The organism is Caulobacter sp. FV1ye6ST (assembly GCF_058681225.1).
In genome coordinates, this window is sequence record NZ_CM178733.1 from 3,421,714 (window position 1) to 3,477,457 (window position 55,744).

A 55,744-nucleotide genomic window follows, 5' to 3' on the forward strand; every position below is an offset into this window, starting at 1 on the left:
TTCGACCGAGGGCCTTACCCTGTTCCTGGTCGCCGGCGACGCGCCCGGCGTGGTCCGTACACACCTGTCGCTGATCGACTCGCGCGGCGCGGCCCGGATCGCTTTCGACGGCGTCGAGGTCGGGGCGGAGGCTGTCCTCGGCGAAGTCGACAAGGGCTGGGCGGTGCTGGAACCGGTGCTGGACCGCGCCTATGCCGGCCTCGCCGCCGAGATGCTGGGCAGCGCCTCGGCGGCCTTCGACATCACCCTGGACTACATCAAGACCCGCACCCAGTTCGGACAGGTCATCGGCACGTTCCAGGCCCTGCAGCACCGCGCCGCCAAGTGGTTCACCGACATCGAGACCACGCGCTCGTGCGTCGAGGCGGCGCTGGAAGCCTTTGATGCGGGGGGTGACACCCGCGCCCTCGCCTCCCTCGCCAAGGCCAAGGCCAGCGACCTCGTCCACCTCGCCTCCAACGAGATGGTCCAGATGCACGGCGGCATCGGCATGACCGACGCCCACGACGCTGGCCTCTATATGAAGCGCGCCCGCGTCACCGAGGCCCTGTTCGGCGGCGCCAGCTTCCACCGCGATCGCTATGCGCGGTTGATGGGTTTCTGACAGGACGCTACCCCTAGCCTTGGGGATAGGCTCTCCCCGCGCGCCCCGGATACCGTCGTTCTCGTACTGACGGACCGGGGTCTCGCGGGGAGCGGGTTTCATAGACGGCTTCCGTCCAGGGGAGCCATCATGACCAAGACCATCGCCGCCACCGCCCTCGTGCTGGGCCTAGCCCTCGCCTCTTCCGCCCACGCGCAGCTGCAGCTCAGCTATCCCGCCGACGCGACGATGAGCTGCGAGCAGATCAGCGCCGAGATGGTCCGCATGGACCAGCTGATGGGCGTCTCGAACAACGCCATCGCCAGCGCCGAAGCCGGCGCGCGCGGAGCCGAGACGGCCGCCAGCCTGGGCGTCAACGCCGCGCTCTATAGCGGCGCTCTGGGCCGCGTCCCGGGCCTGGGCATGTTCGCCAACGCCGCCGCCGCCCAGGCCAAGGCCTCCGCCGCCGCCAAGGCCCAGCGCGAGGCCCAGGCCATCCAGGTGGCCCAGCAGCGCCGGGCGATCATGGGCGGCCTCTATCAGGGCAAGTGCGGCGCGGCCGCCGTCGCCATCCCGGTTTCGGCGACCATGACCACCTCCGCCCCCGCGGCAACCGCCGCGCCGAACCTGCTGGCCACGACCCAGGAAGTCGCCTTGCGCGGCGCCGCCTCCCCCACAGGCGCGATCGTCGGCAAGGTCAAGGCTGGCGGCACGGTCTATCCGACCGGCCAGCGCAACGGCGTCTGGATGGAGGTCGACGACGAGAACGGCGCGCGCGGCTGGATGTCCTCGGCCTTCGCCAAGTCGAAATAGGCTGGAACGGCGGAGGCGTCGGCGGTGCGCCTGCAAAAGACCCGTGGCCGTTCGAGCCTTCGCCTTCAGGGTAGCTGACGGGGGCTCGCGCGCGTGGGACCAGATCGTCCGAGCGCCTCCCATCCCCGGGTGAGGCTCGCCGACCTGGGGCGTAGGAACCGCCGTCCGCGCCGATGGTTCTTCCTTGCGATTACCCGATCGCAAGGAAGACCTCCCATGCATGACGCCGTTCAAGACCAGGGCGAGGCCGAGCGCCGCCTCTGGAAGGAAATCGACCACGCCCGCTTCGGCATGTTGGGCGTGCCCGCCACCGGCGGCCATTTCCAGCCCATGACCGCTTTCGCCGAACAGGACGACAACGCCCTGTGGTTCTTCACCAACGACGACAACGACCTGATCAAGGCCGCGCGCGATGGCCAGGACAAGGCGATGTTCATCGTCGAGGCCAAGGATCAGGAGTTCCAGGCCTGCGTCGGCGGGCGCCTCTCCGAGGATCGCGACCGCGCGCGGATCGACCGCTACTGGACGCCGATGGCCGCCGCCTGGTTTCCGCGTGGCAAGGACGACCCGAGCCTCACCCTTCTGCGCTTCGACCTGATCGATGCTCAGACCTGGGCTTCAAAGGGCGGCGTACGGTTCGCCTGGGAAATCGCCAAGGCCAATATTACCGGCGATAAGCCGGACGTGGGCCGCGAAAGCCACGTCGTTCTGTCCTGATCTTTCCTCCCTCAAGTCCCTTCCAGCCGCCCTCGCGAGGGCGGCTTTTCTTTGCCCGCTTCAGATGACCGCAGGTCGCGACGCGCCACCATAAAGCAGTTATGTCGGAAACCCGACAAACTTGCTCCCCGTCAAATGATGGCGAAAAACAGACAGTTTAGCGGACGCCTCTGTTTTTGCGGCCGTCCTGACTGGATTGTGTCGGCTAAGCGACGGCGCCCGGCCACGCCCCCACCTATAGCTTGCAACCCTTGCCGTAAGACGGCGTTCGATTCTGCATGACTGGGCCGTTGGCGACCTTGAAGAACCGCTTGCTTTCCGCGCTGCCGTCCGAAGACAGGGCCATCCTCGCGCCTCATCTGTCCACGGTCGATCTCGAGAAGGGCCGCCTGCTCTATGATCCGGGCGACCTGATCGATCAGGTCTATTTCCCCAACGACTGCGTCATCTCGCTGATGACCCTGATGGAGAACGGCGCGGCGATCGAGTCGGCCACCATCGGTCGCGAAGGCGCTCTAGGCTTGATGGTCGCTGTCGCGCCACGCCAATCGCTGAGCCGCGCCATTGTCCAGGCTCCGGGCTCGACCCTGCGCGTCGCGGCGGGCCCGCTGCATGACGCCTGGCGGCGCAGCGCGGCTCTGCGAGATCTGGTCGACCGCCACAACGAGGCCCTGTTCGGTCACGCCATCCAGTCGGTGGCCTGCAACGCCCTGCACGCCGTCGAGGCGCGCTTCTGCCGCTGGCTTCTGGGCTGCCACGATCGCATCGACAGCAATACGGTCAACCTGACACAGGAATTCCTGGCCGACATGCTGGGCGTCCAGCGCACGACCGTCACGGCCGTCGCCGGCTCGCTGCAAAGCAAGGGCCTGATCCGCTATCGCCGTGGCGTGGTCGACATCCTGGACCGCGCCGGCCTGGAGGCCATGACCTGCGAGTGCTACGGCGCGGTGCGGCGCGGCTATGAGCGGCTGCTGCCGGCGTCGTTCGCGTAGCGCTTCCGATAGGGCCGCGGTCTTACCGCCGACGGACCGGCGCGGGCGCGTGGGCCAGCCGCAGCAGGTTGGCCGCGCCCGGAGCGCCGAACGGCGTCCCCGCCACGACCAGCAACCGTTCGCCCGGCGCGACGAGGCCCAGCTCCAACGCCTTGCTCGAGGCGTCGGTCGTGACGACCTCCAGGCTGTCGGGCTGGGCGCTGACGCGCGGCTCGATCCCCCAGCACAGCGTCATGCGGCGCACGGCGTTGATGTCGGGCGAAAGGGCCAGGACAGGCTGCAGCGGCCGCTCGCGGGCCAGGCGGCGCGCGGTCGCGCCCGTGGTGGTGAAGGCCACCAGGCACTTGGTCGATCCGGACTTGGCCGCGCCGGCGGCGGCGACCACCAGCACGTCGGCGTCGTCATCGTCGTGCTTCTGCTCGGCCTGCATCAGCTCGGGCCAGCGCGGGTCGCGTTCGACGCGCTCGATGATGCGGTTCATCATCGAGACCGACTCTTCGGGATAGTCGCCGGCCGCGGATTCCGCCGACAGCATCACCGCGTCCGCGCCTTCGTAGACGGCGTTGGCCACGTCCGAGGCTTCGGCGCGGGTCGGGGTCGGCGAGTTGATCATCGACTCCAGCATCTGGGTGGCGACGATCACCGGGATGCCGCGCTCGCGCGCCGCCCGTAGGATCTCCTTCTGGGCCACCGGCACCTCTTCCGGCGCCATTTCGACGCCGAGGTCGCCGCGAGCCACCATGACGCCGTCGCAGAGATCCATGATCGGCCCCAGCACCTTCAGCGCCTGGGGCTTCTCGATCTTGGCCAGTACGGCGGCGCGGCCTTCGACGATGCGGCGCAGTTCGGCCATGTCTTCCGGGGCCTGAACGAACGACAGGGCGATCCAGTCGACGCCGAGGCGAAGGGCGAAGGCCAGGTCTTCGCGGTCCTTGGGCGTCAGGGGCGACATCGGGATGACGACGTCCGGCACCGCCACGCCCTTGCGTTCCGACAGCTTGCCGCCGTTCGAGACCGTGGTGTTGGCATAGCCTGGCCCCGCATCGGTCACGACCATGCGCAGCTTGCCGTCATCCAGCAGCAACGTCGCGCCCGGCCGCATGGCGGTCAGGATTTCCGGGTGCGGCAGGTGCACGCGGGTCTCGTCGCCTGGGGTCGGGTCGTTATCGAAGCGGAAGGCCTGGCCGGCCTTCAACATGACGGGACCGTTGGCGAACTTGCCGACGCGCAGCTTGGGGCCTTGCAGGTCGGCCAGGATGCCCAACGGACGGCCCACGGTCTTCTCGGCCTCGCGGATCGCCGCGTAGACGGCCGCGTGGGTCTCGTGGGCGCCGTGGCTGAAGTTCAGGCGGAAGACATCCGCCCCGGCCTTGGCCAGGGTGACGATCATTTCCGGCGAGCTCGAGGCCGGACCGATAGTGGCGACGATGCGAGAGCGGCGGGCGCGGATCATGCCGTCGCTCCTTCTGGGTTCAGCTTGGCGGACAGAAGGCGTCGCCCTCGTTGGAGACCAGCCTGATTTCCGTGAATGACAGGGTCATGCGCCCGGCGGTGGACAGCGCGAAGGGGGACGAAACATGCGTCATCTCCGCGCCCTTGGCCTTGAAGCAGGAAAGTTTGATCTTGGCCGTACGCCATTCGCCGTGTTTCACACCTGACAACGTTGACGTTACGTCTACCGTCGCCCCGCAGGATTCGCCACAGGCCAAACCCAGGGAAACCGGTTTCTCTGGGGATGCATCCACCCTGTAGCGGATCGAAATCGCCATGTCGCCGGTGGTCTGGCGCGACAGATCCGCAGGCGGGCCAGCGATGGTAACGGTCCCACTCCCCTCACCGCTCCAGGTCGCCTGGCGTGCATTTTCTTGAGCGCCCGCATCGACGGTTTTCAGCGAGGCCGCTCCGGCGACGTTTATCGTCCACGGCGCGGGGACGTGGCCGGCGACGAAGTAGCGGTCCACATTGACGGCCGTCGAAGCGACGCCGGCGTCTTCCGATAGCTTCGCGACCTTGCCCGGCTTGGCGTAGCTGAGGCCGTAGCCATAGGCGAACTGCGGGTCGTAGGGCTTGTCGCCGATATTCAGCGGCTCCTGGTCGGCGCGCTTGGGCCAGGAGAACGACAGCCTGCCCTGGAAGTCGTGGCGCGGCTTGCCCGCCTTGTCGCCGATCAGCACGTCGGCGACCCCGCCGCCCTCCGAGCCTGGCAGCCAGGCCGCGACGAAGGCGTCCGAGGCGTTGATCTCGGGGTTTGTCCACATCGGCCGGCCGCTGAGGAACACCGCCACCACGGGAATGCCCGCGGCCTTCAGCTTCTTCAGCAGAGCCAGGTCGGTCTTGTCGCCCGGCTGGTATTCGACATTGGCGATGTCGCCCTGGAACTCGGCATAGGGGTTCTCGCCGAACACGACGATGGCGACATCCGGCTTGGCCTTGAAGTCGCCCGAGACCGACAGCTCGGCGCTGCCGCCGCCCGCCTTCACCGCTTCCGCGATGCCGCCGTAGATCGACTGGCCGTTGGGGAAGTCGCTGTTCTTGTTGCCCGTGCCCTGCCAGGTCAGGGTCCAGCCGCCGGCGGCCTTGCCGATATCGTCGGCCCCATCGCCGGCCACCAGCACGTGAGCCGAGCTCTTCAGCGGCAGGACGCCGTCGTTCTTCAGCAAGACCAGCGACTTGCGCACGGCTTCGCGCGCCACGGCGCGGTGCGCGGGCGAGCCCAGCAGGTCGTACTTTCCTTCCAGCGGGCGCTTGTCCTCGAACAGGCCGGCCTTGACCTTGACCCGCAGGATGCGGCGCACGGCGTCGTCGATCCGCGCCATCGGGATCTGACCGGCCTTCACCTGAGCCAGGGTGTTCTCATAGAGGCCCTTCCAGCTGTCGGGGGCCATGATCATGTCCATGCCGGCCAGATAGGCCTGGGCGCAGTTGGTGTTGGTGCAGCCGTCGACCTGGCCGTGGGCGTTCCAGTCGCCAACCACGAAACCCTCGAAGCCCAGGCGCCCCTTCAACACGTCGGTCAGCAGGCTCTTGTTGCCGGTGTGCTTGACCCCATGCCAGCTGGAGAACGAGACCATCACCGACAGGATGCCGGCGTCGATGGCGGGCGGATAGCCGGCGGCGTGCAGGCGCACCAGGTCGGCCTCGGAGATTTGGGCGTCGCCCTGGTCCTTTCCGCCCGCGGTGCCGCCATCCGCCAGGAAGTGCTTGGCCGAGCCGGCCACGTGGCCGGCGGCCAGCGGCTTGCCGGCGACCAGCGCGCCCTGCAGGCCCAGGGTCATCGGACCGGAATAGCGCTTCACGACCTCCGGATCCTCGGCATAGCCCTCATAGGCGCGGCCCCAGCGCTCGTCGCGCGGCACGGCCAGGGTCGGGCCGAAGGTCCAGTCCGCGCCGGTGGCCGCCATCTCCTGGGCCGTGGCCTCGCCGATGCGGCGGATCAGGTCCGGATCGCGCGCCGCGCCCAGGCCGACATTGTGCGGAAAGAGCGTAGCGCCGACGACGTTGTTATGGCCGTGCACGGCGTCGACGCCGAAGATGATCGGGATCTCCTGGTGACCGCCACGCTTTTCCAGCGCGGCGGCGCGGAAGGCGCGGATCCACTCGACCCAGCGCTGGGGCGTGGCGCGATCATTGCCGTCCGGCGCGCTGTTGCCGCCGACCAGCACCGAGCCCAGGCGGTACTTGGCCAGCTCGTCCGGCGTGATCGAGGCGCCGTCGGCCTGGATGGTCTGGGCGACCTTTTCCTCGACGCTCATCTGGCTCATCAGCTTGGTGATGAAGGCCTCGGTCTTGGCGTCGGTGATCGTCGACGGGCTGTGGGCCTTGGGCCAGACAGTCGGATGGGCGGTCGCGGCCGAGGTTTGCGCGAGAGCCGTTCCCGTCAGGCCGCCGGCCAGGATCAAGGCCAGGGCGGACACGCGGACGAGGCTGGATACGGACATGGTTCTTCCCAGGATGCGCCCGCCCCCGGGCGGATCGAATGAGGTGAGGGAGAAAAGCGCTCGACGCGGCGCTTGCGGAAAACCGCGCCGAGCGAAAGGCAGCGGTTAGGACCGCCTGGAGGGGAGTGATCGTGCGTCAAGGACGCGACGGGCGCTGGAAGGCGAAATCATTGGCGTTTCCTCCGACGCCGCCTTCGTGGACGACCGTCTTGATCGGGTTGATGTCGCTCCGATTGGACAGCGCTGTCAAGGTCAATATGATTGCGGTAACACCTGGTAAGCATCGTCAAGTCGTCTAGAGAGGCGCTTGTCCTGTGGACTCGCGGACCACGAGTTCGAAATCCAGGACCTTCGAGGGTGGCGGCGCGCCCTCCTCCTGCTCGACGCCGTGCATCAGCATGTCCGCCGCGGCGCCGGCCATGGCGAAGATCGGCTGGCGCACGGTGGTCAGCTGCGGCCAGGTGATCTTGGCGCCGGGCGTGTCGTCGAAGCCGGCGACCGACAGCTGGGCCGGCAGGTCCAGGCGCATGCGGTTGGCCACGGCCATGACGCCCAGGGCCATGTCGTCGTTTGAGGCGAAGATGGCGGTCGGACGGTCGGCGCCGCCCAACAGCTTCTCGGCCGCGTCGAAGCCCGAGCGGAACGAGAAGAAGCCCTGCTCCACCCGATCGTCGCGGACCACCAACCCGCTGTCGCGCATGGCGTCCAGGAAGCCCTGGTGACGCTGGTGCGAGGCCCCGTGATCCGGGTGGCCGATGATGAAGCCGAGGTCGCGGTGGCCCAGCCCGATCAGGTGTTTGGTCATCTCGTAGGCGGCCAGGCGGTCGTCCATGCTGACCCACGGGGCGCGGTCGAGATCGCCGCCCGGCGCGACGCGAACATAGGCGACGCCCGCCTGCTCCAGCGTGGCCAGCACCACCGGATGGTCGCTGAGCGGCGGCGTCAGTATCACCCCATCCATGCGCAGGGTGGCCAGCATCGGCTCGACCTGCTCCTGGATGTCGCCCGTCGAGTCGATCGGCTCGACGATCAGGTGGAAGCCCTCCTGCCGGCACCGCGCGATGGCCCCCAACTGGACGTCCGTGACATAGCCAGGGCTGGGGTTATCGAAGAAGACGCCGATCAGATAGGCCTTCGAGCCCGCCAGGCTGCGGGCCGAGATGTTGGGGCGATAGTTCAGCGCGGCGACGGCGGCCTGCACCCGGTCGCGGGTGTCGGCCTTGACGTTGGGTTCACGGTTGAGGACCCGCGAAACGGTCTTGATCGAGACCCCGCTCTCGCGGGCCACATCGTGGATCGTGACTTTGGCGTTCAATTCCGTCCCCCGCCGCACCGATTCTTTCCGGCGTTGCGAACACTAAGCCATGACAAGGTTGTCATGGCGAGCCCCATCGCGCGCCTCAAAAGCGCCGAATCTTGCTCACCTATTGTCCTGCGGGGTCGATTGACCGGCGCCGAGGGACCGCCACCGATGAAGCCAACAAACCTGCTGCTGGCCCTGGCCATCGGCGCGCCGCTCATCGTGCCGATCTCCGCGGCGGCGCGAACCCCTCCTCTCTCTCCCCAGACCCTGGGCCGGCTCGACGACCTCGGCCGCTTCGCCGGCGATGCGCCTTTCTGCGAAGTTATCGGCTACACGGGGACGGATCCGGACGGTCAGGCCTTCGCGCGCGAGATCGCCAAGCTGGCGGAACGGATTGGCGCGGACAAACAGGACGTCGAAGCCGCGATATCGGCGGCGAAGGTTCGCGAGACCAACGACCTCCAGGTCGCGCGCGATCAGGCTCAAGCCAATCTGAAGGATCCCAGCGGCGATAGGGCGCTGCGCGAATTCGCCGACACGCTCGCGGTTCGATGCCATCGCGCGGTCGACGATCCGGCGGCCACCGTCCTGATGAAACCTCCTATAGGCGCGATCAGCACCGTTTCGCGACGCTTCGTGGACCGTCAGCTTGCCCCCTACGGCCGCGCCGGCTGGCAAACGCCGTTCGTGCTCGCGGGCGGCGATCTCGCCGAGACCGTCGGCGCCTGCGAGGCGAGGACAGGTCGCGCCCGGGCCTGGTCCTACCTCACCAATCTGCGGGCCCCGGACGCCTTCCCCCCAGATATCAATGACACGATCCAGGCTTGGCTGGACACGCGCATCGCGCAGGGCCGAGAGAACGCGAAGAAGAACCCGCCAAGCGCCGCTCAGTGCGGCCAGCTGTTCGCGAAGCGGGAGATGGCTCTGAGAAAGGCCCCGGACTGACGTCAGGCGACCGCCGCCCGGCCCTCCGGCGTCAGCGCCACCGCCGCGCCGATCAGGGCGGTGTGCGGATGCAGGATGACGTGGGTCGGGATCGCCTGGGTGAAGTGCGACAGGCGACCCTTGGCGTCGAAGCGCTCGCGGAACGGGCTCTTTTCCAGGATGTCGATGATCCGCGGCGCGATGCCGCCGGCGATGAACACGCCGCCGCGCGCGCCCAGGGTCAGGGCGATGTCGCCGGCCGTCGAGCCCAGCACCGCGCAGAAGCGGTTCACCGTGGCCAGGCTGTCGGCGCAGCCCTCGACCGCGCGCTCGGTGATCTGCTTGGCGACCAGGGGCTCGACCTTGCGGCCCTCGGCCTCGGCCAGGGCGACGTGCAGGTCTTCCATGCCGGGCCCCGACAGGATGCGCTCGACCGACACCCGCCCGCCGTCCAGCTGCCTGGTCAGGGCGCGCAGCACCTCGATCTCGACCGCGTCGATCGGGGCGAAGGCGACGTGGCCGCCCTCGGTGGCCAGCGGGATCTCCTGGCCATGACGGCGCACGAGGCCGGCGACGCCGAAGCCCGTGCCCGGGCCGAGGATGGCCAGATCCCCCTCGCCCGAGGTCGGCAGGTGGCCGACCTGACGCAGGTCCTTGGGACTCAGGCGCGGCGCGGCCAGGGCCTGGGCGGTGAAGTCGTTGATCAGCTTGGCGTTTCGGAAGCCGCCGGCGCGACGCAGGCTGTCTTCCGAGATCCGCCAGTCCAGGTTGGTCATGTGGACCGAGCCGTGCTCGATCGGGCCAGCCACGGCCACCACGGCCTGGTCCGGATGCCGGACGCCGACCTTCTGCAGGTAGTGCTCGATGGCGTCCTCGGCCGAGGTGTAATCCTGGCCCTTGTAGGTCGTGGGCTCGATCAGGCGCGGGTCCTGACCGTCGAATTCGACCAGGGCGAAGCGGGCGTTGGTGCCGCCAATGTCGCCGACGAGGCCGAGGCCCACGCTGTGATTGCCGTCCATGACGATGCGCTTTTCCTTAGGCGAAGACGGAGGCCCCGGCGTCGGCCGCGCCGACCCCGCTGCGCATCCATCCGAACAGTTCCCTACCAAAGCCCGGCTTGGACGCCGGGACGTTCGCCGGCGTGCGAGCGCGCAGAACCGCCTCGTCCACCAGGATCTTCAATTCGCCGGTCTCGGCGTTGACGCTGATCACGTCGCCGTCCTGGACATAGGCCAGGGGGCCGCCCTTGGCGGCTTCCGGCGTCACGTGGATGGCGGCGGGCGTCTTGCCCGAGGCGCCGGACATCCGGCCATCAGTGACCAGGGCGACCTTGTAGCCGCGATCCAGCAGCACCGAGATCGACGGCGACAGGTTGTGCAGCTCGGGCATGCCATTGGCCGACGGCCCTTGGAAGCGGACGACGACGACGACGTCGCGGTCCAGCTCGCCGCGCTTGAAGGCGGCGATGAAGTCTTCCTGTTCCTGGAACACGGCCGCTGGGGCTTCGATCACGTGGTGCTCGGGCTTCACGGCCGAGATCTTCATGACGCCGCGTCCAAGGTTGCCGGCCATCAGGCGCAGGCCGCCCTCGGGGCTGAACGGGTCCGAGACCGGGCGGACGATGGCGGTGTCCAGGCTTTCGGTCGCGCCCTCGCGCCACTTCAGCACGCCGTCCTCGAGGTGCGGCTCCTGGGCGTAGAGCGACAGGCCGGGGCCGGCGATGGTCTGGACGTCCTCGTGGACGAGACCCGCCTTCAGCAGCTCGCGGATGATGAAGGCCATTCCGCCGGCGGCCTGGAAGTGGTTCACGTCGGCCGCGCCGTTCGGGTAGACGCGGGCCAGCAAGGGCGTGGCTTTAGAGATGTCGTCCAGGTCTTCCAGAGTCAGCTGGACGCCGGCGGCGTGGGCCATGGCCACGATGTGCAGGGCCAGGTTGGTCGAGCCGCCGGTGGCCATCAGGCCGACCACGCCGTTGACGATCGACTTCTCGTCGATCATCCGGCCGACCGGGATGAACTCGTTGCCCTTGTTGGTCACGGCGGCGGCGCGGCGCGCGGCTTCCTTGACCAGGGCCTCGCGCAGCGGCGTGTTGGGATGCACGAAGGCCGAGCCGGGCAGATGGAAGCCCATCAGCTCCATCAGCATCTGGTTGGTGTTGGCCGTGCCGTAGAAGGTGCAGGTGCCCGGACCGTGATAGCTGGCCTGCTCGGCTTCCAGCAGTTCGGCGCGCCCGACCTTGCCCTCGGCATAGAGGGCGCGGATGCGGGCCTTCTCGCTGTTGGGCAGGCCCGAGGTCATCGGACCGGCGGGCACGAAAAGGGCCGGCAGGTGGCTGAAGGTCAGGGCGCCGATCACCAGGCCCGGCACGATCTTGTCGCAGACGCCCAGATACAGCGCGGAGTCGAAGGCGTCGTGGGTCAGGGCGACGGCCGTGGCCATGGCGATGACTTCACGCGAGAAAAGCGACAGCTCCATGCCCGGACGGCCCTGGGTGACGCCGTCGCACATGGCCGGCACGCCGCCGGCGAACTGGGCCGTGGCCCCGACTTCACGGGCCGCGTCCTTGATCAGCGCGGGATAGGCCTCCAGCGGCTGGTGGGCCGACAGCATGTCGTTATAGGCCGAGACGATGCCGATGTTCGGCGCGTTCGGATCCAGCGCGCGGACCTTGTCGACTCCCGGCGAGGCGGCGAAGGCGTGGGCCCAGTTGGCGCAGGACAGCTTGGCCCGGCCCGGCTGGCTGTCGATCGCGTGCTGCATGTTGGCCAGATAGGCCGCGCGGCTGTCCTGGCTGCGCGCCACGATGCGGGCGGTGACTTCGGCGATGACCGGGTTCAGGCTCATGGCGATTACTCCGCCCACAGGATGCGGACCTTGGCGCGGTCCTGGTTCAGAATGGCGGCGATCGGCAGGGTCGGATCGACCTCACCGTCCAGCAGGGCGCGCTTGGCCTGGCCGGTGATCAGCAGCACGATCAGCGCCGATTGGGTCAACGCCTGGAAGGTCAGGCTGATCCGGGGAATATCCGGGGCGGGATCGCCCGGCGGCACGGCCAGCACCAGGCGGTCGGAGGCAAGGTCGAGGCCGCGCGCCAGCACCGGCGAGCCGGGAAACAGCGAGGCGAAGTGGCCGTCGGGACCCACGCCCAGCAGAACCACGCCGAACGGCGCGGCGGCCGCGACGCCGGCCTGGGCCTTCAGCGCCGCCTCTTCATGGCTGACGCCGTCGAAAAAGAGCGGCGAGAAGCCGGCCTTGGCCGCGTGCCCCCTCAGCAGGTGACGACGCACCAGGCCTTCGTTGCTGCTGGGATCGGACGCCGGGACCCAGCGCTCATCGGTCAGGGTGACCATGACCTTGTCCCAGGGGACGGTCAGGGTCGACAGGCGGTCATAGACCGGGGCCGGCGTCGAGCCGCCCGTCGCGGCGAAGCCCGCGACGCCGTGCGTCGCCACCGCCGTGGTCAGAGCCTGGGCGATGGTCGAGGCGGCGGCATCGTACAGCGCCTCGCGGGTCGGGAAGGCTTCGATCTGATGTTCGGCCATGCTCACGCCTTCCAGGACCGGCCGCCGGGCGAGATCAGGCCCTGGGCTGACTGCGGTCCCCAGGTGCCGGCCGCGTAGGGCGCGGGCTCGATGCCGGCGTCGGCCCAGGCGGCCGAGACGGCGTCGATGAACTTCCAGGCCTGCTCGACCTCGTCGCGCCGCACGAACAGGGTGCGGTCGCCGCGGAACGCGTCGACGAACAGCTTCTCGTAGGCGATGCGGCGGCGACCGCCGCTCTGGCCGAACGACAGCGACAGAGGCAGCGATTGCAGGCGCATCCCCTCTTCCGACAGGCCCGGGCGCTTGTTCATGATCGTCAGCGAGATGTCTTCGTCCGGCTGCAGGTCGATGACCAGACGGTTGGCGCACAGCTCGCCGTCGGTCGCCTGGCCGAAGATGTTGTGCGGCAGCGGCTTGAACTGGACGACGATCTGGGTGCGGCGGTCGGGCAGGTTCTTGCCAGTGCGCAGGAAGAACGGCACGCCGTCCCACCGCCAGTTGTCGATCGCCACCTTCATGGCCACGAAGGTCTCGGTCTTGGTCGGCTTGCCGACTTCCTCGACATAGCCCGGACGGGCGCCGCCCTCGACCACGCCGGCGACGTACTGGCCGCGCACGGTGTCGTGGGCCACGCTCTCCTTGGTGAAGGGGCGCAGGGACCGGAGCACCTTGACCTTCTCGTCACGGACGGCGTCGGGATCGAAGCCCGACGGCGCCTCCATGGCGACCAGGCAGAGCAGCTGCAGCATGTGGTTCTGCACCATGTCTCGCAGCGCGCCGTACTCGTCGTAATAGTGCCAGCGGTCGCCGACCTTCTCGGTCTCGGCGATGGTGATCTGCACGTGGTCGATCGTGTTGCGGTCCCACAGGGGCTCGAACAGCACGTTGGCGAAGCGCAGGGCGGTCAGGTTCTGGACCGTCTCCTTGCCCAGATAGTGGTCGATGCGGAAGACCTGGCTCTCGTCGACCACGGCGGCGACGGCGGCGTTGGTGACCTTGGAGCTCTCCAGGTCGCGGCCCAGCGGCTTTTCCAGGATCAGACGGGCGCTGGGACCGGTCAGACCGGCGGCTTGCAGCGCCTGGCAGGCCGGACCGTAAAGGCTCGGCGACAGCGAGAAGAAGATGACCAGCGAGCCGTGCTCGCCGATGCGGTCGGCCAGCTTCTTGGCATCGGCTTCGCTGGTGATGTCGGCGGGCACGTAGTCCAGACGCTCGGCCAGGCGCTTCCACACGCCCTCCTCGACCGTCGCGCGCTTGCCCAGCTGTTCGCGGACCAGCGCCTTGTAGCTGGCCGCGTCATGGTCCGCGCGGGCCACGCCGACGATCCGCAGATCATGCGGCAGCAGACGATCAAGCTCGAGGAAGTACAGCGAAGGCAACAGCATCCGCAGGGCCAGATCCCCCGCGCCGCCCAGCAGCACCAGCACTTCGCGCCCATTATCGGCGTCTTGGTTCTTCTTAGCCAAAGTCGTCCACCCTATGACAACGTTGTCATGACATGCCTGCGCCGGAAAGGCAAGCGGTCGCGGACCGCCAGCCCCTACGGGCGCTGGGACCGGCCCTAACTAGGCTAAACGTCCGGACCCCGCCACAAGACCAATCCGCTTTCGACGGGTGAATTTTCGATGACGCGGGCCGAGGCGAGGCGAGTCATGCCCCGCGGCGCGCCGAAAGCGGCCTTTGGGCGAAAGCCCCTGCCCTATTTAGCCGCGCGGGCGGGCGATCCGGCGGGCTGGCCGGTGCGGAACCTGTCCTTCATCCGGCCGATCCAGCCGTTGAAGGCCTCGTTGTCGGCGGTGACGCGGCTGAAGTCCGAGGCCGACAGCGATTCGACGTTCATGCCCTGCAGGGCGACGCGCAGGCCGTCCGGATTGCCGGCGCTGTCGATGAAGCCCGACCAGCGGGCGCGCAGCCGGGCCAGCGCGGCGTTGTCGTCCGCCAGACTGTAGGCCACGGCCGAGCGCAGCAAGCGGGCCTCGTCGCCCGGGGTCAGCGCGCCCGGGGTCTTGAATCGGTCGCCCAGCGAGCGTTCGTACAGCGCCCCCGCCGTCGGCCAGGTGTGCTGCTTCCAGGCGATCTCGGCGCGGATCTCCTGGCCGTCGCGGCTGCTGTCCTTGTCGATCAGTTCGAGGGCGTCGTCGAATCGGCCCAGGCCCATCAGGGCGCGGGCGGTGGCCAGGCGGCGCTCGGCGTTCAGGGCCGGCGGCAGGATCGTGGTGCGGGTCGCGTTGATCGCGTCCAGCGCATCCTCCGGCTTTTTGTTCATCAGGTAGATCCAGGCCAGGTCGGTGGCGACCTGGGCCTTGGGCACGCCGTTCAGGCGGTTGTCGACCTGGTACTTCAGCAGCTTGCCGGCGTCGTCCAGCAGGTCGACATCCACCAGGCGGCGCACCAGGTTGCGGACCATCTGGTCGCCGTCGGCGCCGATCGGGGTCAGGTCCTGGAAGTCGTAGAACAGGCCCACGGCCTGGACCGGCTGCATGCCGTCGGCCAGGCCTTGCAAGAACAGCTGCCGGAAGGTGTTCGACAGGTCGTTCTGCAGCGCCACGGCTTCCGGGCGATCCGGCAACTGGCGGCCGGCCGAGCGCAGCACTTCAAGCGCCTCGCGATAGCGGCCCTGGTCGATATAGAGGCGCCCCAGCGAGCGGATGACCTCCAGCTCGACGCCGTCGCCGCGCCAGCGATAGCGCAGCTGGTTCAGAATCTCGGCGGCCTTCTGGGCGGTGATCTGGCCCTTGGCGTAGCCCAGCTCGGTGGCGTGCAGCATGGCCGGGGTGGCGATGCGGTCGTACGGGGCCTTGGCGATGGCCTCGAACATGCGCCGGGCGCGGACCTTCTCGCCCTTGGCCTCGAACGCGCGCGCCTGGGTCAGGCGGATGTCCAGCTGGTCCTCGAGCGGGACCTTGGGCACGGCCAGGGCCTTGGCGATGATCTGCATGGCGCCGGTCACGTCGCCGACGCCCAAAGCCGCCTGGGCCTGGGCGTGCAGGAAGCGCGCCCGCCAGATCGGCGGGAACAGATCCAGGGCCCGGCCGCCGCCGGCGAACTTGGCGCGAGCGTCGGCCCACTGGCCCTGCTTGGCCGAAATGTAGCCACGCCAAAGGGCGCTGGACGGATCGTCGGCCAGCACCGGCGAGGAGAAGTCGGCGTCGGCCTCGGTCAGGCGGCCGGCGAACACCTTGGCCACGCCGCGCAGACCGCGGAACTCGGCGTCACCCAGCAGGGTCTGGTGCTTGCGGCCCGCCGCGTTCAGCACGCCAATGGCCTCGAACGACATCTGTGAGCCGACCAGGAAGCGGGCCAGCGACATGCGCGCGGCGCGGTCGCTGTCCTTGCCCTCGCCATCCGGCGCGGCCGCGACGGCGCTTTGCAGGGCGTTGTAGCGCGCCAGGAAGCCGCCCGAACCGGTCTTGGGCCAGTTGTCCAGGTCGATCAGGGCGGGCATCGACATCGGCTGCGGCGCGCCAGCGGCCGCCTCTTCCGGCGGCGTGCTGGCCGAGATCGGCGACAGGATCAGACCCTTGGGACGGCCGATGCGCAGCAGGTCGCCGCTGGCCTGGACCACGAGGTCGCCGGCATAGGCCTCGGCGGCCAGCCCCTGCGCCGATTGCAGCAGGGCCATCTCGACATATTCGCGGCGCGACGGCAGGCCCTTGGTGGGCGCCAGGGCCGGGGCCACCATAAGCTTGTCGCCGACGGCGGGATCGTCGACCCAGACCGGCTTGGTCACGCCCGAGACCGTGGCCGACAGGGTCGCCGGGCGCACGCTTTCGTCACGCGCCACCCTGACGACATCCGGCGTCGCCTGCGTGCCCGCGCCCAGGCTGATCTTCCAAAGCCCGCCCAACCCTTCGGCGACATAGGGCGTGCCGGAGGGGGTGACGATGCGCAGCGCCGTGTAGTCCGGCCCCTTCAGGGCCTGGATCTTGGAATAGCGCGGGCTGGACGATGGCAACTTGGAGATGTCGAGGCGCGCGGGCGTGTCGAACACGATCCAGACCGCCTCGCCGCGCCGGAAGACGGCGGCGCCGGCCGGGGCGGCCCACTCGAACGAAAGCGTGACCTGTTGGTCCTGACGGTCGAAACCGACCTTGACCACGCCGCCGGCGGGCATGGGGTTGGGACGGCCGATCGGCGCGACGGGCGCGGACGTCGGACTGGCCGGCGGCGCGCCGGGACGGGCGAACAGATTGACGAAGTCGACGCCGTCGGCATTGCCCAGACGGGCGTCGGCGTCATCCGTCAGTGTAATGACGATCTCGAGCACGCCGTTGACGTGGCGCGCCTCCGCGGCCTTCAGCCAGCGCGGCGGCGCGATCTTCAGGGTCGAGATATCGGGATTGGCGTCGCGGCTGAACCGCAGCACCAGGGTCTGGCCCTCGCGATGCGAAACAAGCTTCGCGCCGCCGCCCCAGTGGAATTCGATCCGCGAGAAGTCCGCCGCCTGCGCCACGCGCACATCCAGCGACGCGCGCGCGGCCGAGGGCGGCGGCGCGGCGTACGCGGACGGCGCCAGAGTCCCCGCGATGACCGCGGCGGCGACGCTGGAGCGCAGGAGCTGGCGAAGGGTCATGGGCCTCCCTTAGCCGGCCTTCTTGGGGGGGGACTTGGCCTTGGGCGCGGCGGGATCCGCGGCGCCGGCCAGACCCGCGTCGGCCTGTTGCTTGTTCGGCGCGGCGCCGGGAGCCGCCGGCGCGGCGGCGTTGTCCGCGATCGCCGCCTTGCCCTTCTCGACAGCCGGATTGGCCATGCGCGAGGCGAGGCGCTCGGTCAGGATCTTGGCGTCGCCCGGGCTCATGTTGGCCAGGATCTGCGACAGGGCCCGCTCCTTCATCTTGGCGGCGATGGGCAGGCGGACCTCGTCCGACAGCAGGGTCATGCGGGCGGCGGCGTCCTTGGGCTTCATGCCCTGATAGACCGTGACCAGGCGATCCACCTCGGCCTGCTTCTGGGCGTCGACCTGGCCCAGCAGGCCCGAGATGTCGCCCTTCAGGCCGGTCAGGGCCTTCATCTTGGCGTCCAGCTTGGCCTCGGCGGCGGCCAGCAGCTGCAGCTGGACGTCGATGTCCTGCTCGCGCTGGTCCAGCTGGCCGCGACGGGCGCCCAGGCTCTGCAGCACGCGCAGCTCGGCGGGCGAGAGGCCGGCTTCCTTGGCCAGGGCGTCGGCCGAAGGGGCGCAGACGCGCGGCGGCGCCGCGTTGGCGGCGGCCGGCTGGCCAGCGCCCTCGGCCGACGGAGCCTCTTCGCCTCCCTTGGCGTCCTTCTTTTCGGCGACGCCTTCGGCGAAGGCCTTGGCCCCGCCCATCAGGTCGGGCAGCGACTTGGCGCCGGCCATGGCGTTGATCGCCAGCACGCCGCCGACGGCGACGCCGACCAGGGGGAGGATGCGCGGAACGTTCTTCATCGGCGGGGAGCCCTGGGGTTGGCGGACGAGCTGTCGCCCGGTCCGTCGAAGAGGTCATCATCGATCCGCGCGCGTGAACGCGGCGTTTCGCTGCTCATGTTTGGCGCCACGCCCGGACGCGATGCCGGGCGCGGAAGGGGTTCGCCGCGGGCGGCGCGTTCGACGCGGTCCTCCCGGTCCAGCAGGCGTTCGAAATCGGCGGCCGACAGGCGGCGCTCCTCCTGCGGCGTCGGGGCCGGCGGCGTCTCGCGGCTGGGGCGCGGCGCGGGACGCTCGGCCGGGGCTTGCGGCCGAGCTGTCGCCGCCAAGGTCGGCGCTGACGGCGGACGATCGATGATTTCGCCCAGTTGGGCGGCCAGGGCCTGGGCGCGCTCGATCCGCATCGCCAGGGTCTCGGCGGCTTCGTCGGTGGCCGCGCGCAGGTCGGCCAGGCCCTGCTCGGCGCGGGCCGCGGCATGGTCCAGGTCGGCCACGGCCTTGGCGAAGCCCTCGTGGCTGTCGCGCAGGGCCTTCAGGCGGCGTTCAAGGCGCCATCCGAAGACCAGCGCCGCGATCAGCAGCACCGCCAGGAACCCGTTCATGGCAAAGGCGACGAGGCTCATTTCAGCTTCTGCACGGCCTTCTTGGCGGCGGGCGTCAGCGGCGCCTCGGCTCGCACGGCGATCGAGTGGTTGCGACGGCCCATGCGGCCGCGCGTCAGGGGGATGGCCCCGGCGCGCAGTTCAACGAGGCTGTCGGGCGTGGCGTTCAGCATCAGCGTGTCGCCGATCTGCATGTTCAGGACGCGCGACAGCGGCACCTGCTGCTCGTCGAGCACGGCGCGGACCTCCATCTGCGTGGTCCACAGCTCGGTGGCCAAGTGGCCTTCCCAGATGTTATCGCGGCCGAACTTCTCACCCATGAACTGCTGCAGCAGCATCTTCCGGATGGGTTCCAGCGTGGCGTAGGGCAGCAGCAGCTCGATGCGGCCGCCGCGGTCTTCCATGTCGATGCGCAGCTTGACCAGGATGGCGGCGTTGGCCGGACGGGCGATGGCGGCGAAGCGCGGGTTGGTCTCCAGGCGGTCCAGCGAGAAATTGACCGGGTGCAGCGGCTCGAAGGCGCTCTTCAGGTCGTGCAGCACCACCTCGATCATCCGCTGCACCAGCACGCGCTCGATCGTGGTGTAGGGACGGCCCTCGATGCGCATCGCGGCCGTGCCGCGACGTCCGCCCAGCAGCACGTCGACGATCGAATAGATCAGGTTGGAGTCGACCGTCAGCAGGCCGTAATTGTCCAGTTCCTCGGCCCGGAAAACCGCCAGGATGGCCGGCAGCGGGATCGAGTTCAGATAGTCGCCGAAGCGGATCGAGCTGATGTTGTCGAGACTGACCTCGACGTTGTCGGACGTGAAGTTCCGCAAAGACGTCGTCATCAACCGCACCAGGCGGTCGAAGACGATTTCCAGCATCGGCAGACGCTCGTAGCTGACCAGCGCCGAATTGATGATGGCGCGGATGCCCGTCCGGTCCTCGCCGCCATCGCCGGAGAGATCGAAGCCCAGCAGGCTGTCGATCTCGTCCTGGTTCAGGATGCGTTCGGAGCCGGGCTCGCCGCCGCCGCCATCATCCCAGCCGCCCATGCCGCCGGAAAAGTCGCCAAATTCATTGCCGCCGCCACCGCCTGCGTCGCCTTCACCGAAGGCGCCGGGAGGGTTTTGCGAGGCCCATTGGGCCATCGCGGCCTGATCGTCGGTTTCGTCCGCCATGATCGTTCGCCCAACCAGCCCGAGGGCTAGTTGATCAGCATCTCCTCGATGAGGACCGCATTCACCTTGGCCGGCGCGGCGATCAGGTTCACCCGACGCAGCAGTTCGTAGCGCAGCTGGTAGGTGCCCTGGCTGCCGTTCAGGTCTTCGGGACGCAGCTCCCTCAGGAAGGCCTGGAACATGTCCTGCAGTCTGGGCAGATTCGGGGTCAGCGCGTCGGCCGTATCTTCGTCCGGCAGCTCGAAGGTAAGCTTCAGCTTCAGGAAGGTCGACTTGCCGTCGGCCGTCTGCATGTTCACGACGATGTCGGGCAGGGTGTAGAAGACCACGCCGTCGGGGCCTTCCTTGATCACCGGCGCGGGGCCGCCGGCCGCGGCCGCGCCGCCCTCGCCTTCCTTCTTCTCGCCGTGGCCGCCCTTTTCTTCCTTCTTTTCCTTCTTCTTTTCCTTCTTTTCGGCCCCGTGCTCGCCCGCCTCGGCGGCCGGTTTCGGCTTCATCAGGAAGAAGGCGGCCGCGCCGCCGCCGCCCAGGACAAGGACGCCCGCGGCGATCGCGATGATCAGGATCGGCGGCTTCTTTTTCGCCGGAGCTTCGCCCTCGGCGCCGTCTTCGCCTTCGGGAGCCGGAGCTTCCTTTTCGGGTTTCTTGGCCACGCGCGCGTTTCCTTGGAATCTATACCCCGTACTCATGCGGGAGCATGGTTAACGATGTGTTTTTGAGGCCATTTGGTCGCAGGCTGAATCTGCCCGGCAGACTCCGACCGACACCCCGCCGTTAACCTTCCTATTCGTTGATTCAGAACGACTTTCAGCGTTGGCACGAAGGTTGCTTCAAGGGTTTCGGCGCATTTGTCGCGCCAGCCGCCCGAGTTAACTCGCCATGGACAACGCGCTCTACGTCGGCCTCTCGCGTCAGATGACGCTGCGCCGCCAGCTCGACATCGTGGCCAACAACATCGCCAACGCCAACACCACCGGCTTCAAGACCGAGGACCTGATGGTCCGCACGGAACAGGCCAAGCCGGCCAAGACCCTGGATGGCGCCTCGCCGGTGAAGTTCGTGCTGGACGACCGCGTCGCCCGCGACTTCACGCAGGGGGCGATGACCAAGACGGGCGGCGATTTCGACGTCGCCATCGAAGGGACGGGCTTCTTCCACGTCCGGACCGCCGGTGGCGATCGCTACACCCGCGACGGCCGCTTCACCACCAACCCGGAAGGCCAGCTGGTCACCCAGGCCGGGGCCCAGGTGCTGGACGACGGCGGCGGCCCGCTGCTGATCGACCAGACGCTCGGCCCGGTCTCGATCGGCAAGGACGGCACGGTCAGCCAGGGCGCTGTCCGTGTCGGCCGCCTGGCCGTCGTTCGTCCGGACAGCCTGGCCTCGATGGCCAAGGATGGCGACAACCTCTACCGCAACACGACCAACACCACCCTGCAGCCCGCACCGGACGCCCGCGTCCACCAGGGCATGCTGGAATCCTCGAACGTCCAACCCGTTGTCGAGATCACCAAGCTGATCGAGATCCAGCGCGCCTACGAGGGCGTCGCCAAGATGATGGACAACACCGCCGAACTTTCGCGCAGCGCCGTCGAGCGTCTGGGCAAGCTGAATTAAGGGGCCTAGCCGATGCAAGCTCTCCGCACCGCCGCTTCGGGCATGTCAGCGCAACAGCTGAACGTCGAAGTCATCTCCAACAACATCGCGAACATGAACACCGTCGGCTTCAAGCGCCAACGGGCCGAGTTCCAGGACCTGCTCTACCAGCAGGTGGAGCGCGCCGGTTCGCAGTCGTCCAGCGACGGCAGCATCGTCCCGACCGGCGTGCAGGTCGGCGGCGGCGTCAAGGCCGGCTCGGTCTACCGCATCACCGAGCAGGGCACGCCGACCTTGACCGACAACCCGCTGGACGTCGCGATTCAGGGCAAGGGCTACCTGCAGATCCTGCTGCCCTCGGGCGAGACGGCCTATACCCGGGCCGGCAACTTCTCGACCAACGACCAGGGCCAGATCGTCACCGAGGACGGCTACACCGTCCAGCCGGGCATCACGGTGCCGCAGAACACCACCGACATCACGATCAGCAAGACCGGCCTGGTGCAAGTGAAGCTGGACGGCCAGCCGCAGCCGCAGACCATCGGCCAACTGCAACTGGCCACCTTCATGAACGAAGGCGGCCTGGAGCAGATCGGCGACAACCTGCTGCTGGAGACCGCCGCCTCGGGGGCCGCCAACCTCGCCGCCCCCGGCCAGCCGGGCTTCGGCACCCTGCTGCAGCACTACACCGAAGCCTCGAACGTCGACGCGGTGACGGAAATCACCTCGCTGATCACGGCCCAGCGCGCCTACGAGATGAACTCGAAGGTGATCACCACGGCCGACCAGATGCTCCAAGCCACCTCGCAGCTGCGGTCGTAAGCGCATGAAAGCCTTCCTCCTCGCCGCCGCCGCCACGCTGGTGATCAGCGCCCTCTCCGCCCCCGCCCATGCCGGCGCGCCGGTGACCCTGCGGATGGACACCACCGACGCCGATGGCCGCATCACCCTGGGCGACCTGTTCGACGGCGTCAGCGGCCCGGCCGCCAACATCGTCGTCGCCGCCCGCCTGGGTCCGACGGCCGTGCTCGAGGCCGGCCAGGTTCAGGTCTCGGCCCGCCGGGCCGGCTTCGACTGGACCAACAGCAACGGCATCCGCCGCATCATCGTCCGCGAGGGCCAGGACAACGGCGGCGTCGCGACCGGCGGCAAGGCCCTGGCCGGCGCCGCGCACGGCAATGTGGAAGTTCTTGCCTACGCCCGCAGCCTCTCGGCCGGCGAAATCGTCCAGCCCCAGGACCTCGTCTGGGTAAAGATGGCCGGCGCCCCGATGGACGCCCCCCGCGACGCCGACGCCGTGATCGGCCTGGCCGCCAAGCGCCCCCTGCGTGAAGGCGCCGCGGTCCAGAGCCGCGACGTGGCCGCCGCCCAGGTCATCAAGACCGGCGACCTGATCAACGTCACCTATGACGACGGCGGAATTTCCCTTTCGCTTCAAGGCAAAGCCATGGCCGCCGCCGCGACCGGCGACGTCTTCGCCGTCCAGAACACGCTCTCCAAGAAGATCATCCAGGCCGTCGCCACGGGTCCTGGCTCCGCGGCGGTCGGCCCGCAGGCCCAGGCCTTGCAAGCCCGTTCGCAACCCGTCCGTTTCGCCGCTCGCTAAGAGGTCATCCACCCCATGCGTCGCCCCGTCATCATCGCCGCCGCCGTCCTGCTCGCGCCGCTGGCCGCCTGCTCCACCGTCACCGAAGCCGTGAAGGGTCCGCAGCTGGCCCCGGTCGGCTATCCGGCCGAACTGGCCCCCATGCAGCAGCAGTACGTCTCGGCTCGTGAGCCCGCCCCGCAGGCGGCCTCGGCCAACTCGCTGTGGCGCGTCGGCGCCCGCGCGTTCTTCAACGACCAGCGCGCCAGCCGCGTCGGCGACATCGTCACCGTCATGATCGACATCGACGACAGCGCCAGCACCAAGAACCAGACGGCCTCCTCGCGCACCGCGAACATGAAGGCCGGGGTGCCGAACTTCCTGGGCCTGGAGTCCAGCCTGGGCAAGGTTCTGCCGGGCGGCTTCGACCCGGCCAACGCCATCAGCACCAACTCGGCGACCACCAACGCCGGCGCCGGCAGCGTCCAGCGCTCGGAAAAGATCAGCCTGACAATCGCGGCCGTGGTCAGCCAGGTCCTGCCGAACGGCAACATGGTCATCCAGGGCACGCAGGAAGTCCGCACCAACGCCGAGCTGCGCCAGCTGACCGTGGCCGGCATCGTGCGTCCGGAAGACATCTCCTCGGCCAACACCATCAAGCACACCCAGATCGCCGAGGCCCGCATCAGCTACGGCGGCCGCGGCGACATCAGCCGCGTGCAGAAGACCCCGGCCGGCCAGTCGCTGGTCGAGAAGTTCTCGCCGTTCTAGGCGCGCCATTAGGGCGGAAGGATCCAAGCCCTCTCATAGGCCTGCAAGATCGTCGGGCGCGGCTACCGCAAGGTGGCCGCGCCCGATGCGTTTCAGGAGCCATTCAGGTTCCGGCTGCGTTGATCCGGGCAAGGAGACCTTCATGGGACGCCGCATCACCGCCTTCGCCGTTCTGGGTCTGGCTGCCGCCCTCGCCGGCTGCGCCCACGAGAAGGTCGCGCTGGACGGCTATCGCTGGGCCTATCTGGCGGACGGCCCCGAAGCCCCTCGCCTGGCCTATGGACGTCCCAACACCGACGACGTCGTGCTGATGATCAGCTGCCGCCCGGGTCAGAATCAGGTCGACGTCTCGGCCGTGGGCCTGTCCGGCGGCGAGATCGTCCTGGCCTCGGGCCGCGCCGAAAGCCGCTTCGCCGCCGCCAGGGTCGAGGACGCGCTGAACCAGGGCGGCTTCCTGGAAGGGCGCGGCAAGGCCAGCGCCCCGGCCCTGGACGGTTTCCGGAAATCGGGCGACCTCGCCCTGCTGACCCAGGGCGAACGCCACAGCCTGGCGGCGGACTCCGCCGACCGGGGTCGCGTGAGGGCGTTCTTCAAGGCGTGCGGGGTTTAGCGCTTACGCCCGGCGTCCCGCCCCCGCCGCGCTGACATTGTCCATGCCCATGGCCGACAGCGCCCCGCGCAGGATCCCCTCGGCGTCGAGACCGGCTTGCGCGTACATCAGGTCGGGCTTGTCCTGGTCCTGGAAGACGTCGGGCAGGCACAGGGTGCGGATCTTCAGGCCGCGATCCAGCGCGCCGTGCTGGGCCAGGGCCTGCAGCACGAAGGCCCCGAAGCCGCCCATCGCGCCTTCCTCGACCGTGACGATCGCCTCGTGCTCACGCGCCAGGCGCAGCAGCAGGTCCAGGTCGAGCGGCTTGGCGAAGCGAGCGTCGCAGACCGTCGCGGAAAGACCACGGGCCGCCAGCAGGTCGGCGGCCTTCAGGCTTTCGGACAGGCGCGTGCCGAACGAGACGATGGCGACGCTGGTCCCCTCGCGGACGATGCGGCCCTTGCCGATCTCCAGCGGCTCGGCGATCGCCGGCATCTCCAGGCCCAGCCCCTCCCCGCGCGGATAGCGGAAAGCCGAAGGACGATCGTCGATCTCAGCGGCGGTGGCGACCATGCGGGCCAGCTCCACCTCGTCGGCGGCGGCCATCAGCACCATGCCGGGCAGAGCCCCCATGAAGCCGATGTCGAAGCTGCCGGCGTGGGTCGGGCCGTCGGCGCCGACCAGGCCGGCGCGGTCCATGGCGAAGCGCACCGGCAGGCCCTGGATGGCCACATCGTGCACCACCTGGTCGTATCCGCGCTGCAGGAAGGTCGAATAGATCGCCGCGAACGGCTTCATGCCGTCGGCGGCCAGGCCGGCGGCGAAGGTCACCGCGTGCTGCTCGGCGATGCCGACGTCGAAGGTGCGGTCCGGGAACGCCTTCTGGAAGATGTCCAGACCCGTGCCCGAGGGCATGGCGGCGGTGATGGCGACGATCTTGTCGTCCCGCCGCGCCTGCTTGACCAGTTCCTGGGCGAACACCTTGGTGTAGCTGGGCGGGCCGGCGGCCGGCTTGTGCTGCTGGCCGGTGACCACGTCGAACTTGGCCACGGCGTGCAGCTTGTCCTCGGCCCCCTCGGCCGGGGCGTAGCCCTTGCCCTTCTGGGTGACGCAGTGGACCAGCACCGGCTTGTCGCCGAAGGCCTTGGCGTTCTTGAGCACGCTGACCAGGGCGTCCATGTCGTGGCCGTCGATCGGGCCGATATAGTAGAAGCCCAGTTCCTCGAAGAAGGTGCCGCCGGTGACCATGCCCCGGGCATATTCTTCCGCCTTGCGGGCGGCTTCGCGCATCGGCGTCGGCAGCTTTTCGACCACCGTCTTGCCCAGCTTGCGCACCGAGCGGTAGGCGCCGCCCGAAACCAGGTTGGCGAGATAGGCGCTCATGCCGCCGACCGGCGGCGCGATCGACATGTCGTTGTCGTTGAGGATGACGATCAGGCGCTTGGTGGTGTCGGTCGCCGCGTTCATCGCCTCATAGGCCATGCCGGCGCCCAGCGAGCCGTCGCCGATCACGGCGATGACGCTGTTGTCCTCGCCTTTCGCATCGCGCGCGGCGCAGAAGCCCAGGGCCGCCGAGATCGAGGTCGCCGCGTGGGCCGCGCCGAATGGGTCGTATTCGCTCTCGGCGCGCTTGGTGAAGCCCGACAGCCCCCCGCCCTGGCGCAGCGTCTTGATGCGATCGCGGCGGCCGGTGAGGATCTTGTGGGGATAGGCCTGGTGGCCGACGTCCCAGATCAGGATGTCCTTGGGCGTCTCGAACACGTGGTGCAGGGCCACGGTCAGCTCGACCACGCCCAGGCCGGCGCCCAGATGGCCGCCCGTCACCGACACCGCGTCGATCATCTCGGCGCGGACTTCCGCCGACAGCTGTTTCAGCTCTGGGAGGGAAAGCCCTCGCGTGTCAGCCGGCGAAGCGATCGAGTCGAGCAAGGGTGTGTTGGTGGGCATGTTTGAAGAAAGCGCGGTCAGTTACGGCGGTCCAGCACGAAATCGACGCTTTCGCGCAGATGTCCGGCTCGTTCGCCAAAGATTTCAAGATGGGAGCGGGTCTGGTCGGCCAAAAGCGCCACGCGCTCTTTCGCCGCGTCCAGTCCCAGCAGGGTGACGTAGTTGGCCTTGCCCATGGCGGCGTCCTTGCCGCCCGTGGCCTTGCCCATGGTCTCGGGATCACCCTCGGCGTCGAGAATGTCGTCGACGATCTGGTACGCCAGGCCCAGGTCCTGCGCGAAGGCCATCAGGGCGGCGCGCTCGGATTCCTTGGCGCGGGCGATGATCAGCGGGATCTCGAACGCGAAGGCGATCAGGGCGCCGGTCTTCAGCCGCTGCATGCGGGCGACCGCGCCCAGGTCGTCGCGGACGCCCAGAATGTCGATCATCTGGCCGCCGGCCATGCCCTTGGCGCCCGAGGCGATGGCCAGCTTGCGCACCAGCTCCGACCGCACATGGCCGTCATCGTGGGTGTCGGGGTGGGCCATGATCTCGAAGGCCGCCGTCTGCAGGGCGTCGCCCGCGAGGATGGCGGTGGCCTCGTCATATTGCTTGTGCACGGTCGGACGGCCGCGGCGGACGTCGTCGTCGTCCATGGCCGGCAGGTCGTCATGGACCAGGCTGTAGGCGTGGATGCACTCCAGCGCGCAGGCCGCGCGCAGCACCGGCCGCTCGGGCAGGTCGAACATCTTGCCGGTCTCGAGCGCGAAGAAGGGCCGCAGGCGCTTGCCTGGCCCCAGCGCCGCGTAGCGCATGGCCTCGGTCAGACGCGTTTCGGGACCGTCGCTGCGGGGCAGCAGCTCGTCGAGCGCCACGGTGACGATGTCGGCGGCCTGGACGATCCGCTTCTCAAGATCGCTGGGCGGACGCGAACTCGCCATCAGTTGAACTCGGCCGGTTCGGCGGCGACGGCGCCGCCCTGGCCCCCATTGGCGCCCAGGACGATCTTCTCGACCTTCAGGCGCGCGGCTTCCAGCTTCTTCTCGCAGTGGGCCTTCAGGGCCGCGCCACGCTCATAGATGTCGATCGAGCGCTCCAGCGGGGCCTGGCCCGATTCCAGTTCGGCCACGATCCGCTCCAGCTGCGCCAGGGCTTCCTCGAAGCTCAGGGCGGAGATATCGGCGGGATTGCTGGCGGCGTCGGTCATTTCAACTCTCAGGTGAACAGGCGTGAGCCTAGTGTCCCGGGCCGACGCGAGCAACGGCCTAGAGCCTGGGCGTGGTTAAGGGAAGAGGGTTTGCGAGATCGGTGACCGATCAGCCGCGACGGAAGCGCTTGAGGCTCCAGTAGGCGTGACCTTCATCAAGCAGTTTCGTCAGCCCACGCGCCTTCAGCGCGTCGGCGATCATCCAGTTGAAGAAGCCGTGGGCCACGAGCAGCACGTCCTGGCCCTGGTCGGACAGCGCGACCAGCCGGTCGGCGGCCTTGCCGGCCCTGACCTCGGCCTCGGCGCGGGTCTCCTGGCCGCCGTGGTTGTTGAAGAACCACCACCAGAAGCGGGCGAAGAAACCCAGGCGCTTGGGCGACATCCGCAGCCACAGCGGCCAGGGCGGCGGCGGCAGCGGCGCTTCGATGAAGGTCTCGTCGGTGGTGAAGGCCCGGTCGCCAACCACCGCCTTGGCGGTCTCGATGGCGCGGCGGCGGGTCGAGACGATGATCACGTCGGCGTCGCGGGCGATCTGGATCAGCCCGTCCGGCGGGGTCTGGCCATCCTTCAGCCCTCCCACCTCATAGCGAGCCCACCAGTCGCCATATTCGGGCGCATTGAGGCGGACCTTGCGCGACAGGGCGGGTTCGCCGTGGCGGGCCAGGGTGACGGTCCCCGGCTTCACGGGCGAGGACGCTTGGTCGGCGATAGTGACGTCGGCCATGTTGAAGAGAAGTCGGTGGGCCCAGCGGCCGTTCCGTCCCCTCACCCCTCCTGAAGAGCGCGCACATGCGCGGCGGCGGAACGCCCCAGCGCCTGGAGGTCGTAACCGCCCTCGAGCGAGGACACAACCCGGCCCTTGGCGCGGGCGTTGGCCACCGAGACGATCGGCCGCGTCGCCCAGGCGAAATCGTCCTCGTCCAGGCTCTGGGCCGACAGCGGATCGCGGACGTGGGCGTCGAAGCCGGCCGAGACGATCAACAGTTCGGGCGCGAAGGCGTCGACCTTGTCCATCAGCCCCTCGAATCGCGACCGCCAGAGCTCGCGCGGCGCATGCGGGGCCACGGTGGCGTTGGCGATGTTGCCCAGACCGGTCTCGGACGGATCGCCGGTGCCCGGATACAGCGGCGACTGGTGGATCGAGGCGAAGAACACGGTCGGATCGTTCTCGAACACGGCTTGCGTACCGTTGCCGTGGTGGACGTCGAAATCGACGATCGCCACCCGCTTCAGTCCGGTCGCCTGGGCCGCGCGGGCGGCCACGGCCACGCTGGAAAAGACGCAGAAGCCCATGGCCACGCCCGGTTCGGCATGATGACCGGGCGGCCGCACGGCGCAGAAGGCGCGGCTGGCCTCGCCCGCCGCCACGGCCCGCACGGCCGCGACGCTGGCCCCGGCGGCGCGACGGGCGGCGGCCAGGCTGCCGCTCGACATCACCGTATCGGGATCCAGCGCCAGCCGGCCCGACCTAGGCGCGGCCTCGAACACGGCGTCGACGAAGGCCTTGGGATGCACCCGAAGCAGGTCCTCGACCTCGACCAGCGGCGCATCCAGAGCCTCAAGCGCCAGATTGGGATCGTCGTTCAGGGCGTCGATCACGGCGCGCAGGCGCTCCGGGCTCTCCACGTGGCCATGGCCGGGCTGGTGGTCGAGCATGTCGAGATGGGTATAAAGCGCCACGGTCATGCGAGGATTCTAGACCTTGAACGCTGCTCAGACCATCCGCCCGTCTTCTATTCGCCGCGCCACGCTCGACGACGCCGACACCGTGTCCAGCCTGGGCGCGCGGACCTTCACGGAGACCTTCGCCCACCTCTATCCGCCCGAGGACCTGGAGACCTTCCTGGCCTACGCCTACGGGCTGGAGCGGACCCGCGACGACCTGGCCCATCCCGACAAGGCGACCTGGCTGCTGGAGGACGAGGACGGCGAGGCCATCGGCTACGCCCTGGCCGGACCGTGCGACCTGCCCCATGAGGACGTCGAGCCCGCCCATGGCGAGCTGAAGCGGGTCTATGTGCTCAAGAGCCACCAGGGCGGCGGACGCGGCTCGGCGCTGCTGACCACCGCCCTGGACTGGCTGGAGAAGGACGGCCCGCGCCCGCTGTGGATCGGCGTGTGGTCCGAGAACTTCGGAGCCCAGAAGCTCTATGGCCGCCTGGGGTTCGAGAAGGTCGGCGAATACCACTTCCCGGTCGGCGAAACGCGGGACCTGGAGTTCATCCTGCGACGCGGCTAACCGCTCGGCATTGCGTCGCGATTGAGAACCCTCCATTCTCCCGAACATCTGTTCGAAAGCCGCGCCGATGTTCCTTCGCTTCTTCTCCGAGCTCCGCCAGGCCAAGGTGCCGGTGAGCCTGCGTGAGTACCTCCTGCTGATGGAGGCCCTCGACAAGGACGTCATCGATCGCAGGATCGAGGACTTCTACTTCCTGTCGCGCGCCAGCCTGGTGAAGGACGAGAAGAACCTCGACAAGTTCGACCGGGTGTTCGGCCACGTCTTCAAGGGGCTTGAGACCGTCAACGACGGCCTCGCCGCCGACATCCCGGAAGAGTGGCTCAAAGCCCTGACCGAGAAGTTCCTGACCGACGAGGAGAAGGCGCAGATCGAGGCGCTGGGCGGCTTCGAGAAGCTGATGGAGACCCTGCAGGAGCGGCTGCGCGAGCAGCACAAGCGCCACGAGGGCGGCAACAAGATGATCGGCTCGGGCGGCACCTCGCCGTTCGGCAACAACGGCTACAATCCCGAAGGCGTGCGCATCGGCCAGGACAAGAGCCGCCACGGCCGCGCGGTGAAGGTCTGGGACAAGCGCGAGTACAAGAACCTCGACGACTCGGTCGAGCTGGGCACCCGCAACATCAAGGTCGCCCTACGCCGCTTGAGGAAGTTCGCCCGCACGGGAGCGGCCGAAGAACTGGACCTGAACGGCACCATCAAGGGCACGGCCGAGAAGGGTTATCTGGACATCCAGCTGCGACCCGAGCGCCGCAACGCCATCAAGGTGCTGATCTTCTTCGACATCGGCGGCTCGATGGACGGCCACATCAAGCTCTGCGAGGAGCTGTTCAGCGCGGCCAAGACCGAGTTCAAGAACCTGGAGTTCTACTACTTCCACAACTGTCTCTACGAGACCGTGTGGAAGGACAACAAGCGCCGCAACACCGAGAAGATCCAGACCTTCGACGTGCTCCACAAGTTCCCGGCCGACTACAAGGTGATCTTCGTCGGCGACGCGACCATGAGCCCATACGAGATCACTTATCCGGGCGGCAGCGTCGAGCACTGGAACGAGGAGCCCGGCGCGATCTGGATGCAGCGGGTCACCGACATCTACCAGAGCTGCGTCTGGCTGAACCCGACGCCGGAGCGGCACTGGGACTACACTCAGTCGATCGGCGTGATGAAGCAGATCGTCTCCGACCGCATGTACCCGCTGACCATAGACGGCCTGGACAAGGCCATGCGAGAGCTGGTCCGGGGCTAACGCCCAGCCGTCGTTTCGCCGAAGTGGCCGGCGTCCGTGGACGGCTGGCCGATCAGCGGCACTTCCGGCGGCGCGGTGTGGTCGTTGGCGATCGTCGCCCCGATCTGGAAGGTCGAGCTGGTCGCCCCGCCGAGCAGGATGAAGATGTCCTCGCGCCCGTCGCCATCGATATCGAAGCCGACGCGGGCGCCCGACACCGGCGTACTGACGTCCGTCGCCTGCGTGAGAGCCGCGTCGTTCAGCACCTGAAGCTGCGTCGCCAGCACGTTGCCAACCGCCGCGGTGCTGACCACGGTCACGTGGCCGTCGCCCATCACGGCCAGGTGGTCACCCTTGCTGGCCGTGTAGTCGAGCACAACGCCCAGCAGAGCGGCGGCCTTGTCGGCCGGTGGCGCGGCGGAAATCAGGAAGGTGTCCGCCCCGGCCCCGCCCTTGGCGACCACGCGGGCGTTCATGACGATGCGGTCGGCGCCTTCGCCGCCCTCCAGGTGATCGACCTCGCCCTTCGGCGCGCCGCGGCCGTCGATATAGTCGTCGCCCGCCCCGCCGCGGATCGTGTCGGCGCCGGCCGTGCCGTACATGACGTCGTTGCCGGGCGTGCCGACCATGACGCTCTTGGTGGCGGCGAAGCCATGCTCGCCAAGGCCTTCGACGACCGCCTTGCCGTCCGAAGCGGCCGGCGCATGGTCGACGCCCGAGGCCGGCGCGGGCGGCGCGGTCAGATGGGCTATCTTGAACACCGACAGACCCTGCGGGGCCTCGCTCGGCGCCTGGACCACGACCGGCGCCGCGCCTTCGGGCTTGATCGCCGCCGGCGCCGGCGCGGCCTCGCCAGCCGCCGCGGCCGGCGTGTGCGCCTGGGTCCGGTCGGCTTCGAGGTTCAAGGCGGCGATCAGCTTGGAGGCCATCGTCTGAAGGGCCGGATCGTCGATCCGCGGCAGGTTGTCGAAGGTCAGCCGGCCCGCCTCGCCCAGGTCGGCGCCGCGCAGCTCGAGATAGAGGCCCACGGCGATGACCAGCGACAGGAAGGACTGGGCCTCGCGGCTGGCCGGATTGAAGGCGACGACCGTGCCGTTCTGTTCGGCCATGCCCGAAGACAGCACCTGGCGCAGCGCGCCCCACAGGCTGCCCACCTGGTGGAACATGTCGATCGCCGCGTCGTGGACGACGAACTGGCCGTCGATGCGGGCGACGTGGACCAGGACGTCCTGATTGAAGTCCGTGACCACGTACCAGGGGTCGCCCGAGTCGGTCTGGCCGAAGATCCCGTCGACCTCGCCATAGGCCGTCTCCAGCTGCTGCGTCAGCAGCATCAGCAGGCCGCGCTCATTGGCGGACCAGTCGCTGGCCGGAGGCCGCGGGCTGAAGGCTAGGATCTCACCCATCTCGTCGTCGCTCGTCAGGCCTGGGCCGCCCGTTCGGTCACGACCGGCTCAGCCTCCTCGGCGGCGCCGTCGAACAGAAGCCGGTACAGCTCGGGTTCGTAATATCGCAGCAGGGTGCGGGCGAACTGACCGGGATCAAGACCCAGACTCTCCGCCCAGACGGCTTGAGCCTCGATCGGAACGCGACCAAGACCGTTCTCAACCTGCGAGACGAAGGTGTAATAACGCAACCCCGTCTTCTCGGCCAGTTCCGCCTGGGTGAGGCCCGCGGCCTCGCGCGCGGACTTCAGCCAGCGCCCCGCTTCGCGGCGCAGGGTCTTGGTAAGAGCCGCCTTGGCGGGATTCATCGCCGTTCTGGACATTGCAAAGCCGCTTCCTCGCCCAATACGCGGGCGTTCCCCTAGTTGTTACACAATGCGTAAAAACGCAACAATCGATCGTCGGTCTCGCCGCGAGGCCTTGCGGATCACTTTCGAGCCTTATACAGTTTTTATGCAACTATTTTGAATGCATCGGGCCGCATGTACGTTTCGATCGACCCCGCCGCCTTTCGCACCGCGGCCCCACTCCAGCCGGACTGGGCCATCAGGCCGCGCCTGTCGCTGATCATGGTCGCCTACATGACCGGTCCGGCGCTGATGGAGAGCGTGCGCTACGCCCTGGCCGAGCCTCGGGTCGAGGAGTTCGTCATCGTCGACAACGGTTCGTCCCTGGCCGACGCGGCCTGGCTGCGCGATCTGGCCCGCCGCGAACCGCGGGTGCGCCTGTTGCAAGGGCTGGGCAATATCGGCTTCGCCCGGGCCGCCAATCTGGGCGCGACCTCGGCCAAGGGCGAGGAGCTGGTCTTCCTCAATCCTGACGCCTTCCTGACCCCCGGCGCTGTGGCGGCTCTGCAAGACGCCGCCCGCGACCGCCCCTCGCCCTGCGTGATCGGGGCCCGGGTGTTCAATACCGACGGAACCGAACAGCGGGGCGCGCGGCGCGGCGAGATCACGCCCGTCACGACCCTGCTTACCCTCTCGAAGCTCAGCGCCCTTCTGCCCCCGCTGCGCCGCTTCGAGATCCACCGGGAGAGCGAAGCCCCCCCTTCGCACCCGGTGGACACCCCTACGATCTCGGGCGCCTGCTTTTATATGCGGGCGGCCGATTTCCACGCCCTCGGCGGCTTTGACGAGGGCTACTTCCTGCACGTCGAAGATGTCGACCTGTGCTGGCGGGCCCGCAAGACGGGCGGCAGCGTGCTGTTCCAGCCCGCCGCCCGCATCGTTCATGTCGGCTCGACCAGCAAGGAGAGCCCGCTGGTCGTCGAGTGGCACAAGGGCAAGGGTCTGGTGCGCTACTTCCTCAAGCGCGCCGACAGCCTGCCGCGCAAGGCCCTGGCCGTGCTCCTGGCGCCGCTGATCCTGGGCGTGGCCGTGGGCCGGCCGCTGCTGCGGCAACTGCGGCGCGGACGGATGGGCCGCCCCGTCGCGCGCCTCGCCGCCGTCGGCTGAAGCTCGCGAGCGGGCTGAGCGTCACGCGCTTGATGAAAAATACCACAAACAACCCTCGATCCGCGTTCGGACGATGATCTTGACGCTTGCGCCAAATTCGAACGCCCGTAAGACTTCCCCACGGGTAAAGGGGAATATGTAGTGAGTCCGACCACCGACGCCGCCGCTTCTCACGAAGTCGAGGCCGCCGAGACCGAAGCCGCCACCAAGAACCTTGTCTTCGTGGCCGCCGAGCGCCTGTTCGCGCTGCACGGTTTCCAGAACGTGTCGGTGCGCGACATCACCGCCGCCGCCGGCGTGAACCTGGCTTCGGTGAACTACCACTTCGGGTCCAAGGACGCCCTGCTGTTCGAAATCTTCCGTCGCCGCACGGCCGAGCTCAATCGCGAGCGGGCCAAGATGCTGCACGAGGCCAACGACCGTAACGACGGCAGCCCGCCGCTGCGCGAGATTCTCGCCGCCCTGCTGACCCCGCCCCTGCGCTGGCTGGCTCCCGACCACGAGCGCCGCATCTCGCTGCAATTCCTGATCCGCGCCCGCAGCGAAGGCACCGACGAGATCCGCGCGGTGCTGAAGACCGACGTCTCGCACCTGCGCCGCTTCTCCGACGCCCTGCTGCGCGCCCGTCCGGACCTGTCGCCGGAAGAGGTTTACTGGCGGCTGCACTTCACCCTGGGGATGCTGCACAACAACCGCTTCGCCGAGTTCGACCGCCTGAACGTGCTGTCGGAAGGCCAGACCAGCGAGGCCGACGTCGTGGCCCTGCTGGACCGTATGCTGGCCTTCGCCGAGGCCGGCTTTCTCGCCTAGCCCGTAAGCGGAACCGCCTCCCGGCCGGCGCGTTGTCGCTGCGGCATGGGACGGCTGCGGATCCTTCACGAGACCCGGTACTATTATGAACGGCCGGTGCGGTTCGGACCGCAGCGGCTGATGATCCGCCCGCGCGACAGTCACGCCCTACGCATCGTCGAGGCCAGCTTGCGCCTCTTCCCGCCCGGCGGCACGCGCTGGAGCTACGACGCCAACGGCAACTGCGTCTGTATCTTCGAGCCCACCGGCGAGGCCGACGCCATGCGGGTGGCCAGCGAACTGGTCATCGACCGCTACCCGGCCCCCCTTGCGCCCCAACGGATCGAGAACCCCGACACCCTGACCCCGATCGTCTATTCCCGCGAGGACCGGACGACGCTGGAGCCGTTCATCGCGCCGGTCACCGATGACCCCGACGCGGTGCTGCTGCGCTGGCTGCGCGGCGTCCAGGCCCATCGCGACGAGCCCGCCCTGGCCTTTCTGCTGCGGATCAACACCTTGATCCATCAGCAGTTCGAGTATCGCACCCGGCAGGAGGAAGGCGTTCAGACGCCGGTCGAGACCCTGCAAAAGCGCAGCGGCGCCTGCCGCGACCTGGCCTGGCTGATGGTCGAGGGCCTGCGTCGCCTGGGCTACGCGGCCCTGTTCGCCACCGGCTATATCCACTCGCCGGGTACGACGATCCGCGGGGCCGGGGCGACCCACGCCTGGTGCGAGGTGTTCCTGCCCGACCTGGGCTGGCTGGAGTTCGACCCGACCAACGGCCTGGCCGAGTCGCCGGATTTGATCCGCGTCGCCGCCACCCGAACCCCGGCTCAGGCGTTACCCGTCTCCGGAGCGATCATCGGCGACCCGGGCTCCGCGCGTCTTCACGTCTCCGTGGAGGTGCGCCTTATCGATCCGATCAACCAGGTGGCGTGATAGAATGAGTGCGCGTACGGGAGGAAAAGCCATGACCAGCGGCTTCCAGAACCAAGACCCCATGCGGAACGTCTGCTTCCCGAAATCGGAGCCCAAGGCTCAACACGGCCAGAAGCCCGACCAGGATTGCCTGAAGGTGAAGGAACGACGGACCTTCGAACCAAGACCGGGGCACTGAATTGTAAAAAAGCGTGAACAGGAGGGCCTTCCGCCACCCCTGTCACGCGAGCGACCTATACAGACACCCGCGGCGCCGTTAATTTTCGACGCCAGGGGAATGGGGGAGCACCGCGAACATGCGGCGCGTCGCGCTCGGATGTCTGTTGGCGACGGCTGGCCTCGCGGTGGTGAGCGCCGCGACCGCCCTGTCGACTCACGCCCCCGAGGAATTCAACCAGTCGCTGACCCTGGCGGGCGGCCCCGGGGCCGGCGGACCTGAAGTCCGCGCCCCCGTGGACGATCCCGACGCACCGATCTCCACGGCCCGCTACGGCGGCGAACCTTGGCGCGCCGCCGCCCCCGCGGTCGTCGCCGCCGAAGCCCACGCCGTTCCCGCCGTCGCCACGATGGCCCTGGCCGGTGGACCGCAAGACGACAGCCTGGCCGGCGCGGCGCCCGTCGTCGCCGCGGCCGCCTCGCGGACCACGCCGCCGCCCGCGCCGGTCGCGGCGCCCGCGAGCCCATCCGCGCGGATCCTGGCCGAAACCTCCGCCGCGCGGGGTCGTCCGGTGCTGGCCTTGACTCGGGTCGAGCATCGCCGCCCCCCCGGCAAGATCCTGCGGATGCAGGTCGACGACCAGCCGCTGGCCTTCACGCCCATGGGCCTGCAGTCGGGCGCGGTGAAGCGCCTGACGCTGAACGCCTCGAACCTGATGTCCAAGGCCAGCGCCTCGGCCGAAGACCTTCGCCGTGGCCGCTGGATGCTGTACGCCGCCAGTTCGGGCAAGGCCTATGGCCTGAACCTGATCCGCGACACCTTCGGCGGCTGGCGCAACGCCGGCTACAGCGAAGAGAAGATGGCCCGCTTCGGCAGCCGCCAGATCGGCCTGGGCTATCGCAAGGGCAACAGCCTCATCTCGCTGAGCGCCACCCGCCGCAAGCTCAACTCGATCGACTATTCCAACAAGGACACGGTCGTCGGCGTCAGCGTCTCGGTGCGCGGCCGCTAGAGCATTTTCCGACGAAGTGGACACCGGTTCGTCGTCGGGAAATGCGTTAAAACAAAGGGCTAGAGCATTTCACCGATCCAGTCCGATCGGAAAATGCTTTAGGCCGCCCATTTCGGTTCCGCGAGGATGTGACGCACGCGCGTATGGACCCCTGCCGTACAGGGGCGTAAATCGCCCTCGTGCCCGATCCGTCTCCAGCATCCTCGCCACTCGCGACGCGCCTGATCTCCATCGCCGTGGCCAGCGCGCTGCTGATGGAGTTCATCGACTCCACGGCCCTGTCGACCGCCCTCCCCACACTATCGCGGGCCTTCGCGGTCGATCCGATCCACCTGAAGCTGGCCCTGACCTCCTACATTCTGGCGCTGGCGGTGTTCACGCCCGCCAGCGGATGGGCGGCGGAACGGTTTGGCGCGCGGCGGGTGTTCCTGTCGGCCATGGTCGTCTTCCTGCTGGGCTCGGCGCTGTGCGGCCAATCGCGCAGCCTGGAGGCCCTGGTCGCCTCGCGGATCGTCCAGGGGATCGGCGGCGCGATGATGACCCCCGTGGCGCGGCTGATCGTCGTCGGCGCCACCCCCAAGGACAAGCTGCTGACCGCCATGGGCTGGTTCACCATGCCCGCCCTGGTCGGCCCGCTGATCGGCCCGCCGATCGCGGGCCTGGTGCTCAGCGTCGCCGAATGGCCGTGGATCTTCTACATCAACCTGCCGGTCGGCCTGCTGGGCGTGATCGCCGTCATGCGCTTCGTGCCCAAGAGCGAGCCCAAGCGCGACCTGGGCCGCTTCGACACCCCTGGCTTCGTCCTGTCGGCCCTGGCGGTCAGCGGCCTTGTGGTCGTGGCCGAGACGGCGGGCGTCAACCTGCTGCCGCCCTGGGCCCAGATCACCCTGCTGGCGCTCTCCGTCGCCTGCGGCTTCGTTTACCTGCGTATCGCCAAGCGCACGGGTCGCCCGATCCTGGATCTGACCCTGCTGCGCTATCCGACCTTCCGCGCCAGCCTGGTCGGCGGGACGCTGGTGCGGCTGGGCATAGGGGCCAGCCCGTTCCTGATGCCGCTGCTGCTGCAGGTGGCGCTGGGTTGGAGCCCGCTGAAGGCCAGCTTCGTCACCCTGGCGACCGGCGTCGGCGTGCTGGTCGCCCGCCCGTTCGCGGCGGCGGGCCTGAAGCGCTTCGGCTTCCGCACCTCGCTGGCCGTGTTCGTGACCCTGACGGCGCTGTTCACCGCCGCGCCCGGCTTCTTCGGTCCCGCGACGCCCATGGCCCTGATGATGGCGGCCCTGACGCTGGGCGGGTTCTGCCGCTCGAACCAGTTCATCGCCGCCAACACCATCGCCTATGCCGACGTGCCGGAAACCTCGACGGCGGCGGCCTCGACCCTGTCGGCCGTGACCCAGCAGGTGGGACTGGCCTTGGGCGTCAGCTTCGGCGGCATGATGCTGCACCTGGCGCGAGGCGCGGGCGGCGCCCTGACGCCGGACCGCTTCACCTTGCCGTTCGTGGCGATCGGCCTGGTGACCCTGCTGGCCCTGCCGGTCTACCTGTCGCTGGACAAGGACGCCGGCGCCGCGATCAGCGGTCGGAACCGAGCGGCCTAGGGCGGATCGACATTCAGGGATTCCCAGATTGCCGAAGTGCTGATTCATAGGGTTCCGCGATTTGGCGGGAGCCTTTTATGGGCGTGAAGCGGTACGAGTTGAGCGACGGTCAGTGGGCGAAGATCGCCCTTTTGCTGCCGGGCAAGCCGAGTGATCCGGGACGGACCGGTTCGGATAACCGCTTGTTTGTGAATGGCTGTTTGTGGGTTCTGAGGTCGGGCGCTCATTGGCGCGATCTGCCCGAGCGTTATGGCAAGTGGCGCACAGTGCATCGGCGGTTCAGCCGCTGGTGTCACGGCGGGGTCTGGGAGCGGGTGTTCGAGGCGCTCACCGCCGACCGGGACAACAAGTACCTGATGCTCGACAGCACCATCGTCCGCGCTCACCAGCAGGCGGCGAATGGAAAAGGGGGGCCAAGGATCAGGCGCTGGGGCGTTCCCGAGGCGGATTGACCACCAAGATCCACATGCTCGCCGATGGTCTGGGGCGGCCTTTGCGCCTGATCGTCACAGCAGGCCAAGCCGGTGACGCACCCCAGGCGCAAGCCCTTCTGGAGGGCCAGGTCGGCGAGGCCGTGCTCGCAGATAAAGCCTATGACAGCAATGCCTTACGAAAAATCATCGCCGAGATGGGCGCACAAGCCGTCATCCCCTCCAACCGTACGCGTAAGATCCTCATCCCTCACGACGAGATCACCTACAAGCAGCGCAACCGCATCGAGCGATGCTTCAACCGGCTCAAGCACTTCCGCCGCTTCGCCACACGCTATGAACGCCGTACCATCCACTTCAAGGGCTTCGCATTCCTAGCCGCATCCATGATCTGGATGAACTGAATGTCGATCCGTCCTAGGACTTGGTCCGGCGACCGCCCCGGGAGTGGTTGGCGGTCATGGGATCGGGCTTCTTCGGCGGGACCCAGCCTTCGGGCGTCTTCGGAACCGGCTGGTCCGTGCCCAGGCCCATGCGGCCGGGAACCTGGCGCTGGAAGTAAGACGCTTGCTGCCCGTCCTCGACGCCCCGCACCAGGGCGCTGTGCTGAATGCCGCCGATCTCGTCGCGCAACTTGGCCGCCGCCTCGAAGTCCTGAGCGGCGATAGCCTCGTCCATCCGCGTTTTCAGGTCGTCGATATGCGACATGACGTTCTCCATGGGGCCGCCAGGAAGAACGCCTGAAGCCGGTTTTAGCCGCGCGCCGCCGCGATGCGGGCGCGGGCGATCTCGTCGGCGACCAGATTGGCCGGACGCTTCTCGGCGATCGACTGGTCGATGACCTCGGCCAGGGTCTGGGCCAGGCGGTCCAGCTTGGTCGCCACCCACGCGCCGTCGAAGGCGCCGCCGGCTTCCAGGCCCCGGATCTCGGCGGCCACGTTGATGATGCCGCCGCCGTTGATCACGTAGTCTGGGGCGTAGAGGATGCCGCGCTCGAACACGGCCTGGCCGATCATGGCGTCGGCCAGCTGGTTGTTGGCGCCGCCGGCGATCACCTTGACCTTCAGGCGCGGCAGGGTCGCTGCCGAGATCGCCCCGCCCAGGGCGCAGGGGGCGAACACGTCGGCCTCGACGTCGAAGATGGCGTCGGTCGGTACGATCGTCGCGCCGGTCTTGGCGGCCACGTCGTTCAGGGCCGTCTGGTTGACATCGGCGATGGTCAGGACCGCGCCGGCGGCGTGCAGCTTCTCGGCCAGATAGGCGCCGACATGGCCGACGCCCTGGATGGCGACCCGCACGCCCTTGAGGTCGCGGTTCAGGGCGCGCTCGACACAGAGACGCACGCCGCGGAACACCCCCTCGGCGGTGACCGGCGACGGATCGCCAGAGGCGGCCGCGTGGCCTTCCAGGCCGGCGACGAAGCGGGTGGTCTTGCGGGTGCTTTCCAGGTCGGCCGGCGAGACGCCGACGTCCTCGGCGGTCCAGTACTGGCCGTTCAGGCTGTCGACGGCCCGGCCGAAGGCCTCGAACAGCGCCGGCGTCTTCTGGCTGCGGCTGTCGCCGAGGATCACGGCCTTGCCGCCGCCCAGGTCAAGCTCGGCCATGGCGTTCTTGTAAGACATCCCTCGCGACAGGCGCAGGGCGTCGGTGACGGCGGCCTGGCTGCTGGAATAGTCCCACATGCGGCAGCCGCCGGCGGCCGGGCCGCGCGCGGTCGAGTGGATCGCGATAATCGACTTCAGACCAGTTTTTTCATCGAAGAAAGCGTGGACGCCTTCGTGTCCCTCGAAATCGGGGGAATCGAACAAGGTCATGCCGTCGGTCTCGCCTATGCCAGAATGAACGTGGCGGCTTTACGCCCCCTCGCCGCCCCTCACAACCCCGAAGGCTGACCTTACGGCGTCTTGTGTCGGGCCGGCTTGGGCGGATCCAGCGCGGTCATCGCCGCCACGCTGGACGGAATGGGCGGCGCGCCCGACGGCGGCCAAGGCCCCGGCGCGCCGCGCAGGAACGCCTCGGCGTCGGCCCAGACCTTGGCGGCCTGCCGGTCGACCAGCAGCAGGTGATAGCCGTGCGCGTAGTAGGCGGTCTTCGCGCCCGGCTTCAGCCGGCCGATAGCCTCGACCGTCGGCTCGCGCGGGATGATGTGGTCGTTGGCCCCGTAGAACCAGGCGACCGGGACATTGATCCCACCCGTCGACTTCCAGGCGCGCTCCATCAGCCCGACCAGGCCGTAGATCGTGTCGGACCGCGCGCCCCAGATCATCAGCGGGTCGCGGCCCATGCGGCGCAGTTCGTCGATATTGTCCGAGGCCATGACGTTGCGGACCAGCCAGTCCGGCGGTTTGACCACCCACTGGCCCAGCACGTGGGCGCTGACCCAAAGGCTCATGCGGTTGGGCAGCGGCTGGTTCGACCAGCCCCAGACGGCCGGGGCGAACAGCATCAGCTTATCGACCGGCGGCGGGTTGTCGGAAGCCATGGCGCTGATCGCCAACGCGCCGCCCATGCTGATCCCGGCCAGGGCAAGCTTGGCGTTCGGATGGCGCTCGCGCACCGCCGTGATCAGCGCCCGCACGTCGTCCAGCACCAGTTCGGTCGGCGCCCAGACGCCACGCTCGGGCGAACGGCCAAAGCCCCGGACATCCAGCGCATAGGTCGCGATCCCCCTCCCCGCCCACCAATCGGAGGCCAGGTGGAAGGCGTTGGAATAGTCATTCATGCCGTGCAGCCCGACCACGACCCACTCCGGCTCCGTGGCGGGCAGCCAGCGCATCAGGCCCTGGCGCGCGCCGTCGAAGCTGACGAAGGCGTCGGTCTCGATCCGCGGCCCTCGAAAGCCCAGCGGCCCAAGGCCCGGCCCTTGTCGCAGCGGCGCGCAGGCCGTCAGCGCGGCGGCGGACGCGGTCAGGATCAGGGCGCGGCGGTTCATCGTCCCAGAATGTCCGCGACGCGCTGGCGAAGGAAGGGCACGACCTCTTCCTCGAACCAGGGATTGCGCTTCAGCCAGGCGGTGTTGCGCCACGACGGATGGGGCATCGGCAGGACGTTCGGCCCGAACTCGCGCCAGCGGGCGATGGTCTCGGTCATGGTCTTGCCGGTCCGCCCCGGCAGCGCCCAGGCCTGGGCGTAGCCGCCGACCAGCAGGGTCAGTTCGACATTCGGCAGCTCGGCCAGCAATCGGGACCGCCACATCGCCGCGCAACGCGGCGGCGGCGGATAGTCGCCGCCCTTGGGATTGGTGCCGGGAAAGCAGAAGGCCATGGCCGCTACGCCGATCTCCGGCCGGCCGTAGAAGGTCTCGCGGTCGATCCCCATCCACTGGCGCAGACGGTTGCCGGACGGGTCGTTGAACGGCAGGCCGGTCTCGTGCACCAGCCGGCCCGGCGCCTGCCCGGCGATCAGGATGCGGGTCTCCCCGCGCACCCGCGTCACGGGCCGGGGAACGTGCGGCAGGTACGGCGCGCACGCCCGGCAGGCGGCGATGTCGGAGAGAAGCGTATCGAGCGGCATCATCGGGGATTTAGGCGCGCGCCACCGGATGCCAAGCGTGACTAGTCTTCGTCGCTCTCGACATCGTCCGTAACCGTGTCCTCGAAGCTGGTCGGATCGCCTTCCAGGCGCGTACGGATGCGATAGACGCCGCGGAATTGCTCCGGATTGACTGGCTTGTTGTGGCGCAGGATCACCACCTTGCCCTCGCGGGCCAGCTCGATGGCGTTGGTGCGGACGTGGCCGAGGATCTGCTGCCAGCGCTCGGGCTGGATCGCCTTGGCGACGTTCATCGGGTCGATCGACTTGCCCTCGGCCAGCGGCGCGAGAAGGGACAGGATCGTGTCTTGGATCGGGGAGGTCATGAGCGCTCCCTTGCCATGGATTGCCAGCAGAGGCGAGACTGTAGGCAAGAACAGGCGGCTTGCACCGGATGCCGCGCCCTTCTAACTGAACAACGATAAGAACACGCGGAGGGGATGGCCCATGGACGGCGGAAACGAAATCATGAGCGGCCCGCGCCTGGTCGAGACGGGCGACTGGGCCGGCTGGCGGACCTGGTCGGGTCTGGACCCGTTCGAGGACCAGTCGGGGCCCTTCTACTTCCGCGAAGACGAGAACGGCCCGGTCACCACCGCCTTCCGCGCCGAGACCAAGCACATGAACGGCGGCGGCTTCATGCACGGCGGCTGCATGATGACCTTCGCCGACTTTTCGCTGTTCGCCATCGCCTGGAAGGAACTGGCCGATAGCCGCGCCGTGACCGTCAGCCTCAACGGCGAATTCATCGGCCCCGCCCGACCCGGCGACCTGATCACCGGCACGGGCGAGGTGATCAAGGCTGGCGGCTCGCTGCTGTTCATCCGCGGCCTGATCTCGACCGGGACCGGACCGATGCTGAACTTCTCGGGCGTGGTGAAGAAGATCAGGCCGCGGATTTAGGGGCGGGCATCCCGGCGGCCGCGGCAGGCCGTGACAGCATCGCCGAGAGCCAGCGGTTGACGTGGACCAGATCCTCGTCAGGTCGGAAGTCGATCATCCGGCCGAAGTCGACGCCGGTGACGGTGACGACGTCCGCGATGGTCACCCGGTCGCCGCCCACGAACTCGCTCTCGGCCAGGCGTTTGTCGAGGAAACTCAAGGCGCGCTTGGCCCCGGTGAGATTGTTCTCGCCGACCTCGGGGACCTGAGACTCGAGCGCGGCCATGTTCGGATTAGTGTGGCGGACGGCCAGAGCCAGCGGCGTCACGATCATCATCTCGGTGCGACGCTGCCACATCTCGATGATCGCCGTCTCCTTGGGATCGCGCCCGAACATGTTCGGCTCCGGATAGAGACTCTCCAGATAGCGGCAGATCGCCACGGACTCGGTGATCACCATCCCATCGTCCAGCTCCAGGGCGGGCATGTGCGACACACCGACCTTGGCGCGATAGTCAGGCGACTTGTGCTCGCCTCGCATGATCGACAGCGTCACGACCTCGATGTCGGTGATGCCCTTCTCGGCCATGAACCAGCGGACACGCCGAGGATTGGGCGCGCGGAGACAGTCATAGAGTTTCATGCGTTCCTCCCGTTTCCGCACATAGAAGCCCTTCCCCCTTGATGGGGGAAGGGAGAGGCAGAGCAACTCTTAGGTGATCAAAGCCCGAACAGCGCCCGGGGCATCAGGCCGATCAGGGAGCCGGTCAGGCAGGTGGCCAGGAAGCCGGCCATCATCGCCTTCCAGACCAGGCTCAGCACCTCGGCGCGGCGTTGCGGCACCAGGACCGAGAAGCCGGCGACGTTCATGCCGACCGAGCCGATGTTGGCGAAGCCGCATAGGGCGTAGGTCATGATCATCCGCGTGCGCTCGTCCAGCGCCACGCCGCCGACCTTGGCGAGCTGGATGAAGGCGGTGAACTCGGTGAGGATCAATTTGACGCCCAGCAGGCCGCCGGCCGTGCCGGCTTCCTTCCAGGGCACGCCCATCGACCAGGCCAGGGGCGAGAAGACCACGCCCAGGCCGCGGGCGATACTCAGCGGCTGGCCGCCGATCGGCGGCATGGCGCCCAGGATCTTGTCGACCATGGTGGCCAGGGCCACGAAGACGATCAGGGTCGCGCCGACGTTCAGCGCGATCTGCAGGCCGTCGGTGGTGCCCTTCATCACCGCGTCGATCGAGGAGCCGTAGGTCTTGTCCTCGGTCGAGAGATCAAGGTCTCCGCCCTTCTCCATCGGGTCGGACGGCACGATGATGCGGGCCAACAGCACGCCGGCCGGGGCCGAGATGATCGAGGCGGTCAGCACGTGGGCGGCGGCGTTGGGCAGCACGCCGGCCAGGATGGTGGCGTAGGCGACCATGGTCGAACCCGAGACGCAGGCCATGCCGACCGTGATCAGCATGAACAGTTCCGAGCGCGACAGCTTGTCGAGATAGGCGCGGATGAAGATCGGGCCTTCGATCTGACCCATGAAGATGGTGGCGGCGGTGGCCAGCGCCGGCGGGCCCCGCAGGCCCAGCGTCTTCTGGAAGATGAAGCCGAAGCCCTGAGCGGCCCATTTCAGGATCTTCCAGTGCCACAGCAGCGCCGACAGGGCGCAGACCACCAGGATCACCGGCATGACGCGGAAGGCGAAGATGAAGCCCGCGTTCGGGTTGCTGACCGTGAACGGCTGGTCGCCACCCGCCAGGAAGCCGAACACGAAGGCCGTGCCGGCCTGAGTCGAGCTGGCCAGGCCCTCCACGGCGCCGTTGACGCCCTGCAGCAGCTGGCGCGCCTGGGGCAGGCCAAACAGCACCACCACCAGCAGCACTTGGACGACGAGGGCGGCGATCGCCAGAACCCACGGGAATCGCTTGCGATTCTCGGAAACGAGCCAGCAGAGGCCCAAAGTGAGCGCCAGACCCGCGAGGGCCTGAACGTTCTCGGGACGGAACATCAAGACGACAACCTTACAAAGAGGCGACGCCCCCGCGACGCCGTTCAAGAGGCGAAGAATGACACCAAGTCAGCCGTCGCACGCAAGCGCCTTGCGTAAGGTTTGGTTAAGGAAGGCGTCGATTGCCTAAGTCAGAGACCTCTTACCAACTGGCGCCGTCATCCCGGACGGCCCCTAAGGCCGATCCGGGATGACAAGGTCGGGCCGCTAAGCCGTAACGTTCGTCCCGCCGCTCGCCGCCGTGCCGGTCGACGACGAGGTCGTCATCGCCTTGTCCAACTGGGCCAGCAGCTTCTGCATCAGGTCGGCGGCGGCCGTGGAGCCCGACATCAGGCTGGCCAGGGTCGAGGACGCGTCGGTCCCGGTAGACTTGCCCTGGTCGAGCAGGGCCGCGAACTCGCCGCCGCTCAGGGTCCCGTCGCCGTCCTGGTCGGCGGTCTTGATCAGGTCGGAGGCGGCGCTGGTTCCGGTCGTGCTGTCGCTGCTGTTGGCGGCGGCCAGTTCCTCGGCCGAGACCGTGCCGTCATGGTTGGTGTCGAGGCTTTCGAACACGCCGCTCGAGCCCGACGCGCCCTCCGCGCCGCCCGAGGGGGGCGGCCCGTGATGGTGGCCGTGCGCGCCACGCGTCGCCTGGGCCGACGACTCGTTGGCGGCGGCCGTGGTGATCGCCGAGGAGATCTCGGACGACGACAGGCCGCCGTCGCCATCGGTGTCGAGGGCCGACATGATGTCCGACGCCATCTTGTCCTCGATCCCCTTGCCCTTCGCGCCTTCGGGGGCGTTGGCGGCCAGGGCCGAGGAGAGTTCGCTGGCGCTCATCTTGCCGTCGCCGTCGGCGTCGCCCGCCTTCATCAGGGAGCTTGTCAGGTCGTCGACCGACTGGGTCGAGAGCAGCGACGACAGTGTGTCGCCTTTGAAATGTTCGCCGGGACCGCCGCCCCCGCGCATCGGCGGCGGGCCCTGTCGGCCCTCCGCCCCCTGCACATTTTGCCCGATGGACTGGAACTCGGTCAGCGAAAGCTGCCCATCGCCGTCGGTATCCGCCGTCTTGAAGGCCGCCTGCTGCAGCTGGCGAAGCTGAGCCAGACTCGTCGATGAGCCAGCGCTGGTTATGGTCATAGTGCTCACCCTCTGTTGGGGGGCCGCCTGCGTGGGCGAGCCCCTTCCGTCGCGCCAAGTGTCGACGCCAGAGGGATCACGCGAAAAACATTCCAGTTTTCAGCATGTTGCAATTAAGACATGAGGCGTTTTGTGGACAAGGTTAACGCTGCACGGCCGCCGCGAAACACGCGCCTCCGGCTCGCGCGGAGCGCGCGCTACCGGCCGGTCAGTTCGCGGACCAGGGCCGTGCGGTCGTAGACCTTCGTCAGCGCCTCGACGATGGCCGCCGCCGACACCGACACCGTACGGTTCTTGGCCCCGTCATAGCCATAGGCGCCGCCCAACACATGGATGTTGCCGTCGAAGGCCAAGCCGATCATCCGCCCCTTGGCGTCCAGCACGGGCGAGCCGGAATTGCCGGCGATGATGTCGTTGGTGCTGACGAAGTCGAACACCATGTCGGGCTTCAGGTCCTCCTTGGCGTCCAGCCAACGCGGGGCGGCGGCGAACGGCTCGGCGCCGGTGACGCGGTCGTAGAACCCGGCGAAGGTGGTGACGGCCGGAACCGCCCGCCCCTGCTCGCGCCAGCCGGCGACCTGGCCATAGGACAGGCGCAGCGAGAACGTGGCGTCCGGATAGACCGCATCGCCCAGCACGGCGAAACGGGCGCGGGCGATCTTCTCCGCGGCCTTGTCGACGGGTCCCGAGACCTCGGCCTCGTAGGCGGCGCGGGCCGCGCGGGCCAGCGGATCGACGCGCCGCACGAACTGGATCAGCGGATCGTCCGAAGCCTCGATGGCCTCCAGCCCGCCTTTCCACAGCGCCTCGCGCACCGCCGGATCCCCAAGCCGGCTTTCGGCCAGGCGCGCGGCGATGGCTTCCGGGCTTTCCTTGCCCAGCAGCGCCCGGACTTGCGGCGCGTCGACGGTAAGGATCTCGCGGGTCTTGAGCAGCCAGTGCTCCAGATAGACCCGCTCCAGCACCGGATCGACCGGCGGCAGGTCGGCCAGCTTGCGTTCGATCATCGGCAGACGGGTGTCGGCGTATTCGGGCAGCCGCGCGGCGTTGGGCTTGGTCCGCTCCTGCGCCGCCCGGACCAGCAGGCGGGCATAGTAGAAGAGGTCCGAGCCGCCGCCCGCCCCACTCTCCAGCATCCGCAGGGCCGGATAGAGTTCGGCCGCCTGGGCTTGGGCCGCGGCGATCTGGTCCCAGGCCGCGCCCGCCTCCGCCGCCAGCTTCGGATCGGCGGCGACCTTGGCGCGCAAGTCGTCCTCTGCCACGCGCTTGGCGGCCATGAACGCCTTGTCTTTGAGCGCGGCCTGCTTGCCCAGCCCCGCCTTGTAGCCGTTCTCGACCCACGCCAGGCCTTGCGTCGCGGCGCGGGCGTGGTCGTCATCCTGCTGGCGCAGCTGGATCAGGCGGCCGCGCAGCTCGGCCCGCTGCAATTGCTGCATCGGCAGGACGAGGTCGCGCTGGGTCTCCAGCTGGGCCACGGTCAGCTGCCGGTCGGTCGCGCCCGGATTGCCGACCACGAAGGTCGGCTCGCCCTCGACCGGGGCGCTGCTCCGCAAGCGCAGGAAGCTCGGCGTCGAGGCCTGTTGGCCGTTGGCGTAGAGGCGCAGGAAGGCCGCATCGAGCCCGTAACGGGGAAAGTTGTAGTTGTCCGGATCGCCGCCGAACGCCGCCGAGGCCCGTTCCGGCGCGAAGACCAGCCGCGCGTCATCGTAGCGGCGGTACTTGTAGACCTTGTACTGGCCGCCCCGGAAGAAGCTGATCGCCTGGCAGCGCAGGGTCTGGTCCTGGCCGCAGGCGGCCAGTTCGGCCAGCGCCAGCGCGCCCTCGCGGGCCTGGACGAAGTCGCGGCCACTCTTGCCCTCCACGGACGCGCGCACCTGGTCGGTGACGTCGGTGATGGTCAGCAGCACCTCGGCCTGCAGGCCGGCGCACTTGCGCTCGTCCTCGCGTCCGTCGGTCAGGAACCCGTCCTTGACGTAGTCCGCCCCGCCGTCCGACAGGGCCTGGGCGCAGTCGGCGAGGCAGTGGGCGTTGGTGGCGACCAGACCCTCGGGACTGACGATCCCGCCCGAGCAGCCGTTGGTCAGCCGCACCGCCGAAGCCTGGGCGGTGTCCAGCCAGGCCTGGTCCAGGGAGACGCCATAGGCCCGGCGGATCGCCTCGACCGGGACCTTGTCGAAGGTCCACATCCCCTCGTCCGCCCGCGCCGATCCCGTCGCGGCCCCCATAGCCGCTAGCGCGAGGGCCAGGACGCTGATCTGGGCGGACGCTGTGCGAAAAACCGTCATGAACCCGTGGGTCGCTGCACTCTGACTTGCCGCTTAGCGCCGGCGCCGAGGACTAGCCAGCCTCCTTTAGCGCACATGTCCAATATTTCATGCCCGCAACGCCGCCTTACCTCGATTTAACTTGGCCGTTCCGCGATCGCCGTCCATTGCTGCAACCGTCGGTATGGGGGAGCTAGAGTCCGGATGTCGTTGGCCTTGGCCACTCTTCTCTATGAGTGGCGTCGTTACATGGCGGCCGTGGTCGCTCTCGCTTTCTCGGGCCTTCTCGTCCTGGCGCAGGTCGGCATGTTCGTCGGCATCGGCAAGGGCTTCACCGCCCAGATCGACCGCGCGCGCGCCGACATCATGGTGCTGGGCCCCGGCGCCAAGGCGCTGTTCGGCGGCCCCTCGGGCTTGCCCCGCCGCATGATCCCGCTGGTCTACAGCCATCCCGAAGTCACCCAGGTGGCCCCGCTGGACGGCTCCGGCGGCCGCTTCCAGAACATCCAGACCCCCGAGCAGCAGGCCAAGGAAGAGGCCCGCGCCAAGAAGGCCGGCAAGGGCAAGGGCGGCGGCGGCTCGTCCCGCAAGAGCGAGTTCGTCAACGTCACGGTGATCGACGCGATCCCCGGCTACGTGACCGTGCCCACCGACTACACCCAGTCGATGATCGAGGCCCTGCGCCGTCCCTACGCCGTGGCGGTGGACGAGACGGCCCTCAAACGCCTGGGCGTCAAGAAGGGCGACAAGGCCCTCTACAACGGCAAGACCATCAATATCGCCGTCGTCACCCGCGGTTATCCGAACATCATCCAGCCGACGCTGGTCATGTCGCGCGACACCCTGCGGATGCTGGGCGAGGCCGACACCGGCCAGCGCGTCGGCCCGCTGATGGTCGAGATCCAGGACCCAGCCCGCGCCGAGATCGTCGCGGCCCAGTTGAACAAGAAGGCCGACGGCAAGTTCCGCGCCTGGACCCGCCAGGAGCTGGCCGACGCCAATTCCGGCGCCATGCTGGACGACCAGATCATCGGCATCATGCTGGGCTTCTCGGCCTTCCTGGGCTTGCTGATCGGCGTGGCCATCACCTGGCAGACCCTGCGCGGCGCGATCATGGCCAACATCAAGGAGTTCGCCTCCCTGCGCGCCTTGGGCGTGTCGATGGGCGACCTGCGCAACATCGTCATGGAGCTTTCCTTCTGGGTCGGCTGCGTCGGCGTGCTGGCCGCCGGCCTGCTGACCTGGCTGGTCTCGCTGCTGGCCGTGGCGGGCGGGGTGCCGATGTATTTCCCGCCGACCTTGGTGATCATCGTCGCGGTGTTCCTGATCCTCATCGCCATGCTCTCCGGCTTCCTGTCGCTGGGCATCCTCAAGAACAGCCAGCCGGCGGACCTGCTGCGATGAGCCCCGAGTACAAACACGATCACAGCCACAAGCGCGGCCAGAGCGCGCTCTCGGCCCAGGGCCTGGTCAAGCGGTTCAAGACCGGCCGGACCTTCATCGAGGTGCTCAAGGGCGTGGACTTCGACGCCAAGCACGGCGACGTGACCATGGTCATGGGCCCCTCGGGCTCGGGCAAGTCGACCCTGGTCGCCGCCCTCTCCGGCCTGCTGATGCCCGACGAGGGCAAGGTCTCGGCGCTGGAGGCCAAGGACCTGTGGGCCCTGCCGAAAGGCAAGATCGACAAGTTCCGCCTCGACCACTGCGGCTTCATCTTCCAGGGCTTCAACCTGTTCCCGGCCCTGACGGCCAAACAGCAGGTGATGACGGTCCTGAAATACCAGGACGTCGGCCCGGGCGAGGCCGCGCGCCGCGCCCAGGCGGCGCTGGAGTCGGTGGGCCTGGGTCCGCGCGTCAACCAGCGCCCCTCGGAACTGTCGGGCGGCGAGAAGCAGCGCGTGGCCATCGCCCGGGCGCTGGCCAAGAACCCGAACCTGATCTTCGCGGACGAACCGACCTCGGCCCTCGACGGCAAGAGCGGCGAGATCGTGATCAAGCTGCTGCGCGCGGCCGCCACCGAGCGTGGCGCGGCGGTGATCTGCGTGACCCACGATCCGCGGCTCGAGGCCTATGCCGACCGCGTCATCCACATCGAAGACGGCCGGATCCTGGACGACGTGCGTAGAACGCCCGACGCCAATCCCGCGCCGCTCAGCCACTGAATTTCTGGGGGAACTTGAGAATGCCCGCGTTTCTGCGCCGACCCGCCTTCTGGATCGCCATCGTTGTCGCCGTGCTGCTCGGCGGCGGTTTCTTCTACATGAAGGGCCAGGCGGCCGAGAAGAAGAAGAAGCTCGAAGCCGCCGCCGCCCAGGAGGAGCCCTCCCCCTACGCCGCCATCGCCCAGGGCAAGGCCGACGTCGAGGGCGGCGTCATCCAGGTGGCCGCGCGCCGCCAAGGCATCGTCCGGGACGTCTATGTCCAGGAAGGCGACGTCGTGAAGGCCGGCCAACCCCTGGCCAAGCAGGAGGACGACGACGTCCGCCTGGCCGCCCAGACGGCCTCGGCCGCCCTGTCCTCGGCCCGCGCCCAGCTGGCCCTGTTCCAGGTGCAGCTGCGCACGGCCCAGCGCGAGTACGCCCGCCTGCAGGCCCTCAGCGCCTCTAACTTCGTCGCCGCCCAGCGACTGGACGCGGCACGCGACCAGATCGCCTCGGCCCAGGCCAATATCGGCGCCCAGCAGGCCGCCATCGGCGTGGCCTCGGCCCAGGTCGCCCAGGCCAAGTACAATCAGGAACTGACGATCATCCGCGCCCCGGCCGACGGCCGTATCGCCCGCCGCCAGGCCAATCCGGGCGCCGGCGCCTCGACCCTGAACGTCACGGCCATGTTCGACCTCGAGCCCAACACCCAGCGCATCGTCCGCGCCGAGATCGTCGAGGCCGACATCCCCAACGTGAAGATCGGCCAGGAGGTCGAGATCCAGCCGGAAGGCAATCCGGACCAAACCTTCACCGGCAAGGTCCTGCGCCGCGCCGCCGTCTTCGGCGCCCGCAAGCTGGCCTCGGACGACCCCAGCCAGCGCAGCGACGAACGCGTCGTCGAAGTCGTGGTCAGCGCCGACGGCGCCCCGTTCCTGGTGGGTCAGCGCGTGCTGGTGAAGTTCATGAAGCCGGGCCAGAAGGCCGGCGTGAAGCGCGACAAGCCGACCCAGCCGGTGGCCGGCGGGATGACGAAGAAGAAGGCTTAGGGCGCTGATCCAATCCCTCTCTATAGAAAGAGGGTTTCTTGAGGGCGACCTTGGGGCTCCGATGTCGGCTAACGCCCCATAGGCGATCTTGAGCCCCTCTCCTTTAGGGAGAGGGAGGGACCCGCCGCGAAGCGGTGGGAGGGTGAGGGGTTACGAGGTTTGACGGCGTGCCGGCACTCCGTCGAGCGCTGTAACCCCTCCCCCCAGCCCTCTCCCATGGGAGAGGGAGCATGTCCGCTCCCCACCCATAGCGGACATTTGGAGCGCTCACTTTTCAGCCGACGACGGGGATTGGCGCATCCTTATCCTCGGCGCTCAAGATATCGACTTTAGAAAAATCAATTGCTTGTCGATTTTTCACGCCCCTGAATCCCCCGCGTTCGCCGCCGCCCCATACTAACCCCACCTGACGGCTTGGAAGGGACGTCCGGCCGGCGATCGTGACGGCTGTCAGGGGTGGTCGAGCGGGTCGTGCTCGTCAGTGCGGGGGAAACTCCGCAACCGCGTCCTTCCCCGAGGTAGTCGACCCTGGAACACAGAAACGACGTCGGGCGCGGGCTGGCAGCACTACAGGCGCGGGCTGAAATCGCCCGCGCGGTCCGGACAAGGCTTAGCCGGCCTCTCCGCCCGTCGAAGGCGCGTTCGGGAGCGGGATAACACCCCGCCGCCCCGGAGGCTTTCGGATAACGGCTGCGCGGAGCGCTCTGGCTTCGTCGAAACGGTAACCTCTACCCAACCCTCCGGGCGTCGCCCGGGCGCTCCGCTTCCCTTCCCTGCCTTCAGCGGCCAGCCGCGTGAAGTCGAACGGGCGTGTGCGCCGCGCATGAGGATCGCGACCCTTGACGCCCCTCCTCCCGCGCCGCACAACACGGCCAAACCAAACATGCGTTTGAGGGAGACTTGGGCATGGCGGACATCCGCTTCGACGGCAAGGTGGCGATCGTGACGGGCGCCGGCGGCGGCCTTGGCCGGCAGCACGCCCTGGAGCTGGCGCGGCGCGGCGCCAAGGTCGTGGTCAACGACCTGGGCGGCAGCGTCGACGGCTCGGGCGGCTCGTCCGACGCGGCCCTGAAGGTGGTGGCCGAGATCGAGGCCTTCGGCGGCGAAGCCATCGCCCACGGCGCCTCGGTGACGGATGACGCGGGCGTCGCCAACATGGTCCAGACGGCCATGGACAAGTGGGGCCGCATCGACATCCTGGTCGCCAACGCCGGCATCCTGCGGGACAAGACCCTGACCAAGATGGATCTGGCCGACTTCGAGCTGGTCATGCAGGTGCACGTGTTCGGCACCTTCAAGCCGATCAAGGCGGTCTGGGACATCATGAAGGCCCAGAACTACGGCCGCATCGTCGTGACAACCTCGTCGTCGGGCATGTACGGCAACTTCGGCCAGAGCAACTACGGCGCGGCCAAGATGGCGGTGCTGGGCCTGATGAACACCCTCAAGCTCGAGGGCGCCAAGAACGACATCAAGATCAACGCCATCAGCCCGGTCGCGGCCACCCGCATGACCGAGGGCCTGATGCCGCCGGAAGTGCTGGCCAAGCTGGCCCCGGAATATGTCACGCCGGGCGTGGTCTACCTGTGCTCGGAAGAAGCGCCCACCGGCGCGATCCTGACCGCCGGCGCCGGGGCCTTCGCCCTGTCGCGCATCTACGAGACCGAGGGCGTCTATCTGGGCGAGGACGGCCTGTCGGCCGAAGAGGTTCGCGACAGCTGGGACAAGATCACCGCCGAGGACGGCCAGAAGGCCTACTTCAACGGCGGAGAACAAGGCCAGAAGTTCTTCCGCAAGATGGCCGGCGGCTGAATTGGCACAAGCTTTGCCGATTTCTCGGCAAGTCGCGGCCTGATTTTGACGTAACGACGATTGATGCGGGGCCTCTACGGCCCCGTATCTTTAACAGAACTGACAAAATTCATGTTCTCGACAATTTATAGCAACGGTATTTGAACAGATACGTTAAACGCGGCGCTCCTCGAGCGCCCAACAGGTGTTCGGCGAGCCTCTTCCTCCCCAAGAAGGTCGCACGTCACAATGTCTCTCTCGCGTACCAGCCTCGCCGCCGGCGTCGCTCTGCTGGCGCTTGCCGCCGCTTCCCAGGCCTCCGCTTCGGCCTTCTATCTGCAGGAACAATCGGTGCGCGGCACCGGCCGCGCCTATTCCGGTGAAGTCGCCGACAAGGGCGTCGGCAGCCTGTGGTGGAACCCCGCCTCGATCGCCGGCATCGAGCGCAACGAAGGCTATATCGGCCTGAACATGATCCAGGTGGACTCCAAGGTCACCAACACCGGTTCGACCATCACCCGCCCGGTGCCGCCGGCGGGCCTGACCACCGCGGTGGGCGGCGACGCAACCGCCTATGACCCGATCAATGACGGCGTCGTGCCGAACGCGGGCGTCGCGTTCCGCATCAACGACAAGCTGGCCTTCGGTGTCTCGGTCGCCGCGCCCTACAACTTCACCACCGAATACAACACCAACAGCTGGACGCGTTACGACGCCCTGAAGTCGCAGCTGCGCACGGTCAATGTCGACGGCGTCATCGCCTATCGCGTCAACGACATGATCGACCTGGGCGTGGGCGTCACCGCGCTTTATGCCGACGCCAAGCTGACCAACGCCCTGCCGAACATCTCGCCGCTGCAGGCCGATGGCAGCCAGTCGCTGAAGGGCGACGGCTGGGCCTATGGCTACACGGTCGGCGCTCAGATCCACCCGAGCAAGGCCCTGACCATCGGCGCCAGCTATCGCTCGAAGATCGACCAGAAGCTGGACGGCACCGTGACCGTCGGCGGCCTGCTGGCCCCGATCCCGGCCGCCAACAACTTCTCGGTCGACGGCCAGGCCAAGATCAGCCTGCCCTGGATCGCCAATGTCGGCGCCCGCCTGGCGGTGAACGATCAGTGGACCCTGAACGCCTCGGTCAGCCGCGTGGGCTGGAAAGAGTTCGACGCCATCCGCGTCAGCTTCCCGGGCGGCGCCTCGACCAGCGCTCAGAACTACAAGAACGTCACCACCTACGCCGCCGGCGTGGACTATCAGGCCTCGCCGCGCCTGACCCTGCGGGCCGGCGTCCAGTACGACCCGACCCCGACGCCGGACGTCGGCCGCACCGCCCGCGTGCCGGACGGCGACCGCATGATGTACGCCGCCGGCGCCACCTGGGCCGCGACGGACAACATCAAGCTCGACGCCGCGATCAGTTACATCAGCTTTGATGACAGCAAGATCAACCGCACCGACGTGACCGCGACCAGCTCGACCGTCCGCCTGAACGGCGACGTGACCGGCTCGGCCGTCGTCCTGGCGACCGGCGCCCGCTTCAGCTTCTAAGGCAGACGCACCGCTGAAAAGAGAAGCCCGCCCGGAGCGATCCGGGCGGGCTTTTTCTTGATCAGAGGCTGATGCTCTTCCACAGCGTTTCCGCCGCCGCGACGAAGACCTCCGCCGCCTGGCCCTTGGGCTCGGAGATCACGGCCGGGACGCCCTGGTCGCCGCCGATGCGCACGGCGATCTCGATCGGCACGCGGCCCAAGAGCGGCACGCCCAGGCGCTCGGCCTCGGCCACGCCGCCGCCTTCGCCGAAGATCGGGATCGGGGCGCCGGTCGACGGATCGGGGAAGAAGGCCATGTTCTCGATCAGGCCCAGAATCGGCGTGGCGGTCTTCTGGAACATCGAGGCCGCCCGGCGGGCGTCGATCAGGGCGATCTCCTGCGGCGTGCTGACCAAGACCACGCCGTCGATCCGCAGCTTCTGGACCAGGGTCAGCTGAACGTCGCCGGTGCCCGGCGGCAGGTCGACGACCAGCACGTCCAGCGGCT

At 68.4% G+C, this 55,744-nt stretch carries 52 protein-coding genes and 2 pseudogenes (2 of these 54 running past the window's edge); 24 read left to right on the forward strand and 30 right to left on the reverse strand.

Going from position 1 to position 55,744, the window contains the following annotated elements; all coding sequences use genetic code 11:
- The 4 genes from ACW175_RS16520 to ACW175_RS16535 all read left to right on the forward strand — a co-directional run.
- Window positions 1-604 carry the 3' portion of an acyl-CoA dehydrogenase family protein gene (locus ACW175_RS16520; protein WP_492101103.1) on the forward strand. Its footprint begins 530 nt before the window's first position, so 604 of the gene's 1,134 nt are visible here — the last part of the coding sequence; its start codon lies beyond the left edge, outside the window; it ends in the stop codon at window positions 602-604.
- A 129-nt stretch (window positions 605-733) separates the two neighbouring features.
- Window positions 734-1,396, forward strand: a complete 663-nt coding sequence (locus ACW175_RS16525) for an SH3 domain-containing protein (protein WP_492101104.1) — start codon at window positions 734-736, stop codon at window positions 1,394-1,396.
- Between the two features lie 216 nt (window positions 1,397-1,612).
- Window positions 1,613-2,113: a pyridoxamine 5'-phosphate oxidase family protein gene (locus ACW175_RS16530; protein ID WP_492101105.1), complete on the forward strand. Its 501-nt coding sequence runs from the start codon at window positions 1,613-1,615 to the stop codon at window positions 2,111-2,113.
- A 278-nt stretch (window positions 2,114-2,391) separates the two neighbouring features.
- Entirely contained in the window at window positions 2,392-3,108 is a 717-nt protein-coding gene (locus ACW175_RS16535; protein WP_492101106.1) for a Crp/Fnr family transcriptional regulator, read from the forward strand.
- 22 nt (window positions 3,109-3,130) lie between these two features.
- On the opposite strand, the gene pyk is transcribed toward ACW175_RS16535, so the two are convergent.
- The 3 genes from pyk to ACW175_RS16550 form a co-directional block, all read right to left on the reverse strand.
- Window positions 3,131-4,561, reverse strand: a complete 1,431-nt coding sequence (gene pyk, locus ACW175_RS16540) for a pyruvate kinase (protein WP_492101107.1) — start codon at window positions 4,559-4,561, stop codon at window positions 3,131-3,133.
- 19 nt (window positions 4,562-4,580) lie between these two features.
- Window positions 4,581-7,046 carry a glycoside hydrolase family 3 protein gene (locus ACW175_RS16545; protein ID WP_492101108.1) on the reverse strand — a complete coding sequence of 822 codons (2,466 nt, stop codon included), beginning with the start codon at window positions 7,044-7,046 and terminating at the stop codon, window positions 4,581-4,583.
- Window positions 7,047-7,341: 295 nt separating this feature from the next.
- Window positions 7,342-8,361, reverse strand: coding sequence for a LacI family DNA-binding transcriptional regulator (locus ACW175_RS16550; RefSeq protein ID WP_492101109.1), 1,020 nt, complete (start codon window positions 8,359-8,361; stop codon window positions 7,342-7,344).
- 63 nt (window positions 8,362-8,424) lie between these two features.
- Here ACW175_RS16550 and ACW175_RS16555 point away from each other — a divergent pair, with 63 nt between their 5' ends.
- The gene (locus ACW175_RS16555) at window positions 8,425-9,294 is read left to right on the forward strand and encodes a hypothetical protein (protein ID WP_492101110.1); all 870 of its coding nucleotides are present in this window, start codon (window positions 8,425-8,427) and stop codon (window positions 9,292-9,294) included.
- Window positions 9,295-9,296: 2 nt separating this feature from the next.
- On the opposite strand, the gene glk is transcribed toward ACW175_RS16555, so the two are convergent.
- The 9 genes from glk to fliL all read right to left on the reverse strand — a co-directional run bounded on the left by glk (window position 9,297) and on the right by fliL (window position 20,619).
- On the reverse strand, window positions 9,297-10,292 hold the full coding sequence (glk, locus tag ACW175_RS16560; protein ID WP_492101111.1) for a glucokinase: 996 nt from the start codon (window positions 10,290-10,292) through the stop codon (window positions 9,297-9,299).
- 16 nt (window positions 10,293-10,308) lie between these two features.
- Entirely contained in the window at window positions 10,309-12,117 is a 1,809-nt protein-coding gene (edd, locus tag ACW175_RS16565) for a phosphogluconate dehydratase (protein WP_492101112.1), read from the reverse strand.
- Window positions 12,118-12,122: 5 nt separating this feature from the next.
- Window positions 12,123-12,815: a 6-phosphogluconolactonase gene (gene pgl / locus ACW175_RS16570; protein ID WP_492101113.1), complete on the reverse strand. Its 693-nt coding sequence runs from the start codon at window positions 12,813-12,815 to the stop codon at window positions 12,123-12,125.
- Window positions 12,816-12,817: 2 nt separating this feature from the next.
- Complete coding sequence (gene zwf, locus ACW175_RS16575; RefSeq protein ID WP_492101114.1) at window positions 12,818-14,281, reverse strand: glucose-6-phosphate dehydrogenase; 1,464 nt, start codon at window positions 14,279-14,281, stop codon at window positions 12,818-12,820.
- Window positions 14,282-14,514: 233 nt separating this feature from the next.
- Entirely contained in the window at window positions 14,515-17,388 is a 2,874-nt protein-coding gene (locus tag ACW175_RS16580) for a tetratricopeptide repeat protein (protein WP_492101115.1), read from the reverse strand.
- 9 nt (window positions 17,389-17,397) lie between these two features.
- A complete protein-coding gene (locus tag ACW175_RS16585; RefSeq protein ID WP_492101116.1) occupies window positions 17,398-18,219 on the reverse strand; it encodes a MotE family protein in 822 nt (273 codons plus the stop codon).
- Window positions 18,216-18,821, reverse strand: a complete 606-nt coding sequence (locus tag ACW175_RS16590) for a DUF6468 domain-containing protein (protein WP_492101117.1) — start codon at window positions 18,819-18,821, stop codon at window positions 18,216-18,218. The genes ACW175_RS16585 and ACW175_RS16590 overlap by 4 nt, the downstream gene beginning before the upstream one ends.
- Window positions 18,818-19,966, reverse strand: coding sequence for a flagellar motor switch protein FliM (gene fliM / locus ACW175_RS16595; RefSeq protein ID WP_492101118.1), 1,149 nt, complete (start codon window positions 19,964-19,966; stop codon window positions 18,818-18,820). Before fliM ends, ACW175_RS16590 begins: the two co-directional genes overlap by 4 nt.
- A gap of 26 nt (window positions 19,967-19,992) precedes the next feature.
- The gene (gene fliL / locus ACW175_RS16600) at window positions 19,993-20,619 is read right to left on the reverse strand and encodes a flagellar basal body-associated protein FliL (protein ID WP_492101119.1); all 627 of its coding nucleotides are present in this window, start codon (window positions 20,617-20,619) and stop codon (window positions 19,993-19,995) included.
- A 226-nt stretch (window positions 20,620-20,845) separates the two neighbouring features.
- Here fliL and flgF point away from each other — a divergent pair, with 226 nt between their 5' ends.
- The 5 genes from flgF to ACW175_RS16625 all read left to right on the forward strand — a co-directional run bounded on the left by flgF (window position 20,846) and on the right by ACW175_RS16625 (window position 24,528).
- The gene (gene flgF / locus ACW175_RS16605) at window positions 20,846-21,583 is read left to right on the forward strand and encodes a flagellar basal-body rod protein FlgF (RefSeq protein ID WP_492101120.1); all 738 of its coding nucleotides are present in this window, start codon (window positions 20,846-20,848) and stop codon (window positions 21,581-21,583) included.
- Between the two features lie 12 nt (window positions 21,584-21,595).
- Window positions 21,596-22,384 (forward strand): flagellar basal-body rod protein FlgG, encoded by a 789-nt coding sequence (gene flgG / locus ACW175_RS16610; RefSeq protein ID WP_099579788.1) that lies wholly within the window; start codon window positions 21,596-21,598, stop codon window positions 22,382-22,384.
- 4 nt (window positions 22,385-22,388) lie between these two features.
- Window positions 22,389-23,168, forward strand: coding sequence for a flagellar basal body P-ring formation chaperone FlgA (gene flgA / locus ACW175_RS16615; protein WP_492101121.1), 780 nt, complete (start codon window positions 22,389-22,391; stop codon window positions 23,166-23,168).
- A gap of 15 nt (window positions 23,169-23,183) precedes the next feature.
- Window positions 23,184-23,918 (forward strand): flagellar basal body L-ring protein FlgH, encoded by a 735-nt coding sequence (gene flgH, locus ACW175_RS16620; protein WP_492101122.1) that lies wholly within the window; start codon window positions 23,184-23,186, stop codon window positions 23,916-23,918.
- Window positions 23,919-24,060: 142 nt separating this feature from the next.
- Window positions 24,061-24,528 (forward strand): hypothetical protein, encoded by a 468-nt coding sequence (locus ACW175_RS16625; RefSeq protein ID WP_492101123.1) that lies wholly within the window; start codon window positions 24,061-24,063, stop codon window positions 24,526-24,528.
- Between the two features lie 3 nt (window positions 24,529-24,531).
- Here the strand turns inward: ACW175_RS16625 and dxs are convergent, their stop codons facing one another.
- The 5 genes from dxs to ACW175_RS16650 form a co-directional block, all read right to left on the reverse strand.
- Window positions 24,532-26,454, reverse strand: a complete 1,923-nt coding sequence (gene dxs, locus ACW175_RS16630) for a 1-deoxy-D-xylulose-5-phosphate synthase (RefSeq protein WP_492101124.1) — start codon at window positions 26,452-26,454, stop codon at window positions 24,532-24,534.
- Between the two features lie 17 nt (window positions 26,455-26,471).
- Window positions 26,472-27,374, reverse strand: coding sequence for a polyprenyl synthetase family protein (locus ACW175_RS16635; protein WP_492101125.1), 903 nt, complete (start codon window positions 27,372-27,374; stop codon window positions 26,472-26,474).
- On the reverse strand, window positions 27,374-27,640 hold the full coding sequence (locus ACW175_RS16640) for an exodeoxyribonuclease VII small subunit (RefSeq protein ID WP_492101126.1): 267 nt from the start codon (window positions 27,638-27,640) through the stop codon (window positions 27,374-27,376). Before ACW175_RS16640 ends, ACW175_RS16635 begins: the two co-directional genes overlap by 1 nt.
- 109 nt (window positions 27,641-27,749) lie before the next feature.
- Complete coding sequence (locus ACW175_RS16645; protein ID WP_492101127.1) at window positions 27,750-28,409, reverse strand: histidine phosphatase family protein; 660 nt, start codon at window positions 28,407-28,409, stop codon at window positions 27,750-27,752.
- Entirely contained in the window at window positions 28,406-29,326 is a 921-nt protein-coding gene (locus ACW175_RS16650; protein WP_492101128.1) for a histone deacetylase family protein, read from the reverse strand. The genes ACW175_RS16645 and ACW175_RS16650 overlap by 4 nt, the downstream gene beginning before the upstream one ends.
- Before the next feature lie 16 nt (window positions 29,327-29,342).
- On the opposite strand from ACW175_RS16650, the gene ACW175_RS16655 reads away from it, so the two are divergent.
- Both ACW175_RS16655 and ACW175_RS16660 read left to right on the forward strand, forming a co-directional pair.
- Entirely contained in the window at window positions 29,343-29,879 is a 537-nt protein-coding gene (locus tag ACW175_RS16655) for a GNAT family N-acetyltransferase (protein ID WP_492101129.1), read from the forward strand.
- A 67-nt stretch (window positions 29,880-29,946) separates the two neighbouring features.
- Window positions 29,947-31,125 carry a vWA domain-containing protein gene (locus ACW175_RS16660; RefSeq protein WP_492101130.1) on the forward strand — a complete coding sequence of 393 codons (1,179 nt, stop codon included), beginning with the start codon at window positions 29,947-29,949 and terminating at the stop codon, window positions 31,123-31,125.
- Here ACW175_RS16660 and ACW175_RS16665 read toward each other — a convergent pair.
- Both ACW175_RS16665 and ACW175_RS16670 read right to left on the reverse strand, forming a co-directional pair.
- Window positions 31,122-32,510 carry a calcium-binding protein gene (locus tag ACW175_RS16665; protein ID WP_492101131.1) on the reverse strand — a complete coding sequence of 463 codons (1,389 nt, stop codon included), beginning with the start codon at window positions 32,508-32,510 and terminating at the stop codon, window positions 31,122-31,124. The genes ACW175_RS16660 and ACW175_RS16665 overlap by 4 nt on opposite strands.
- A gap of 14 nt (window positions 32,511-32,524) precedes the next feature.
- Window positions 32,525-32,872 (reverse strand): helix-turn-helix domain-containing protein, encoded by a 348-nt coding sequence (locus ACW175_RS16670; RefSeq protein ID WP_125156468.1) that lies wholly within the window; start codon window positions 32,870-32,872, stop codon window positions 32,525-32,527.
- A 159-nt stretch (window positions 32,873-33,031) separates the two neighbouring features.
- On the opposite strand from ACW175_RS16670, the gene ACW175_RS16675 reads away from it, so the two are divergent.
- The 6 genes and pseudogenes from ACW175_RS16675 (at window position 33,032) to ACW175_RS16700 (ending at window position 39,333) form a co-directional block, all read left to right on the forward strand.
- On the forward strand, window positions 33,032-34,003 hold the full coding sequence (locus tag ACW175_RS16675) for a glycosyltransferase family 2 protein (protein ID WP_492101132.1): 972 nt from the start codon (window positions 33,032-33,034) through the stop codon (window positions 34,001-34,003).
- 141 nt (window positions 34,004-34,144) lie between these two features.
- Window positions 34,145-34,813 carry a TetR/AcrR family transcriptional regulator gene (locus ACW175_RS16680; protein WP_492101133.1) on the forward strand — a complete coding sequence of 223 codons (669 nt, stop codon included), beginning with the start codon at window positions 34,145-34,147 and terminating at the stop codon, window positions 34,811-34,813.
- Window positions 34,814-34,858: 45 nt separating this feature from the next.
- On the forward strand, window positions 34,859-35,734 hold the full coding sequence (locus tag ACW175_RS16685; protein WP_492101134.1) for a transglutaminase family protein: 876 nt from the start codon (window positions 34,859-34,861) through the stop codon (window positions 35,732-35,734).
- A gap of 296 nt (window positions 35,735-36,030) precedes the next feature.
- Window positions 36,031-36,903 (forward strand): hypothetical protein, encoded by an 873-nt coding sequence (locus tag ACW175_RS16690; protein ID WP_492101135.1) that lies wholly within the window; start codon window positions 36,031-36,033, stop codon window positions 36,901-36,903.
- A 179-nt stretch (window positions 36,904-37,082) separates the two neighbouring features.
- On the forward strand, window positions 37,083-38,498 hold the full coding sequence (locus ACW175_RS16695) for an MFS transporter (RefSeq protein ID WP_492101136.1): 1,416 nt from the start codon (window positions 37,083-37,085) through the stop codon (window positions 38,496-38,498).
- Between the two features lie 77 nt (window positions 38,499-38,575).
- A pseudogene (locus tag ACW175_RS16700) lies at window positions 38,576-39,333 on the forward strand (IS5 family transposase).
- Window positions 39,334-39,346: 13 nt separating this feature from the next.
- Here ACW175_RS16700 and ACW175_RS16705 read toward each other — a convergent pair.
- The 5 genes from ACW175_RS16705 to ACW175_RS16725 all read right to left on the reverse strand — a co-directional run bounded on the left by ACW175_RS16705 (window position 39,347) and on the right by ACW175_RS16725 (window position 42,786).
- Window positions 39,347-39,637, reverse strand: coding sequence for a UvrB/UvrC motif-containing protein (locus tag ACW175_RS16705; RefSeq protein WP_492101137.1), 291 nt, complete (start codon window positions 39,635-39,637; stop codon window positions 39,347-39,349).
- Between the two features lie 44 nt (window positions 39,638-39,681).
- Window positions 39,682-40,743: a Leu/Phe/Val dehydrogenase gene (locus tag ACW175_RS16710; RefSeq protein ID WP_492101138.1), complete on the reverse strand. Its 1,062-nt coding sequence runs from the start codon at window positions 40,741-40,743 to the stop codon at window positions 39,682-39,684.
- Between the two features lie 80 nt (window positions 40,744-40,823).
- Window positions 40,824-41,861, reverse strand: a complete 1,038-nt coding sequence (locus ACW175_RS16715) for an alpha/beta hydrolase (protein ID WP_492101139.1) — start codon at window positions 41,859-41,861, stop codon at window positions 40,824-40,826.
- Window positions 41,858-42,442, reverse strand: a complete 585-nt coding sequence (locus ACW175_RS16720; protein ID WP_492104982.1) for a uracil-DNA glycosylase family protein — start codon at window positions 42,440-42,442, stop codon at window positions 41,858-41,860. Before ACW175_RS16720 ends, ACW175_RS16715 begins: the two co-directional genes overlap by 4 nt.
- Before the next feature lie 41 nt (window positions 42,443-42,483).
- Window positions 42,484-42,786 carry a DUF3253 domain-containing protein gene (locus ACW175_RS16725; protein ID WP_492101140.1) on the reverse strand — a complete coding sequence of 101 codons (303 nt, stop codon included), beginning with the start codon at window positions 42,784-42,786 and terminating at the stop codon, window positions 42,484-42,486.
- A gap of 121 nt (window positions 42,787-42,907) precedes the next feature.
- Between ACW175_RS16725 and ACW175_RS16730 the strand changes: the two genes are divergently transcribed.
- On the forward strand, window positions 42,908-43,363 hold the full coding sequence (locus tag ACW175_RS16730) for a PaaI family thioesterase (protein ID WP_492101141.1): 456 nt from the start codon (window positions 42,908-42,910) through the stop codon (window positions 43,361-43,363).
- On the opposite strand, the gene ACW175_RS16735 is transcribed toward ACW175_RS16730, so the two are convergent.
- From ACW175_RS16735 to ACW175_RS16750, 4 genes are all read right to left on the reverse strand, one after another.
- On the reverse strand, window positions 43,347-43,985 hold the full coding sequence (locus ACW175_RS16735; RefSeq protein ID WP_492101142.1) for a glutathione S-transferase family protein: 639 nt from the start codon (window positions 43,983-43,985) through the stop codon (window positions 43,347-43,349). The two genes, ACW175_RS16730 and ACW175_RS16735, sit on opposite strands and share 17 nt — an antisense overlap.
- Before the next feature lie 77 nt (window positions 43,986-44,062).
- A complete protein-coding gene (locus ACW175_RS16740) occupies window positions 44,063-45,343 on the reverse strand; it encodes a NupC/NupG family nucleoside CNT transporter (protein ID WP_492101143.1) in 1,281 nt (426 codons plus the stop codon).
- 207 nt (window positions 45,344-45,550) lie between these two features.
- Window positions 45,551-46,462: an EF-hand domain-containing protein gene (locus ACW175_RS16745; protein WP_492101144.1), complete on the reverse strand. Its 912-nt coding sequence runs from the start codon at window positions 46,460-46,462 to the stop codon at window positions 45,551-45,553.
- 197 nt (window positions 46,463-46,659) lie between these two features.
- Window positions 46,660-48,747, reverse strand: a complete 2,088-nt coding sequence (locus ACW175_RS16750; protein WP_492101145.1) for a S46 family peptidase — start codon at window positions 48,745-48,747, stop codon at window positions 46,660-46,662.
- Window positions 48,748-48,930: 183 nt separating this feature from the next.
- On the opposite strand from ACW175_RS16750, the gene ACW175_RS16755 reads away from it, so the two are divergent.
- From ACW175_RS16755 to ACW175_RS16765, 3 genes are read left to right on the forward strand one after another with little or no spacing between them, the layout of a single operon-like run.
- A complete protein-coding gene (locus tag ACW175_RS16755; protein WP_492101146.1) occupies window positions 48,931-50,130 on the forward strand; it encodes an ABC transporter permease in 1,200 nt (399 codons plus the stop codon).
- The gene (locus ACW175_RS16760; protein ID WP_492101147.1) at window positions 50,127-50,888 is read left to right on the forward strand and encodes an ABC transporter ATP-binding protein; all 762 of its coding nucleotides are present in this window, start codon (window positions 50,127-50,129) and stop codon (window positions 50,886-50,888) included. The genes ACW175_RS16755 and ACW175_RS16760 overlap by 4 nt, the downstream gene beginning before the upstream one ends.
- Before the next feature lie 20 nt (window positions 50,889-50,908).
- Window positions 50,909-51,916, forward strand: a complete 1,008-nt coding sequence (locus tag ACW175_RS16765; protein WP_492101148.1) for an HlyD family secretion protein — start codon at window positions 50,909-50,911, stop codon at window positions 51,914-51,916.
- A 106-nt stretch (window positions 51,917-52,022) separates the two neighbouring features.
- On the opposite strand, the pseudogene ACW175_RS16770 reads toward ACW175_RS16765, so the two are convergent.
- Window positions 52,023-52,148: pseudogene (locus ACW175_RS16770) on the reverse strand (hypothetical protein); the annotation flags it as partial.
- Between the two features lie 674 nt (window positions 52,149-52,822).
- Here ACW175_RS16770 and ACW175_RS16775 point away from each other — a divergent pair.
- The gene (locus ACW175_RS16775) at window positions 52,823-53,728 is read left to right on the forward strand and encodes an SDR family NAD(P)-dependent oxidoreductase (protein ID WP_492101149.1); all 906 of its coding nucleotides are present in this window, start codon (window positions 52,823-52,825) and stop codon (window positions 53,726-53,728) included.
- Window positions 53,729-53,956: 228 nt separating this feature from the next.
- Complete coding sequence (locus tag ACW175_RS16780; protein ID WP_492101150.1) at window positions 53,957-55,255, forward strand: outer membrane protein transport protein; 1,299 nt, start codon at window positions 53,957-53,959, stop codon at window positions 55,253-55,255.
- A gap of 61 nt (window positions 55,256-55,316) precedes the next feature.
- Here ACW175_RS16780 and ACW175_RS16785 read toward each other — a convergent pair whose 3' ends face one another.
- On the reverse strand, window positions 55,317-55,744 hold the 3' end of the coding sequence (locus tag ACW175_RS16785) for an Mrp/NBP35 family ATP-binding protein (RefSeq protein WP_492101151.1). It continues 673 nt past the right edge of the window; only the last 428 of its 1,101 coding nucleotides appear in the window; its start codon lies off the right edge, out of view; it ends in the stop codon at window positions 55,317-55,319.

What these genes read in the sequence shown, in the direction of transcription:
- ACW175_RS16775 (WP_492101149.1), top strand. Translation starts at nt 52,823, where the DNA reads ATGGCGGACATCCGCTTCGACGGCAAGGTGGCGATCGTGACGGGCGCC.
- ACW175_RS16640 (WP_492101126.1), bottom strand. Translation starts at nt 27,640, where the DNA reads ATGACCGACGCCGCCAGCAATCCCGCCGATATCTCCGCCCTGAGCTTC.
- ACW175_RS16780 (WP_492101150.1), top strand. Translation starts at nt 53,957, where the DNA reads ATGTCTCTCTCGCGTACCAGCCTCGCCGCCGGCGTCGCTCTGCTGGCG.
- ACW175_RS16755 (WP_492101146.1), top strand. Translation starts at nt 48,931, where the DNA reads ATGTCGTTGGCCTTGGCCACTCTTCTCTATGAGTGGCGTCGTTACATG.
- ACW175_RS16670 (WP_125156468.1), bottom strand. Translation starts at nt 32,872, where the DNA reads ATGTCCAGAACGGCGATGAATCCCGCCAAGGCGGCTCTTACCAAGACC.
- ACW175_RS16730 (WP_492101141.1), top strand. Translation starts at nt 42,908, where the DNA reads ATGGACGGCGGAAACGAAATCATGAGCGGCCCGCGCCTGGTCGAGACG.
- dxs (WP_492101124.1), bottom strand. Translation starts at nt 26,454, where the DNA reads ATGCCCACCAACACACCCTTGCTCGACTCGATCGCTTCGCCGGCTGAC.
- pyk (WP_492101107.1), bottom strand. Translation starts at nt 4,561, where the DNA reads ATGATCCGCGCCCGCCGCTCTCGCATCGTCGCCACTATCGGTCCGGCC.
- ACW175_RS16665 (WP_492101131.1), bottom strand. Translation starts at nt 32,510, where the DNA reads ATGGGTGAGATCCTAGCCTTCAGCCCGCGGCCTCCGGCCAGCGACTGG.
- ACW175_RS16720 (WP_492104982.1), bottom strand. Translation starts at nt 42,442, where the DNA reads ATGCCGCTCGATACGCTTCTCTCCGACATCGCCGCCTGCCGGGCGTGC.
- ACW175_RS16535 (WP_492101106.1), top strand. Translation starts at nt 2,392, where the DNA reads ATGACTGGGCCGTTGGCGACCTTGAAGAACCGCTTGCTTTCCGCGCTG.
- flgG (WP_099579788.1), top strand. Translation starts at nt 21,596, where the DNA reads ATGCAAGCTCTCCGCACCGCCGCTTCGGGCATGTCAGCGCAACAGCTG.
- ACW175_RS16715 (WP_492101139.1), bottom strand. Translation starts at nt 41,861, where the DNA reads ATGAACCGCCGCGCCCTGATCCTGACCGCGTCCGCCGCCGCGCTGACG.
- ACW175_RS16760 (WP_492101147.1), top strand. Translation starts at nt 50,127, where the DNA reads ATGAGCCCCGAGTACAAACACGATCACAGCCACAAGCGCGGCCAGAGC.
- pgl (WP_492101113.1), bottom strand. Translation starts at nt 12,815, where the DNA reads ATGGCCGAACATCAGATCGAAGCCTTCCCGACCCGCGAGGCGCTGTAC.
- fliM (WP_492101118.1), bottom strand. Translation starts at nt 19,966, where the DNA reads ATGGCGGACGAAACCGACGATCAGGCCGCGATGGCCCAATGGGCCTCG.
- flgA (WP_492101121.1), top strand. Translation starts at nt 22,389, where the DNA reads ATGAAAGCCTTCCTCCTCGCCGCCGCCGCCACGCTGGTGATCAGCGCC.
- ACW175_RS16735 (WP_492101142.1), bottom strand. Translation starts at nt 43,985, where the DNA reads ATGAAACTCTATGACTGTCTCCGCGCGCCCAATCCTCGGCGTGTCCGC.
- ACW175_RS16705 (WP_492101137.1), bottom strand. Translation starts at nt 39,637, where the DNA reads ATGTCGCATATCGACGACCTGAAAACGCGGATGGACGAGGCTATCGCC.
- ACW175_RS16580 (WP_492101115.1), bottom strand. Translation starts at nt 17,388, where the DNA reads ATGACCCTTCGCCAGCTCCTGCGCTCCAGCGTCGCCGCCGCGGTCATC.
- ACW175_RS16745 (WP_492101144.1), bottom strand. Translation starts at nt 46,462, where the DNA reads ATGACCATAACCAGCGCTGGCTCATCGACGAGTCTGGCTCAGCTTCGC.
- ACW175_RS16545 (WP_492101108.1), bottom strand. Translation starts at nt 7,046, where the DNA reads ATGTCCGTATCCAGCCTCGTCCGCGTGTCCGCCCTGGCCTTGATCCTG.
- ACW175_RS16585 (WP_492101116.1), bottom strand. Translation starts at nt 18,219, where the DNA reads ATGAAGAACGTTCCGCGCATCCTCCCCCTGGTCGGCGTCGCCGTCGGC.
- ACW175_RS16750 (WP_492101145.1), bottom strand. Translation starts at nt 48,747, where the DNA reads ATGACGGTTTTTCGCACAGCGTCCGCCCAGATCAGCGTCCTGGCCCTC.
- ACW175_RS16710 (WP_492101138.1), bottom strand. Translation starts at nt 40,743, where the DNA reads ATGACCTTGTTCGATTCCCCCGATTTCGAGGGACACGAAGGCGTCCAC.
- ACW175_RS16650 (WP_492101128.1), bottom strand. Translation starts at nt 29,326, where the DNA reads ATGACCGTGGCGCTTTATACCCATCTCGACATGCTCGACCACCAGCCC.
- flgF (WP_492101120.1), top strand. Translation starts at nt 20,846, where the DNA reads ATGGACAACGCGCTCTACGTCGGCCTCTCGCGTCAGATGACGCTGCGC.
- ACW175_RS16635 (WP_492101125.1), bottom strand. Translation starts at nt 27,374, where the DNA reads ATGGCGAGTTCGCGTCCGCCCAGCGATCTTGAGAAGCGGATCGTCCAG.
- ACW175_RS16530 (WP_492101105.1), top strand. Translation starts at nt 1,613, where the DNA reads ATGCATGACGCCGTTCAAGACCAGGGCGAGGCCGAGCGCCGCCTCTGG.
- glk (WP_492101111.1), bottom strand. Translation starts at nt 10,292, where the DNA reads ATGGACGGCAATCACAGCGTGGGCCTCGGCCTCGTCGGCGACATTGGC.
- ACW175_RS16765 (WP_492101148.1), top strand. Translation starts at nt 50,909, where the DNA reads ATGCCCGCGTTTCTGCGCCGACCCGCCTTCTGGATCGCCATCGTTGTC.
- edd (WP_492101112.1), bottom strand. Translation starts at nt 12,117, where the DNA reads ATGAGCCTGAACCCGGTCATCGCCGAAGTCACCGCCCGCATCGTGGCG.
- ACW175_RS16555 (WP_492101110.1), top strand. Translation starts at nt 8,425, where the DNA reads ATGGCGAGCCCCATCGCGCGCCTCAAAAGCGCCGAATCTTGCTCACCT.
- ACW175_RS16725 (WP_492101140.1), bottom strand. Translation starts at nt 42,786, where the DNA reads ATGACCTCCCCGATCCAAGACACGATCCTGTCCCTTCTCGCGCCGCTG.
- ACW175_RS16525 (WP_492101104.1), top strand. Translation starts at nt 734, where the DNA reads ATGACCAAGACCATCGCCGCCACCGCCCTCGTGCTGGGCCTAGCCCTC.
- ACW175_RS16685 (WP_492101134.1), top strand. Translation starts at nt 34,859, where the DNA reads ATGGGACGGCTGCGGATCCTTCACGAGACCCGGTACTATTATGAACGG.
- ACW175_RS16590 (WP_492101117.1), bottom strand. Translation starts at nt 18,821, where the DNA reads ATGAGCCTCGTCGCCTTTGCCATGAACGGGTTCCTGGCGGTGCTGCTG.
- ACW175_RS16660 (WP_492101130.1), top strand. Translation starts at nt 29,947, where the DNA reads ATGTTCCTTCGCTTCTTCTCCGAGCTCCGCCAGGCCAAGGTGCCGGTG.
- ACW175_RS16690 (WP_492101135.1), top strand. Translation starts at nt 36,031, where the DNA reads ATGCGGCGCGTCGCGCTCGGATGTCTGTTGGCGACGGCTGGCCTCGCG.
- ACW175_RS16625 (WP_492101123.1), top strand. Translation starts at nt 24,061, where the DNA reads ATGGGACGCCGCATCACCGCCTTCGCCGTTCTGGGTCTGGCTGCCGCC.
- flgH (WP_492101122.1), top strand. Translation starts at nt 23,184, where the DNA reads ATGCGTCGCCCCGTCATCATCGCCGCCGCCGTCCTGCTCGCGCCGCTG.
- ACW175_RS16675 (WP_492101132.1), top strand. Translation starts at nt 33,032, where the DNA reads ATGTACGTTTCGATCGACCCCGCCGCCTTTCGCACCGCGGCCCCACTC.
- ACW175_RS16740 (WP_492101143.1), bottom strand. Translation starts at nt 45,343, where the DNA reads ATGTTCCGTCCCGAGAACGTTCAGGCCCTCGCGGGTCTGGCGCTCACT.